The sequence below is a fragment of the Nonomuraea sp. N2-4H genome, from assembly GCF_045291505.1.
In the GTDB taxonomy this organism is placed as follows: Bacteria; Actinomycetota; Actinomycetes; order Streptosporangiales; family Streptosporangiaceae; genus Nonomuraea; species Nonomuraea fastidiosa.
This window is the reverse complement of sequence record NZ_CP147987.1, coordinates 1,540,495-1,597,506: the sequence shown is the minus strand read 5'-3', so window position 1 is coordinate 1,597,506 and position 57,012 is coordinate 1,540,495. Positions and strand designations below refer to the sequence as shown.

49 protein-coding genes and 2 tRNA genes (2 of these 51 cut by a window edge) are annotated in these 57,012 nt (G+C 71.7%); 25 read left to right on the top strand and 26 right to left on the bottom strand.

The window, feature by feature from the left end:
- Positions 1–17: transfer RNA gene (locus tag WBK31_RS07250), tRNA-Cys, on the top strand (it extends 54 nt beyond the left edge of the window).
- 4 nt (positions 18–21) lie between these two features.
- Positions 22–96: transfer RNA gene (locus WBK31_RS07245), tRNA-Val, on the top strand.
- 440 nt (positions 97–536) lie between these two features.
- On the opposite strand, the gene WBK31_RS07240 is transcribed toward WBK31_RS07245, so the two are convergent.
- Genes WBK31_RS07240 through WBK31_RS07230 form a run of 3 tightly spaced genes read right to left on the bottom strand, consistent with a single transcriptional unit; the run spans position 537 to position 3,390 of the window.
- Complete coding sequence (locus WBK31_RS07240; RefSeq protein WP_364066307.1) at positions 537–1,370, bottom strand: carbohydrate ABC transporter permease; 834 nt, start codon at positions 1,368–1,370, stop codon at positions 537–539.
- Positions 1,367–2,287 (bottom strand): carbohydrate ABC transporter permease, encoded by a 921-nt coding sequence (locus WBK31_RS07235; protein ID WP_378784196.1) that lies wholly within the window; start codon positions 2,285–2,287, stop codon positions 1,367–1,369. The genes WBK31_RS07240 and WBK31_RS07235 overlap by 4 nt, the downstream gene beginning before the upstream one ends.
- Entirely contained in the window at positions 2,284–3,390 is a 1,107-nt protein-coding gene (locus WBK31_RS07230) for an extracellular solute-binding protein (protein WP_406674514.1), read from the bottom strand. Before WBK31_RS07230 ends, WBK31_RS07235 begins: the two co-directional genes overlap by 4 nt.
- 530 nt (positions 3,391–3,920) lie before the next feature.
- Here WBK31_RS07230 and WBK31_RS07225 point away from each other — a divergent pair.
- Positions 3,921–5,417, top strand: a complete 1,497-nt coding sequence (locus tag WBK31_RS07225) for an alpha-N-arabinofuranosidase (protein WP_364066314.1) — start codon at positions 3,921–3,923, stop codon at positions 5,415–5,417.
- A gap of 118 nt (positions 5,418–5,535) precedes the next feature.
- On the opposite strand, the gene WBK31_RS07220 is transcribed toward WBK31_RS07225, so the two are convergent.
- The gene (locus WBK31_RS07220; RefSeq protein WP_364066703.1) at positions 5,536–6,510 is read right to left on the bottom strand and encodes a LacI family DNA-binding transcriptional regulator; all 975 of its coding nucleotides are present in this window, start codon (positions 6,508–6,510) and stop codon (positions 5,536–5,538) included.
- A 284-nt stretch (positions 6,511–6,794) separates the two neighbouring features.
- Here WBK31_RS07220 and WBK31_RS07215 point away from each other — a divergent pair, with 284 nt between their 5' ends.
- Complete coding sequence (locus WBK31_RS07215) at positions 6,795–7,973, top strand: glycosyltransferase family 4 protein (protein ID WP_406674513.1); 1,179 nt, start codon at positions 6,795–6,797, stop codon at positions 7,971–7,973.
- Between the two features lie 323 nt (positions 7,974–8,296).
- Positions 8,297–9,175 carry a D-alanyl-D-alanine carboxypeptidase family protein gene (locus tag WBK31_RS07210; RefSeq protein ID WP_378784199.1) on the top strand — a complete coding sequence of 293 codons (879 nt, stop codon included), beginning with the start codon at positions 8,297–8,299 and terminating at the stop codon, positions 9,173–9,175.
- Positions 9,176–9,310: 135 nt separating this feature from the next.
- On the opposite strand, the gene WBK31_RS07205 is transcribed toward WBK31_RS07210, so the two are convergent.
- The 3 genes from WBK31_RS07205 to WBK31_RS07195 form a co-directional block, all read right to left on the bottom strand.
- Positions 9,311–9,940 (bottom strand): alpha-ketoglutarate-dependent dioxygenase AlkB, encoded by a 630-nt coding sequence (locus tag WBK31_RS07205; protein WP_364066320.1) that lies wholly within the window; start codon positions 9,938–9,940, stop codon positions 9,311–9,313.
- A gap of 64 nt (positions 9,941–10,004) precedes the next feature.
- Positions 10,005–10,364: a DUF2203 domain-containing protein gene (locus WBK31_RS07200; RefSeq protein ID WP_364066323.1), complete on the bottom strand. Its 360-nt coding sequence runs from the start codon at positions 10,362–10,364 to the stop codon at positions 10,005–10,007.
- Positions 10,365–10,375: 11 nt separating this feature from the next.
- Positions 10,376–11,047: a GntR family transcriptional regulator gene (locus WBK31_RS07195; RefSeq protein WP_364066325.1), complete on the bottom strand. Its 672-nt coding sequence runs from the start codon at positions 11,045–11,047 to the stop codon at positions 10,376–10,378.
- Between the two features lie 103 nt (positions 11,048–11,150).
- On the opposite strand from WBK31_RS07195, the gene WBK31_RS07190 reads away from it, so the two are divergent.
- The 5 genes from WBK31_RS07190 to WBK31_RS07170 all read left to right on the top strand — a co-directional run bounded on the left by WBK31_RS07190 (position 11,151) and on the right by WBK31_RS07170 (position 15,567).
- Entirely contained in the window at positions 11,151–12,482 is a 1,332-nt protein-coding gene (locus WBK31_RS07190; protein WP_378784201.1) for an MFS transporter, read from the top strand.
- 132 nt (positions 12,483–12,614) lie between these two features.
- A complete protein-coding gene (locus tag WBK31_RS07185) occupies positions 12,615–13,547 on the top strand; it encodes an SPFH domain-containing protein (protein WP_378784204.1) in 933 nt (310 codons plus the stop codon).
- A gap of 162 nt (positions 13,548–13,709) precedes the next feature.
- Positions 13,710–14,417, top strand: a complete 708-nt coding sequence (locus WBK31_RS07180; protein WP_364066332.1) for a hypothetical protein — start codon at positions 13,710–13,712, stop codon at positions 14,415–14,417.
- A 43-nt stretch (positions 14,418–14,460) separates the two neighbouring features.
- Positions 14,461–15,009: a GNAT family N-acetyltransferase gene (locus WBK31_RS07175; RefSeq protein WP_406674512.1), complete on the top strand. Its 549-nt coding sequence runs from the start codon at positions 14,461–14,463 to the stop codon at positions 15,007–15,009.
- Positions 15,010–15,120: 111 nt separating this feature from the next.
- Entirely contained in the window at positions 15,121–15,567 is a 447-nt protein-coding gene (locus tag WBK31_RS07170; RefSeq protein ID WP_406674511.1) for a hypothetical protein, read from the top strand.
- 113 nt (positions 15,568–15,680) lie between these two features.
- On the opposite strand, the gene WBK31_RS07165 is transcribed toward WBK31_RS07170, so the two are convergent.
- Complete coding sequence (locus tag WBK31_RS07165; RefSeq protein ID WP_406674510.1) at positions 15,681–22,739, bottom strand: CHAT domain-containing protein; 7,059 nt, start codon at positions 22,737–22,739, stop codon at positions 15,681–15,683.
- 107 nt (positions 22,740–22,846) lie between these two features.
- On the opposite strand from WBK31_RS07165, the gene WBK31_RS07160 reads away from it, so the two are divergent.
- Positions 22,847–23,251: a nitroreductase family deazaflavin-dependent oxidoreductase gene (locus tag WBK31_RS07160; protein WP_364066341.1), complete on the top strand. Its 405-nt coding sequence runs from the start codon at positions 22,847–22,849 to the stop codon at positions 23,249–23,251.
- Positions 23,252–23,416: 165 nt separating this feature from the next.
- Here the strand turns inward: WBK31_RS07160 and glgA are convergent, their stop codons facing one another.
- The gene (glgA, locus tag WBK31_RS07155) at positions 23,417–24,589 is read right to left on the bottom strand and encodes a glycogen synthase (protein ID WP_364066343.1); all 1,173 of its coding nucleotides are present in this window, start codon (positions 24,587–24,589) and stop codon (positions 23,417–23,419) included.
- 157 nt (positions 24,590–24,746) lie between these two features.
- Between glgA and glgC the strand changes: the two genes are divergently transcribed.
- Positions 24,747–25,982, top strand: coding sequence for a glucose-1-phosphate adenylyltransferase (gene glgC / locus WBK31_RS07150; RefSeq protein ID WP_364066346.1), 1,236 nt, complete (start codon positions 24,747–24,749; stop codon positions 25,980–25,982).
- A 324-nt stretch (positions 25,983–26,306) separates the two neighbouring features.
- On the opposite strand, the gene WBK31_RS07145 is transcribed toward glgC, so the two are convergent.
- Entirely contained in the window at positions 26,307–26,726 is a 420-nt protein-coding gene (locus WBK31_RS07145; protein ID WP_364066348.1) for a hypothetical protein, read from the bottom strand.
- 200 nt (positions 26,727–26,926) lie between these two features.
- Here WBK31_RS07145 and WBK31_RS07140 point away from each other — a divergent pair, with 200 nt between their 5' ends.
- Entirely contained in the window at positions 26,927–28,405 is a 1,479-nt protein-coding gene (locus WBK31_RS07140) for an Nramp family divalent metal transporter (RefSeq protein ID WP_364066350.1), read from the top strand.
- 133 nt (positions 28,406–28,538) lie between these two features.
- Positions 28,539–29,075 carry a hypothetical protein gene (locus WBK31_RS07135; protein WP_364066353.1) on the top strand — a complete coding sequence of 179 codons (537 nt, stop codon included), beginning with the start codon at positions 28,539–28,541 and terminating at the stop codon, positions 29,073–29,075.
- 69 nt (positions 29,076–29,144) lie between these two features.
- Here the strand turns inward: WBK31_RS07135 and WBK31_RS07130 are convergent, their stop codons facing one another.
- The 4 genes from WBK31_RS07130 to WBK31_RS07115 form a co-directional block, all read right to left on the bottom strand.
- Positions 29,145–30,122, bottom strand: coding sequence for an ArsR/SmtB family transcription factor (locus tag WBK31_RS07130; protein ID WP_406674509.1), 978 nt, complete (start codon positions 30,120–30,122; stop codon positions 29,145–29,147).
- 202 nt (positions 30,123–30,324) lie between these two features.
- Positions 30,325–31,323, bottom strand: coding sequence for a sporulation protein (locus WBK31_RS07125; protein ID WP_364066357.1), 999 nt, complete (start codon positions 31,321–31,323; stop codon positions 30,325–30,327).
- A gap of 156 nt (positions 31,324–31,479) precedes the next feature.
- Positions 31,480–32,880 carry a GH39 family glycosyl hydrolase gene (locus WBK31_RS07120; RefSeq protein ID WP_364066359.1) on the bottom strand — a complete coding sequence of 467 codons (1,401 nt, stop codon included), beginning with the start codon at positions 32,878–32,880 and terminating at the stop codon, positions 31,480–31,482.
- Positions 32,881–33,078: 198 nt separating this feature from the next.
- Complete coding sequence (locus WBK31_RS07115; protein ID WP_406674508.1) at positions 33,079–34,266, bottom strand: SGNH/GDSL hydrolase family protein; 1,188 nt, start codon at positions 34,264–34,266, stop codon at positions 33,079–33,081.
- A 141-nt stretch (positions 34,267–34,407) separates the two neighbouring features.
- Here WBK31_RS07115 and WBK31_RS07110 point away from each other — a divergent pair, with 141 nt between their 5' ends.
- Both WBK31_RS07110 and WBK31_RS07105 read left to right on the top strand, forming a co-directional pair.
- Positions 34,408–35,034 carry a TetR/AcrR family transcriptional regulator gene (locus WBK31_RS07110; RefSeq protein ID WP_364066364.1) on the top strand — a complete coding sequence of 209 codons (627 nt, stop codon included), beginning with the start codon at positions 34,408–34,410 and terminating at the stop codon, positions 35,032–35,034.
- Between the two features lie 164 nt (positions 35,035–35,198).
- Complete coding sequence (locus tag WBK31_RS07105; protein ID WP_406674507.1) at positions 35,199–37,289, top strand: SpoIIE family protein phosphatase; 2,091 nt, start codon at positions 35,199–35,201, stop codon at positions 37,287–37,289.
- A gap of 26 nt (positions 37,290–37,315) precedes the next feature.
- On the opposite strand, the gene WBK31_RS07100 is transcribed toward WBK31_RS07105, so the two are convergent.
- The 6 genes from WBK31_RS07100 to WBK31_RS07075 all read right to left on the bottom strand — a co-directional run bounded on the left by WBK31_RS07100 (position 37,316) and on the right by WBK31_RS07075 (position 42,031).
- Positions 37,316–37,489: a hypothetical protein gene (locus WBK31_RS07100; protein WP_364066369.1), complete on the bottom strand. Its 174-nt coding sequence runs from the start codon at positions 37,487–37,489 to the stop codon at positions 37,316–37,318.
- A complete protein-coding gene (locus WBK31_RS07095) occupies positions 37,455–37,703 on the bottom strand; it encodes a hypothetical protein (RefSeq protein WP_364066371.1) in 249 nt (82 codons plus the stop codon). Before WBK31_RS07095 ends, WBK31_RS07100 begins: the two co-directional genes overlap by 35 nt.
- Positions 37,704–37,754: 51 nt before the next feature.
- A complete protein-coding gene (locus WBK31_RS07090; RefSeq protein ID WP_364066374.1) occupies positions 37,755–38,144 on the bottom strand; it encodes a VOC family protein in 390 nt (129 codons plus the stop codon).
- A gap of 205 nt (positions 38,145–38,349) precedes the next feature.
- On the bottom strand, positions 38,350–40,596 hold the full coding sequence (gene secD, locus WBK31_RS07085; protein ID WP_364066376.1) for a protein translocase subunit SecD: 2,247 nt from the start codon (positions 40,594–40,596) through the stop codon (positions 38,350–38,352).
- Positions 40,597–40,734: 138 nt separating this feature from the next.
- A complete protein-coding gene (locus WBK31_RS07080) occupies positions 40,735–41,133 on the bottom strand; it encodes a hypothetical protein (RefSeq protein WP_406674506.1) in 399 nt (132 codons plus the stop codon).
- Positions 41,134–41,296: 163 nt separating this feature from the next.
- Positions 41,297–42,031 carry a class I SAM-dependent methyltransferase gene (locus WBK31_RS07075; protein ID WP_406674505.1) on the bottom strand — a complete coding sequence of 245 codons (735 nt, stop codon included), beginning with the start codon at positions 42,029–42,031 and terminating at the stop codon, positions 41,297–41,299.
- Between the two features lie 152 nt (positions 42,032–42,183).
- Between WBK31_RS07075 and WBK31_RS07070 the strand changes: the two genes are divergently transcribed.
- Positions 42,184–43,476, top strand: a complete 1,293-nt coding sequence (locus WBK31_RS07070) for an ArsB/NhaD family transporter (protein WP_364066383.1) — start codon at positions 42,184–42,186, stop codon at positions 43,474–43,476.
- Here the strand turns inward: WBK31_RS07070 and WBK31_RS07065 are convergent.
- Positions 43,464–43,946, bottom strand: a complete 483-nt coding sequence (locus tag WBK31_RS07065; RefSeq protein WP_364066385.1) for a hydrogenase maturation nickel metallochaperone HypA — start codon at positions 43,944–43,946, stop codon at positions 43,464–43,466. The genes WBK31_RS07070 and WBK31_RS07065 overlap by 13 nt on opposite strands.
- 242 nt (positions 43,947–44,188) lie before the next feature.
- Between WBK31_RS07065 and WBK31_RS07060 the strand changes: the two genes are divergently transcribed.
- The gene (locus WBK31_RS07060) at positions 44,189–44,611 is read left to right on the top strand and encodes a hypothetical protein (RefSeq protein WP_364066388.1); all 423 of its coding nucleotides are present in this window, start codon (positions 44,189–44,191) and stop codon (positions 44,609–44,611) included.
- Between the two features lies 1 nt (position 44,612).
- Here the strand turns inward: WBK31_RS07060 and WBK31_RS07055 are convergent, their stop codons facing one another.
- The 5 genes from WBK31_RS07055 to WBK31_RS07035 form a co-directional block, all read right to left on the bottom strand.
- The gene (locus tag WBK31_RS07055) at positions 44,613–45,779 is read right to left on the bottom strand and encodes an MFS transporter (protein ID WP_406674504.1); all 1,167 of its coding nucleotides are present in this window, start codon (positions 45,777–45,779) and stop codon (positions 44,613–44,615) included.
- Between the two features lie 58 nt (positions 45,780–45,837).
- Positions 45,838–46,473, bottom strand: a complete 636-nt coding sequence (locus tag WBK31_RS07050) for a nucleoside/nucleotide kinase family protein (protein WP_406674503.1) — start codon at positions 46,471–46,473, stop codon at positions 45,838–45,840.
- A 69-nt stretch (positions 46,474–46,542) separates the two neighbouring features.
- Positions 46,543–47,766 (bottom strand): cytochrome P450, encoded by a 1,224-nt coding sequence (locus tag WBK31_RS07045; RefSeq protein ID WP_406674502.1) that lies wholly within the window; start codon positions 47,764–47,766, stop codon positions 46,543–46,545.
- Positions 47,763–47,963 carry a ferredoxin gene (locus tag WBK31_RS07040; protein WP_364066397.1) on the bottom strand — a complete coding sequence of 67 codons (201 nt, stop codon included), beginning with the start codon at positions 47,961–47,963 and terminating at the stop codon, positions 47,763–47,765. Before WBK31_RS07040 ends, WBK31_RS07045 begins: the two co-directional genes overlap by 4 nt.
- Positions 47,960–48,634 carry a TetR/AcrR family transcriptional regulator gene (locus WBK31_RS07035; RefSeq protein WP_406674501.1) on the bottom strand — a complete coding sequence of 225 codons (675 nt, stop codon included), beginning with the start codon at positions 48,632–48,634 and terminating at the stop codon, positions 47,960–47,962. The genes WBK31_RS07040 and WBK31_RS07035 overlap by 4 nt, the downstream gene beginning before the upstream one ends.
- Before the next feature lie 292 nt (positions 48,635–48,926).
- Between WBK31_RS07035 and argG the strand changes: the two genes are divergently transcribed.
- The 7 genes from argG to WBK31_RS07000 form a co-directional block, all read left to right on the top strand.
- Positions 48,927–50,393, top strand: coding sequence for an argininosuccinate synthase (gene argG / locus WBK31_RS07030; RefSeq protein ID WP_364066403.1), 1,467 nt, complete (start codon positions 48,927–48,929; stop codon positions 50,391–50,393).
- A gap of 800 nt (positions 50,394–51,193) precedes the next feature.
- On the top strand, positions 51,194–52,477 hold the full coding sequence (locus tag WBK31_RS07025; RefSeq protein WP_364070937.1) for an IS701 family transposase: 1,284 nt from the start codon (positions 51,194–51,196) through the stop codon (positions 52,475–52,477).
- 333 nt (positions 52,478–52,810) lie between these two features.
- Positions 52,811–53,611 carry an SAM-dependent methyltransferase gene (locus tag WBK31_RS07020; protein WP_364066406.1) on the top strand — a complete coding sequence of 267 codons (801 nt, stop codon included), beginning with the start codon at positions 52,811–52,813 and terminating at the stop codon, positions 53,609–53,611.
- A 156-nt stretch (positions 53,612–53,767) separates the two neighbouring features.
- A complete protein-coding gene (locus WBK31_RS07015; protein WP_364066409.1) occupies positions 53,768–54,127 on the top strand; it encodes an ATP-binding protein in 360 nt (119 codons plus the stop codon).
- A gap of 413 nt (positions 54,128–54,540) precedes the next feature.
- Entirely contained in the window at positions 54,541–55,410 is an 870-nt protein-coding gene (locus tag WBK31_RS07010) for a sulfotransferase (protein ID WP_364066412.1), read from the top strand.
- Positions 55,407–56,585: a glycosyltransferase family 4 protein gene (locus tag WBK31_RS07005; protein WP_378784232.1), complete on the top strand. Its 1,179-nt coding sequence runs from the start codon at positions 55,407–55,409 to the stop codon at positions 56,583–56,585. The genes WBK31_RS07010 and WBK31_RS07005 overlap by 4 nt, the downstream gene beginning before the upstream one ends.
- 412 nt (positions 56,586–56,997) lie before the next feature.
- Positions 56,998–57,012 carry the 5' end (the start) of a hypothetical protein gene (locus WBK31_RS07000; RefSeq protein ID WP_378784233.1) on the top strand. It continues 360 nt past the right edge of the window, so 15 of the gene's 375 nt are visible here — the first part of the coding sequence; it begins with the start codon at positions 56,998–57,000; the stop codon falls past the right edge of the window.

Genomic DNA, 57,012 nt, shown 5'->3' with positions numbered 1-57,012 from the left:
AAATCCCGTCGCCACCTCGATGGACGATTAGCTCAGCGGGAGAGCGCTTCCCTGACACGGAAGAGGTCACTGGTTCAATCCCAGTATCGTCCACCACGCGAAAGCCCCCGGCCGTCTGGCCGGGGGCTTTCGCGTGTGTGCGCCTCACTGTCCGCAAGGCACCTTCCCGAGCGCACCTCACCACCACGTCGAACGGGTCCGCGCGCGAGGCGCCCCTGACGGAAAGCCGTGCGCGGGGCTTCCGCGGGCGCGCTCGCCACCTCCTGACGGGGCGCTGTGCGCAAGGCGCCCGACGGGGCCGTGCACGAGACCTCCGCGGGAGCGCGCTCACGACCCCCAAGGCCGCACACCCCGACCACCCGCAAGGTCTCCGCGGGCGCGCATCACGGCGTGGCGAGGCGTCCGGCGGTCGAAGGTCACCTACCGACGCGGGCCCGCGCCCGAGGTCACTGGCCGGCGCGGGCCTGCGTGCGAGGTCACTGGCCGGCGCGGGCCCGCGCCCGAGGTCACTGGCCGGCGCGGGCCCGCGTGCGAGGTCACTGGCCGGCGAGGCCGGTGTGCGCGACGCCGCGGATGATCTGCCGCTGGAACAGCACGAACACGACCAGGAGCGGCAGCCCGGCCAGCACCACCGAGGCCATGATCTGCGCGTACCGCAGGCCGAAGGTGCCCTGCACGACGTTCGCCAGGCCCACCGGCAGCGTCATCGTGTTCGGGTCGGTGGAGACCAGGAACGGCCAGAGGAAGTTGTTCCAGGTGTTGATGAACGTGAAGATCGACACCGCCGCCAGCACCGGCCGCGACAGCGGCAGCACGATCGTGAAGAACACCCGCCACCGCCCGGCACCGTCCACGAACGCCGCCTGTTCGAGCTCCTCCGGCACGTCCTGGAAGAACTTCACCAGGATGTAGACGATCAGCGGCGCGGCCACCTGCGGCAGGATGATCGCCCACCAGGTGTCCACCAGGCCGAAGGCGACCATCTCGGCGAACAGCGGCGCGATGAGCACCTGCGGCGGCACCATGATGCCGGCCAGGATGATCCCGAGCAGCACCCGCTGCCCCTTGAACTGCGTGCGCGCGAACCCGTAGGCCGCCATCGCCGAGAACAGCACGGTCATGAACGTCACCACCACCGCGGTGACCGTCGAGTTGACCGCCCACTTGACGATGCCGCCGGTGCCGAGCACCAGCTCGTACGACTCGAACGTGATCCTGCTGCCGAACCACTCCAGCGGCAGCTTCGTGGTCTCCGACTCCGGTTTGAGCGACGTGGCCACCGCCCAGGCGATCGGGGCGAGCCACAGGACCGCCAGCACCAGCGCGGCGACCAGCAGGACGAACTGGCTGAAGCTGAACCGCCTGGTCACGACGCGGCCTCCTCGCGCTTGCGGAACAGCCGGAGCTGCACCAGGGAGACGATGACGATGATCACGAACAGGATGTACGACACGGCCGAGGCGTAGCCCGTGCGGTAGCCGGTGAAGCCGATGTCGTAGGCGTACTCGATGATGGAGCGGGTGGCGTCCTCGGGGCCGCCGCCGGTCATCAGGTAGATCTGGTCGAAGACCTTCAGCGAGGCCACCAGCTGCAGCACCACGATGAGCGCCGTGGTGCGGCGCAGCAGCGGCAGGGTGATCGAGCGCAGCTTGTCCCAGGCGTCGGCGCCGTCGATCGAGGCGGCCTCGTACAGGTGCTGCGGGATCGACTGCAGCGCGGCGAGATAGAGCAGGAAGTTGAAGCCGACCGTCCACCACACGGTGGTCAGCACCACCGACCACATGGCCATCGACGGATCGCCCAGCCAGACGATGTCGATGCCGAGCGTGCCGTTGATGAGGCCGTACTCGGGCGGGTAGATCATCTGCAGCCACAGGATCGACACCACGGCCGACGGCAGCAGGAACGGCCCGAAGAACGACAGCCGCCACAGCCACTGCATGAAGCGCAGGTGGTGCACCAGCAGCGCGAGCGCCAGGCCGAGCAGCACCAGCGGGATCGTGCTGAGCACGGTGAAGACCAGCGTGTTCCACAGCGAGCGCCACATGCGCGGGTCGGCGAACGCCTCGGCGTAGTTGGCGAAGCCGATGAAGTGGTCGTTGGTGCCGGCGACGTTGACGCTGGACATGCTCATCTTGAAGCCGAGCAGCGTCGGCCAGATGAGGAAGATCGTGTAGATGAGCAGGAACGGGGCCACGAACAGCAGGCCGTGCTCCGTCCAGCCGCGCCGGACCTTCGATTTCACGGCGGCGACGGCGCTCGCGGGAGGCGCGACGGTGGCGGTCATGAGCGCTCCTCGGCGGGGAAGGGGTTCGGGGCCGTCATCAGCCGGTCGAGCGCCGCCTTGGCGGCGGCCAGGCCGTCCTCGGGGCTGCGTTCGCCGCTGAGGACGGGCGAGAACGCGCCGCCGAACTCGATCCACAGGCGCGAGGCCGACCCGGTGAACCACACCTGCGGGTCCAGCGCGACCTCCGTGATGACCGAGCGGTACTCCGACTGCGGGTGCAGCGCCAGGTAGTCGGGCTCTTCGAGCGCGGGCAGGTAGGCGGGCACGTGCCCGGCGACCGCCCAGTCGGCGCTGTTCTTGACCAGGTAGGCGATGAAGCGGTAGGTGGCCCGCTCGATCTCGGGGTCCCGGCTGCGCTGGTGGGGCAGGACGAACGCGTGGCAGTCGGCCTGCGCCGCGCCGGTGCCGAAGACGTTGGGGAAGCGGGTCATGCTGAACGGCGTGCCGCGCTCCTTCAGGCCGGTGGTCTCCCAGTCGCCGTTCCACAGGAACGCCGCCTCGCCGTTGGTGAACTTGGCGACGGAGGCGCCGTAGTCGGTGCGCGGGTCGCACAGCCCTTCCGTGCCGAGCCGCTGCATCAGCCGCAGCGCGTCCAGGGCCTTGGCGTCGTCGATGGCGATCGCGGTGTTGTCGGGCGTCAGCAGCGCGCCGCCGCTTTGCGAGTAGAGCGTCCACCACACTCGCCAGGGGCCCACCGTGCCCAGGCCGAGCGCGTCCATGGTGAGCGGCGGCTTGCCGCCCATCGCCTCCTTGGCCTTGGTCAGCGCGGCGATCAGCTCGTCCACGCCCGTGGTGGGCCGCAGCTTGCCGTCCTCGCCGAGCAGCCCGGCCTTCTCGCAGATGTCGGTGTTGTAGTAGAGCACCATCGGGTGGGCGTCGAGCGGGATGGCGTACAGCACGCCGTCGAGGTGCGCCCGCTGCCAGATGGGCGGGCTGAAGTCGGCGGCCTTCAGGCCGACCTCCGCCAGCAGGTCCAGGTTGATCGGGTCCAGGATGCGCCCGGCGCCGATGCCGGCCAGCCGGGAAAGGTGGAACGTGGCCAGGTCGGGCGAGCGCCCGCCGGCCCGGCCATGGCGATCTTCGTGTAGTAGGGCTCGCCCCACTGGAGCACGTTCTCCTCGACGAAGATGTCCGGGTGCTCCTTGCCGAACGCCCGGACCATCCCGTTCATCGTGATGCCGTCGCTGGCGCCGAGGAAGTGCCAGTACCGGATGCGGGTCTGGGAGGAGCCGAACCCCACGGGGAGCGCGCATCCCGACGCTGCGGCGGCGACGAGGGCGAGGCCGCCGCCTAGAAGGTGCCGGCGGTTGATGTCAGGGGGACCGTGCACTGGATGGGCCTCTTCCTTGCACCGGGTTGTTTCGCTGACAGTGCTGACAGTTCTGGCGACGAAAGAAGGATTCAGGGCAGCCGAGCGGCGCCTCCGCGCGGAGGCGGACATGGCGGGCCGTCCGGGTCGCGGAAGGCCGCCGCGCGTGCCCCGCGTTTCAGCGGGGTTACCCGAGTGTTAGCGGTAACAAGAAACCTGTCAAGACCCAGCGGGCAACCGCTTTCCCGCTCTTGACCTGGGACGTTGATAACGCTAACAATCGGGAAACGCGTAACGTCACGGAAATATCAGGGAGTCGCCTCCGTGCACCAGGCCACCATCACTCTCGACCCGGCTTTCAAGGTCGCCCCCGTACGCCGCCGCACGTTCGGCGCGTTCGTGGAGCACCTCGGGCGGTGCGTCTACACCGGCATATACGAGCCGGACCATCCGCTGGCCGACGACGACGGCTTCCGGCGTGACGTGCTCGAGCTGACCAGGGAGCTGGGCGTGTCCACCGTCCGCTACCCGGGCGGCAACTTCGTCTCCGGCTACCGCTGGGAGGACGGCATCGGCCCTAAGGAACAGCGGCCCCGCCGGCTCGACCTGGCCTGGCACAGCACGGAGACCAACGAGGTCGGCGTGGACGAGTTCGTCCGCTGGTGCCGCAAGGCCGGTGTGGAGCCCATGATGGCGCTCAACCTCGGCACGCGCGGCATCGCCGAGGCGCTCGACCTGCTCGAATACTGCAACCACCCGTCCGGCACGGCCCTGTCGGACCTGCGCGTCGCCAACGGCGCCAAGGAGCCGCACGGCATCAGGATGTGGTGCCTGGGCAACGAGATGGACGGCCCCTGGCAGACCGGGCACAAGACCGCCCGCGAGTACGGCCGGCTGGCCGCCGAGACCGCCCGCGCGATGCGCATGGTGGACCCGTCGCTGGAGCTGGTGGCGTGCGGCTCGTCCAGCTCCAGCATGCCCACGTTCGGCGCATGGGAGGCGGAGGTGCTGGAGGAGGCGTACGAGCTGGTCGACTTCATCTCCTGCCACGCCTACTACGAAGAGCGCGACGGCGACCTCGGCAGCTTCCTGGCCAGCGACACCGACATGCAGTACTTCATCTCGTCGGTCGTGGCCACCGCCGACCACGTCGGGGCGCGGCTGAAGTCGCGCAAGCGGATCAACATCTCCTTCGACGAGTGGAACGTCTGGTACCAGTCGCGCTTCAAGGACGCCGGCACCCCCGAGGACTGGCCGGTCGCCCCGCGGCTGCTGGAGGACCACTACCACCTGGCCGACGCGGTGACGTTCGGCGGGCTGCTGATCACGCTGCTGCGCAACAGCGACCGGGTGACGGCCGCGTCGCTGGCCCAGCTCGTCAACGTGATCGCGCCCATCATGACCGAGCCGGGCGGGCGGGCCTGGCGGCAGACGACGTTCCACCCGTTCGCGCAGACCTCCCGGTACGCCACGGGCGACGTGCTCCGGGTGGAGCCGGTCTCCCCCGTCTACGAGACGAAGGCGTACGGCGAGGTGCCGCTGGTGCACGCGGTGGCCACGCACGGCGAGGACGGCACGACGCTGTTCGCCGTCAACCGGTCGATGGACGGGCCGCTGTCGCTGGAGATCGACGCGCGGGCGCTGGGCGCGGTGCGGGTGGCCGAGGCGACCACGATGACCGACCCCGACGTCTACGCCCGCAACACCGCCGACGAGCCCGACCGGGTGGCGCCCAGGCCGAACCCGGACGTCGAGCAGGAACCGCTGCGCGTGCTGCTGCCGCCGGTCTCCTGGAACGTCATCCGCCTGACGACCTCCTGAGCCATCCGCCTGACGACCTCGTGGAGCCATCCGCCTGATGCCCGCCTGAGCCGCTTGGCTCTGGGCGGGCGCCGGCTCGGCCGGGCGTTCCCCAGCCCCGGACAGGCGGGTGCCGGGCTCAGGCGCGGGCGGTGCTGTCGCGGACGACGAGCTCCGGCTCGACCAGGCGGCGGCTCTCGGGCTCCGCGCCCGCCATGCGGTCGAGCAGCATGTGGAAGGCGTGCCGGCCGACCTCGCGGAAGTCCTGGCGGACGGTGGTCAGCGGCGGCCAGAAGTACGCGGCCTCGGGGATGTCGTCGAAGCCCGCCACGCTGACGTCCTCGGGCACCCGCTTGCCCGCCTCGCGCAGCGCGCGCAGCACGCCGAGCGCCATCTGGTCGTTGGCCACGAACACGGCCGTGAGGTCGGGCTCCTCGGCCAGGCGGCGGCCGAGCTGGTAGCCGGAGCGCGCGCTCCAGTCGCCGCGCAGCACGCCGGGCACCGGGCGTCCCGCGGACTCCAGCACGCCGCGCCAGCCGTCGATGCGGCCGTTGGCGTCGAGCCAGTCGGCCGGGCCCGCGACGTGCCACACGGTGTGGTGCCCGAGGTCGAGCAGGTGGCGGGTGACGCGGGCGGCTCCGGCGACCTGGTCGACCTTCGCCACCGGGACGGGGATGTCGTCGGCGGCGTCGACCGCGACGACGGGCATCTCGGGAGGCAGGTGGCGCAGCCCGTTGACGGCCGACTCGTGCGGCGCGACGATGATCACGCCGTCGACCCCCTGGGTGCGCAGCCGCTGCAGGCCCTCCTCCATGGAGGTGCGGTTGAGCGAGCTGAGGCTGGCGATGCTGACGTTGTAGCCGGCGTTCCTGGCGGCCTGCTCGATGCAGTAGAGCGTCGTGGCCGGGCCGTAGAGCGTGGTGTCGATGCTGACCACGCCGAGCACACCTGAGCGCCCGGTGACGAGCTGGCGGGCCGCCTGGTTGGGGCGGTAGTCCAGCTCGCGCACGGCGGCCAGGACACGGGCCCTGGTCTCGGCGCGGACGCGATCGGGTGTGTTGAGCACCCGCGAGACGGTCATGGTGGAGACACCGGCCAGCACGGCGACGTCCATGAGCACCGCAGGCCGGCCGGGCTTGCTTTTCACCGCGGCTCACCCCCTTAGCGGTAACGCTAACAGGCCGGGCGGGCGAGCGCGCGATCTCAGCGGTCGCGTCAAGGGTGTCGTCAGGGCGCTTGATCGGTGGCCGGCCGGACGTTCTCAGCTAACTGCCAGGAACGGACAGTAATCTTCTTCCGCATGAACGTGCCGAGGAAGATGGACAACGCGCTGGTCACGGCCCTGACACGAGGCGTGCCCCGGCGTCCGGGCCCTGCCCCCGCCGGGAGGTGCGGCCGGTGAGGATCCGCTACCTCATGCTCGACGCGTACGGGGTGGGCGGCACGGTCAAGACCGTGGTCAACCAGGCGAACGCGATGGCCGCCGCCGGGCACGACGTCGAGCTGGTCAGCCTGGTACGCCGCCGCGACCGCCTGCACTTCGCCGTCGATCCCCGCATCACCGTCACCACTCTGGTCGATCAGCGCGCCTGCCGGCGGCCCGACTCGCTGGCCCGCAGGGCGTGGCGGCGGGTGCGCGGCAAGGTCGTGCCGCGCGGCGAGTTCGCGGCCGGGTACTTCACCGAGCGGGTGGAGTGGGCCGCGATGGAGTACTGCTCGGGGCTGCGGGACGGCGTCCTGGTCACCAGCCGGCCCGCGCTCAGCCTGATCGCCGCCCGCCGCGCCCGCAAGCCGGTGATCAAGGTGGCGCAGGAGCACATGAACCTGTCGGCGTACCCCGAGACGATCCGCAAGGAGATCGCCCGCCACTACGGCGCGCTCGACGCGGTCACGGTGCTGACGCGGGCCAACATGCAGGACTACCAGCGCCTGCTGCCGGGCACCCCGATCGTGCGCATCCCCAACGCCGTCGCGAGGGCCGACCGCAAGCGGTCCCGGCAGACCGAGCCGGTCGTGATCGCGTCCGGGCGGCTGGTGCCGCAGAAGGGGTTCGATCTGCTGATCAAGGCGTTCGCGCGGGTGGTGGCCGAGCATCCGCAGTGGCGGCTGCGCATCTTCGGCGCCGGACCGCGCCAAGGAGAGCTGGCGGGCCTCATCGAGCAGTACGGGCTCGGCGAGCACGTGTCGCTGCCCGGCCACACCGCGCGCATGCACCAGGAGCTGGCCGGGGCGTCCCTGTACGCGCTCAGCTCCCGGTACGAGGGCCTGCCCATGACGATGATCGAGGCGATGACGCATGCGCTGCCGGTCGTCGCGTTCGACTGCCCGACCGGGCCCGGCGACGTGCTGACCGACGGGGTGGACGGCCTGCTGGTGCCGCCGGAGGACGTGGACGCGTTCGCCGCCGCGCTGAACCGGCTGATCGGCGACCGCGAGCTGCGGGTGCGCATGGGCAAGGAGGCGCAGGAGACCTCGCGGGCGTACGCGGCCGAGCACGTGATGCCGCTGTGGGAGGACCTGTTCTCGGAGCTGGCGGCGGGCGAACGGATCTCGGACACGTTCTGGCCGAGCCGCTGAGCCGAGTGGCCTGGACGGCCCGGCGGCTCCCCTCGCAGCCCGGCCCGACCCGCTGACCTGGCTCCCCTCGCAGCCCGGCCCGACCCGCTCACCGGCTCCCCTCACAGCCCGGCCCGACCCGCTCACCGGCCTCCCGGTGGCCTCTTATGGCCCGCTGAGCGGCTACCCCACGGCTTTCCCCGAAAAGATTTACCTTCCCTTTTCCCCGGAAATATCGGGGTTTCCGGATGAGTCTGCACAAAATCTGCCTCATTTCGGCAAAAGCAGGCCCAAGAGGGCGGCACTCTGTCCGCATGCGTGACCGGAAAGTTTTTCTGACCGCCATGGCAGGCGCACTTGCCCTGGTCACGGGGCTCACGGCGCCCGCCGAGGCCACCACCGCGACCTCCAATGCGGCCGTCACCGAGGCCTCCTCCAACCTGGCTCCCGCCCTCAACCCGGACGCCCCCGCCGTTTACGGCAGGGCCGCGTACCTGATGGACGCGAGCTCCGGCGACGTGCTGCTCGACAAGGCCGGCGACAAGCGCATGCCGATCGCCAGCCTCACCAAGACCATGACCGCCTACGTCGTGCTGAAGACCGCCAAGCCCACCGACGTGGTGCGGATCACGGCCGCGGACGTCGAGTACGCGGAGGACGGCGGCGGCACCACCGCCGGCCTGCGGCCCGGCGACCGCCTCACGGTCGGCGAGCTGCTGTACGGCCTGATGCTGCCCTCGGGGGCCGACGCCGCACACGCGCTGGCCCGCACGTACGGACCCGGCGTCAAGGGCTTCGTCGCCAAGATGAACGCCACCGCCCGCGAGCTGGGCTTGAAGGACACCGAGTACGTCAACGCCGACGGCCTGCCCACCCCCAGGGGCGACGGCTACTCCACGGCCAGGGACCAGGCCGTGCTGGCCGCCGCCGCGCTGAAGGTGCCGCTCATCCGCAAGGTCGCCGGGACCCGCCGGCACTACGTCGACGCCAATGACGAGCACCGCTCGTACCTGTGGCGCAACACCAACCGCCTGATCGGCGACACCGACGCGATCGGCCTGAAGACGGGCTTCACCCGGGCGGCGGGCTACTGCCTGGCGTTCGCGACCGAGCGCGACGGCCGCCTGCTGGTGGGCGTGCTGCTCGACGAGTCGAGCTCCAGCCGCCGCTTCAGCACCGCCGAGAACCTGCTCGACTGGGGCGCCGCCCAGCGACGCGCCTGACCCCGGCACTCACGTACCCGCCGAGGAACACCGCACCCCCCGACCGCCCAAGGACCGACGTGCGGGACCGACGGACTCGCGGGAGCCTGCAACAGCCCATCCCGAAGGACCGCAGCCCGCATAGACCTGAAGGGGTCAGCGGACGCCTCGGGGGCGGAACTGGATGCTGATGCGGGGCCCGGCAGGCCGGTTGGTCTTGGGGATGGCGTGCTCCCACGTCCGCTGGCAGCTTCCGCCCATCACGATGAGGTCGCCGTGGCCGAGGTCGTGGCGGATGGAGGGCCCGCCCCCGCGCGGGCGGAGCATGAGCGAGCGCGGGTCGCCGACCGAGAGGATCGCGACCATGGTGTCCTCGGTGCTGCCCCGGCCGATCGTGTCGCCGTGCCAGGCCACGCTGTCGCGGCCGTCGCGGTAGAAGCAGAGCCCGGCGGTGCGGAACGGCTCGCCCAGCTCCTCGCCGTAGTAGGCGTCGAGCGCGCGACGGGCGTCGTCGAGCACCGGGTCGGGCAGCGTCTCGCCCTCGCCGTAGAACGCGAGCAGGCGCGGCACGTCGACGACGCGGTCGTACATGCGCCGCCGCTCGGCCTGCCAGGGCACCTGCTCGGCCAGCCGCTCGAACAGCGTGTCGGCGCCGCTCAGCCAGCCCGGCCGCAGGTCGATCCAGGCGCCGTGGCCGAGGTGAGTGCGGCGGACGGCGCCCGCCAGCGGCCCGAGCCCGAGCTCCTCGCCGAAGGAGAGCAAAGATGCTTGGAACGCGGCTGTCATGAAGCCGAGTCTACGTCACTCTTCAAACATCCTTTCGAGTAGGGCGGCGGAGCGGCCGCGCCGGTCACAGGGGGCGGCGGCCGGCGAAGCCGAGCTCCGTACGGTGGTACCAGCCGAGCTGCCGCTCCCCTTCGATCCAGCACAGCCGTACGGACACGCCGTCGAGCACGGCCGGGAAGTCGATGAGCACGGGCGCGATGCCCTTGACCTCGATGCCCTGCCGGCTCCACTCGGTGATGATCTCGTCGATGCGCGCCTGGAGCCCTTTGAGCTCGGGCAGGCCGCCCAGCTCGGACCGGCCGCCGGAGCGGCGGGCGAAGTCGATCTCGGCCATGTCGGCGCGGGCGGCGATCACTTCGGCGGCGTCCTTCATGACGCCGGGGAGCAGCAGGCGGGCCTCGTCCACGGTGAAGAGCCGGTCCATGGCCGACAACGTTACCGAGTGGGCTCGTAGGCGTGGATCAGCAGGCGTTCCGCATGGTCGAGGTAGTCGTCGAGATAGGCGGCGGCCTCGTCGGGCTTGCCCGACTCGATGAGCCCGAGCAGCGCGTGGTTGCGCTCGATGAACGGCTCGTGGAAGGCGCGCGGGTTCTCCATGACGTGGAAGACGAGCCGCAGCTCGGCGAAGAGCTGGCGCATCGCCTCGTCGATCCTGGGGCTCTCGTTGAGCGAGACCAGCGCCTGGTGGAAGCGGATGTTGGCGGTGCCGACGCCCTGCCAGTCGTCCTCCGCGGCGGCGCGCTCGGCGTCCTGCAAAGCCTCCTTGATCAGGGCCAGCGCGTGGTCGGACGGCGGGCGGCGCACGGCGGCGCCTTCGAGCACGCGGCGCACGCGATAGAGGTCGGAGACGTCCTCGGCGGACGGCAGGCGGACGAACACGCCCCTGTTGAGCCGGTGCTCCAGCAGCCGCTCGTGGCCGAGCAGCCGGAACGCCTCGCGCAGCGTGTTGCGCGAGACGCCGAGCGCCTCGGAGATCGACTCCTCCGACAGCCGCTGGCCGGGCTGGAAGAAGCCCTCGCTGATGCGGTCACGCAGGATGTCGGCCACCCGCTCGGCCGTGCTGCTGCGTCCCAGGCGGGGCCGGTCCTGAGAGAGATCAGCGACCACGTTATCCACATTCAACAGATAATCATGGAGCAAACCTCTTGTCGAATTGTTGAACGATCCTTACGTTGAAGACTATCCCCCAATCGATTCAAGGAGCGATCCGATGTCAGGCTCCACGCAACAGACCCGGCGGGTGATCCTCGCCAGCCTGATCGGCACGTCGCTGGAGTGGTACGACTTCTTCCTGTACACCACCGCGGCGACCCTGGTCTTCCCCAAGCTGTTCTTCCCGTCGCTCGATCCGTTCACGGCGGTCCTGGCCTCGCTGACCACCAACGCGGTCGCGTTCGTCGCCAGGCCGCTCGGCGGGGTGGTGTTCGGCCACTTCGGCGACCGGGTCGGCCGCAAGACCGTGCTGGTGGTGACGCTCCTGATGATGGGCGTCTCGACGTTCCTCATCGGCGTGCTGCCCGGCTACGCCGCCGTCGGCGTGCTGGCGCCGATCCTGCTCGCGCTGCTGCGGTTCGTGCAGGGGCTGGGTCTCGGCGGCGAGTGGGGCGGCGCGGTCATCATGTCGCTGGAGCACGGCGACGGCCGCCGTCGGGGCTTCAACGCGAGCTGGCCGCAGGTCGGCGTGCCCGCCGGTTACGTGCTGGCCACCGGCCTGCTGACGATCATGTCGTTCACGATGTCGGACGCGGCGTTCCTGTCGTGGGGGTGGCGGGTGCCGTTCCTGCTGTCGGGCGCGCTGGTCTTCGTCGGCATGTGGGTCCGGCTGAAGATCACCGAGTCGCCGCTCTTCGCCGAGGTCGAGCAGCGGGGCGCGAAGGCCAAGATGCCGCTGCTCGAGGTGCTGCGGACGCACCCGAGGGCGCTGCTGTCGGCCTTCACCGCGCGTATCGGGGTGGACGTCGCGTTCTACACGTTCACCGCGTACATCATCGTCTACATCACCGGGACGCTGGAGCTGCCGCGCTCGTACGCGCTGAACGCCGTGCTCATCGGCTCGGCCCTGCAGCTCGTGCTGATCCCGCTGGCGGGCGCCCTGTCCGACCGGTACGGCCGCCGCCCGGTCTACCTGGCCGGCGTGGTCGGCGCGGCGGTGTGGGTGTTCGCCTTCTTCCCGCTGCTCGACACCGGCTCGTTCCCGCTGATCGCGCTGGCCGCCGTGGTGGCGCTGGTGACCCACGCCGCGATGTACGGCCCGCAGGCCGCGTTCATCGCCGAGCTGTTCAGCACGCGGCTGCGCTACAGCGGCGCCTCCATGGGCTACCAGGTGGCGGGCGTCGTCGGCGGCGCGCTCGCCCCGATCATCGCCCTGCAGCTGTACGAGTCGTTCCAGTCCACGATCGCGGTCTCCGCGTACGTGGTCGTCGCCCTGGCCGTGACCGCCGTGGGCCTGGCCATCGCTCCCGAGACCCGCGACCTCGACCTGGTCGCCGTGCCCGAGGACGAGGGCGCCCCTAAGGCCCGGCCGGTGGGGCCGTTCGCCTGACGGCCGGCCGGGGCACGTACCAGACACGAAACACCACGAAGCACGACGAGCAGCACCACGGAGCACCATCGCAGGAAATGCCGCGGAAGCAGCGGGCGGCGGCTGCCGACGCCGCCCGCGGGAAGGGGCCCCATGAGAACCGCCTTAGCCGTCATCACAGCACTCATCGTGTTCCCGCTGCTCGTCGGGAGCGTGCTGGGCTTGAGGAGCACGGACGGCGGCGAGGTGGCCGTCGTCCGCGACGGAGGCCCGCTCGATGACAACCGGGTCCGCCAGGTCATCGACCCCGGGTCGGGGCTGACCTGGACCGGCCTGTGGTCCTCCGTCCACTCCTATCCGGCCCAGCAGCGCTTCTACACGATCACCGCGGACGCCAAGCGGGCCACGGCGCTGGGCGTGGACGTGGTGACGGTGCCGAGCAGCGACGGCGTGAACCTCGGCATCGAGGGCACCTTCTACTTCACGCTCAACCTCGACCACGAGACGCTGAAAACGTTCGACGACAAGTACGGCACCCGCACCTACCGTGCCCAGAACGACCAATCGCTCCACGCGTGGGACGGCGACGCGGGCTGGTCCGCCTTCTTCGGCCAGGCCGTCCGCCCCGTGATCGACAACGCGCTGCGCAGCCAGATCGGCTCCCTGCGCTGCGCCGAGCTGGTGCCCTCCTGCGGGCTGCTGGAGAACGCCACGCTCAAGCCGCAGGACGGCAACACCGCCATCGTGCGGGTGCAGGACGCGGTCAACGCCTCCCTGGCCCGCGACCTGCCCGCCACGCTCGGCGGCGAGTTCTTCACCGACATGCGCTTCACGCTGGCGCATGTGACGCTGCCCGGCGAGGTGCAGCAGGCGGTGAACGAGTCGCTCGCGGCCATGGTGGCCGTCTCCGAGGCGGAGGCGAAGGTGGCCCAGGCCGAAGCGGAGGCCAAGGCGAACAAGGCGCGCCAGGACGGCTACGACAAGTGCCCATCCTGCGCCGAGATCGAGAAGCTGAAGGCGCTGCCGCAGGGCATCACCGTCTACGCCCCCGGCAACCCGCAGTCGGTCGTCATACCGTCCCGCTGAGTGCTCTGCGGACCAGGATCGGGCCCATGTCAACGGGGTTGTGACCGTATCGCCATCGATTCACCGAACAACCGTTTCGGAATGCGCATAAACTGCCCGCCTGTGAGCCTGCCTGTACGAGAACGTTCCCGCCGGCCGGGCGGTGGTCGTCACCGCCGTCCCGTGCCTACGTCCTTGCCGCCCGACGCCCCCGTGCTCGTGCTCGCCACCCCGGGCCCGACGGAAGGCGTGGCCGAGGAGATCGCGGCCGTGGTACGCGTCGACAACCCCCAGATCGAGGTGCTCCTGACGAGCGTGAGCGACCTGGCAGACTCCCTGCCCTCCGGCCGCGACGCCGTCGTCGTACCGCTGCTCACCTGGGATGATCCGGTCGTACTCGCGGAGATCGGCAAGGCCGTCGCCGCCGCCGGATCCAGCGCCGCCGTCACCCCCGCGCTCGGCCCGCACCCGCTGCTCGCCGAGGCTCTGCACATCCGGCTCGCCGAGCGCGGCCTGGCCAGAGCCGACCGGGTGCGCCTGCTCAACGTCTCCAGCCCCGTCGACGCCGTGATCCTCGGCACCGTGGGCGGAGAACGCGCCGTGCACGCCGTGCAGGCGACCGCGGTGCTGCTCGCGTCCAGGCTCACGCTGCCGGTGGTCGCCGCGGCGCTGGACGCCGAGCCCGGTGTGCCGGTCGCGGCCCAGCGGCTGCGCGCCGCGGGCGCGGAGCGGCTGGCCATCGCGCCCTGCATGATCGGCCACGAGGCGCCGCGCTCGCTGGTCGAGCAGGCCGCGGCGGCGGTCAACGCCGGTCACGCCGAGCCGCTGGGCTCGCACAGCGCCGTCGCAGAACTTGTCGCAAGGGCTTACGGTAGTCAACTCGCCTCTTGACAAGGGCTTGTGAAGATCACGGGACTCGCGTTACCGTCGGCGCATGCGCCGCGTGGTCTGCGAAGGCGAACGCGTCTGCCTCCGTGAGGTCACGGAGGCGGACGTCGCCGCTCTCCACGGCGTCTACGGCGACCCCGCGGCCACCCAGCACATGCCCTTCGGGCCGCTCGCCCTCCAGGAGGTGGCCGGCCTCGTCGACGAGGCCGTGAAGGCCGCCGCGGCCGAGCCGCGCCTGCTCTATCTGCTCGCCGTGCTCGACGCCCGGCACCGCGACGTGGTCGGGGTCGCGCGGCTGCGCATCGAGGCCGAGCTGCCGCACAGCGCCGAGATCGGGTTCGGCCTCCATCCCGGGCAGTGGGGGCGCGGCATCGGCACCGACCTCGTGCGCCTGCTGCTGTCGTTCGGGTTCGGGCGGCTCGGCCTGCACCGTATCTGGGGCGCCCGCTCCCCCGCCAACCTGCCCGCCCAGCTCGCCATGCTCACCGCCGGCATGGTCGAGGAGGGCCGCATCCGCCACCACCTGCGCACGCCGCAGGGCTGGCGCGACTCCATCGTGCACTCCGCGCTCGAAGACGAGTGGGTCGAGCGCTGATCCTCATTCCCCGCGTTCCACCGCCGCCGGGTCAAGCCCGCGCGGAGTTGCGGGCGCTGGGATTGTCGGTCGGGCATCCTACGATGAGGCACCTCACGGAGGGATAGTCACATGCTCGACTCGCTGATCGTGCCCCTGTTCGTCACCACGGACCTGCCGCCCGGGGCGGACCTGGCCGAGTTCGGCGAGCTGCTCGCCGAGACCGCGCGCACGCTCGGCGACGGCTATCCCGCGTTCCTGGCGGGCAACGTGTTCTGGCTCGACCGTCCCGTGCTGCCGGGGCAGCGGCCGCCGGCCGAGACCGAGCTGCGCTTCGCCGGCATGCTCGGCTACCTCGCGGCCTCCGGCGCCGGGCAGGGGTCGCGCGAGGTGGTGTCCGACGTGCGGCGGGCGATCGGGGCCGCCGTCACCGCGCGGTACGGCGACGTGGGCGTGCCGCCCGCCGTGTTCGCGATCCGCGACCAGGACGTGCGCGAGCGCACCCCGGAGACCGCGATCTACGTCGACACCCGCGACGGGGCGGTCGAGCTGGCCAGCGCCACCCGGTCCTACCTCTAGCCCGGGTCGCCTCGTGCCGGGGCGCGGGGCTTCGATCACCTCACGGCAGGTCATGCGGTTTCGGTCACGCACGGCGTGGCTCGGTCACCTCGCGCCCGGCCACGTGGCTTCGGTCACCTTGGGCCGGTCAGGCGGATGGGCGGGCCGTCCGGCGGGCCGATGAGCACGTACGACGCCCACAGGTCGGGCTCGGCGGGGCCGTAGAGCTCGCGCAGCCCCAGCACGGCGGCGCGCAGTGCCTCGGCAGGGTCGTCGCCGGTGCGCACCCGTGAGAGCAGGTCGCGCACGAGGGCGGCGGTGATCTCCGGGGCGACCGGCCACAGCGTGAGCAGCACCCGGCGCGCCCCCGCGCGCAGGAAGGCGTGCGCCAGCGCGGCCACGGCCGTTGCCGTGCCGGTCATGACCGTCGCGGTGTGCGGGGTGAGCATGACGAGGTCCGCCGCCACGTTCATGGTCATCAGGTGGCGGGCGGTGAGCAGGCCGTCGGCCAGCCGGACGCCCGAGCCGAACGGGTCCCGCTCGTCCAGCACCACCGGGGTGGCCAGGTGCAGCACGGGCCGGACGCCGGGCAGGCGGGCCGAGACGGCGTCCCTGCCGGTGACGGGGAGCGTGCCGAGCAGCGCCCCCGACTCCTCCACCGCCGGGCGCTCGCCGCCGTCCGTGCTGAAGCCGACCACCAGGGGCGCGCCGCGCCGCGCCGGTGCCCCGCCGTCCGCGCTCGTGACGGTGTCGTAGGTGACGGGGCAGCGCTCGATGAGCGGGCGACCGCCCGAGAGTGCGAGCGCGTGCAGCGGGACGCCGTGCCAGCCCGCGCCGGGCAGCAGGTGCAGCCTGGCGAGGTCGCCGGCCTGACCGTCCAGGGCGGGCAGGGCGTCGGCCAGCAGGCCGTCTCCGAGGCGGCGCCAGGCGTCGGCGCGGCGGCGGCGGGCCTCGATGTCCAGGAGGCCGGGTCTGGGGGCGTACGTGGCGTGCAGGAAGTCGTCGAGCAGCTCCCGGCCGACGTCTGTGGTGAAGGCGCGCGGCTCCGGCCAGCCCGTACGGTGGGCCAGCACGGTGGTGGTGCCGGCGGCCTGGTCCAGGTGGAAGGCGAGCATCCCCACCGGCCCTTCGGCCCCGTGTTTCAGCGGGCCGGTCACGTGCTTCTGGGGGCTTCGGGCGTGGCGGCGTAAGGCGACGTGGTGGGGTGCCGAGGGCCGCATGCGCTGCCAGACGCCTTCGAGGCCGGCCAGGGCCGTGCGGGCACGCTGGACGAGGCGGGCGGCCCTGTCCGGGTCGCGGGTGCGGGCGGCGGCCGACGTGAGCGTGCTCACGGCGGTCAGAGCCTCGTCTTCGGCTTGCAGGAGGTCGGTGGGGACGCCGGGGGGTGGCGGCCAGGGGCGGTCGCCGAGCTGCGCGGCCAGGACGGCGAGCCTGGCCTGTTCGGCGTACGTCCACGCCGCGGCTCCCCGTCCCAGGCTGACGGCCAGGCGCAGCGCGCGGTCGCGTGCGGGGGCGTGGCCGAGCGCGCAGGCGCGTTCTGCGTCGTCCAGCGCCGCGGGGAGGTCGCCTCGGTGCTCGGCGGCGACGGAGCTCAGGTGGTGCGCCTCGCGGAGCTCCAGGTCGTGGCCCAGGCCGGCCAGCACGTCGATGGCCGTACGGAGGCGGTGGCGGGCCCGGTCGTGCGCACCTTCGGCCAGGTCGAGCGCCGCCAGGTGCCGCTGCACGACCGCCTCTCCCGCCCGGTACCCGGCCTCCCGCGCCAGCTCCGCCGCCTCCTCCAGCCACCTGCGGGCTTCGGTGGTGCCCAGGCGGGCGAGCGCGATCAGCGCGAGCACGGTGCCGCGGGCATCGTTGTGGGCGCGTGCGAGGTCGAGCGCACGCTCGGCGAGTGGACGGGCTCCCGCCGGGTCGCCGCGAAGCTCGTGTACGAGTGCCAGGTCGGCGTACGCGGTGGCGAGGCCGCCGTGGCGGGCCAGCTCCTCGCCGAGCGCGATGGCCTCGCGGTAGCGGGCGGTGGCCGCGTCCAGTTCGCCGAGCCTGAGATGGAGGGCGGCGCGACCGGCCAGGAGGGGGATGCGGAGCGGCCGCCACACGGCGGGCGCGGTCAGGGCCAGCCCCTCCTCGTACGCCTGCGCGGCCTCCGACCACCGTGCCGCGTCACTGCACGCATCGCCCAGCAGCGCGAGAGACCCGGCAAGCTGAATCGGCGAGGCCTCGCGAGCTCGCTCGGCCGCCGCGCCGAGGTGCGTGATCGCCTCCTCCACCCGGCCCAGCTCCAGAGCCGCCGCCCCCAGGTTCCGCAGGTGCTCGCTGACCCGTTCGTCGCCCAACTCGCACCCTTGGGCGGCGTACGCGTAGGCGGCCGGCAGGTCCCCGAGAGCCCGGCAGTAGAACGAGAGCCTGGCCAGCAAGTACGACCGCTCCCCCGCCGCAGTGAGCGCGCTCAACGCGGCTCCGTCGCCCGCAGAGGCACCCGGCGCGGCTGTGACGCCCGCAGAGGCATTCGGCGCGGCTGCGTCGCACTCAAAGGCACCCGGCACAGCTGTGACACTCTCAGAAGCACCCGGCACAGCTGCGACGCCCTCAAAGGCACTCAGCACGGCTGTGTCGCCCCCGGAAGCACCCGGCGAAGCGGCGCCGCCGGCAGGCGTGCCCGGTGTGGCGGCGAGGGCTTGGGTGGCGAGGTCGCGGGCCTGGGCGAAGTCGCCGGCTGCTTCCGCTTCCGCCAGCCGGAGCCAGAGCTCCAGCCGGGCGACCGCGTCACCCCAGCGCCCGCCCGCACGCAGGGACGCGAGGGCGGCCCGGCCGCTGGTGAGGTCGCCGAGCGTCAAGTGGAGAGCGGCCAGGCGGGACAGGGCCGCGGCGTCGAGGTCGGTGTGCATGACGGCGATCAGCTCGAACGGCGCCTCCTCCACGGCCCCACCCGCAGAGCCGCCCGAAGCCCCACCCGCGTAACCGCCCGCAAGGCCGCCCGCGGCGCTGCTGACGGCGCCGCTGCTGACGGCGCCGCTGCTGACGGCGCCGCTGCTGACGGAGCCGCTGCTGACGGAGCCGCTGCTGACGGAGCCGCTCATCCAGCCGCCCGCAGCATCACCCACCGAGCCGCCCCCGGCACCGCCGCCGCTCGCCGTGCTGCCCGCTGGACCGCTCGTCGGCGTGCCTGCGTGGCGGTCGCCGGGGACAGCCGTCAAGCCGCGGGTGAAACCGCCTCGTTGCCCGCCGGCTCGGCCGCTCCCGGGAACACCGGCGGGCCCGCCCAACGGCCCGCCGACCCGACCGGCCCCGGAAACACCGGCAGGCCCGCCCAGGAGCCTGCCGGTCCGGCCGGCTCCGGGAGCGTCGGCGGCGGCTCCATCCGGCGAGGAGCCGGCAGAGCCCGGCCCTTGCGCACCGAAGGGGAGGCTCGCCGGACGCTCCGCGGAGTCGGCCATCGGGGCGCGGCCGGACTCGGAGCCTGGGCCGGCGCCTTCCTCGACCCGGGCTTCGCTTGCAGCGGCAGCCGCCTGTGCGCCCACCGATCGGTCCTGAGGTGCCGCCGTCCGATCGCTCACCGCCGTCTTCAAAGAAAGCTCCTCGCCGGGCAGCGGTGTGGTGGGGGCGGGCTGGAGGGTGGTGAGAGCGGTTTCGAGGATGTGGCGGGCACGGCGGAGCTCGCCGCGGGCCTCCAGCGCGAAACCCAGCTTGACGGCGGTGAGGGCGGCGAGCCAAGGCCGGCCGGCGTCGCGGAAGGCGGACAGCGCCGCCTCGAGGTCCGGCACCTGGGCGTCGAGCTCACCGGCGAGCCCGTGCAGCGCGGCCAGCCGGTCCCGTACGACGCCCTCGGCCACCCGGTCGTCACCCGCGAGCGGGAGGGCCGCGCGGAGCCGTTCCCGGGCCTGCTGGAGATCGCCCAGCTCGACGTCCGCGGCCGCGCGCCCGAGGGTGGCGATGAGCAGCGCGTACCGATCCGAGCCCGCCGCTTCGAGGGCGCGGTCGAGGTCGATCAGGGCGTCGTCCGGCGACCCGAGCGCGGTCAGGCAGGCGGCCCGCATGGTCAGCGCGATGGATTCCTTGACCGGGTCGTCCAGCTGCGCGAACGTCTCGGCCGCCGCCCCGAACGCCTCCATCGCCTGCCCGGCCTCGCCCTCCCCGTACGCCAGAACGCCCAGGTTGTAGCGCACGGACGCGGCCCCGTCGGGGTTGCCGAGCGCGTCGTACTCGCGTCCGGCCAGCTCGAAGGCGACCCGGGCACCGGCGGCGTCGCCCCGGGCGCGGCGGCGCTGGGCGATGCGGTACCACTCGTCGGCGGGCTCGCGCCGCAGCCCGTGCCGACGTACGACCTCGACGAGCCGGGTCTCGCAGGCGGCGGCCTGCCCGGGGTGTCCGCGTCCGGCGAGCAGGACGGCGTGCGCGTCGAGCACCCGGCACGCCTCCTCCCAGGCCCCTGCGGCCTCCAGCTCGATGGCGCAGGCGGTGATGCGTTCGCCTGAGGCGGTGAGGTCGCCCTGGTCGAGCGCCGCGCGGGCGGCGATGACGAGGGCGAGCGCGGCGGGCACGGGTTCGTCGAGGTGGTGGTGCAGGTCGCGGGCACGCGCTGCGCAGGCGACGGCGGCGTCCGGGTCTCCGGCGGCGAGCTGCGCCTGCGCGGCGTGCCGCTGGTGAACGGCCTCGTCGGCGGGCAGCCCGGCCTGCTCGCACAGGGCGGCGGCCCGCAGATGGAGCTCGGCCGCGCGGGCGGGGTCGCCGGAGGCGAGGTGCAGCAGACCCATGCCGGTGAGCTCGCGCGCCTCCGCGCTGGGGTCGCCGAGGTCGTGGTGTGCGGCGGCCGCCCGCTCGTACGCCGCCAACGCCCGCTCCGGCGCGGCCGGTGCGGAGAGCCGTGCCAGCCGGGTCAGCGCGTCGGCGGCGCGCGAACGTTCACCCGCCGCCTCGAACGCCTGCGCCGCCCGCTCAAGTACGCGCCCTGCGACGCCCGTCCGCCCGGCCTCCGTCAGCCGCGACGCGGCCTCGGAGAGGAACTCGCCGCGCTCGGCCGCGCTCGCCGCCCGCCGCTCGGCCACCTGGAGCAGCGTGAGCGCCCGATCCTCGCTCGGCGTGCGCAGCGCCAGCTCGGTCGCGGCGGCCGCAAGCTGCTCGTCCACCTCGGCCGCCCGGTCCACCACGCTCTTCAGCACGGCGTCGAGGGTGTTCTCGTTGTCGTCGGCGTCGTCGGCGTCCTCAAGGGCCGAGCCGGGTGTGCTCTCCGGCGCGGGCCTTCCTGCGGCATCCCGGGCGGAGCCCGGCGCGGTGGCTCCACCGGCGGGCCCGGCGGTGTCCTGGGCGGCATCGCCGCCGGTGGCCTCAGCGGTGTCCCTGGGCGCGTCCGATGCGGGGGCCGGGGCGAGGTGCTCGGCCTCCAGCGACAGCGCTTCTGTGAGGTCGCGGGGGTCGCCGTACGCGGTGTAGCGCGCCAGCAGCGCCTCCTCCAGCGCGCGCCGTGCTCCGGCCTGGCCGCGCGCGTCCTTCGCGGCCAGTTCCACGGCCCGCCGGGCGGCCTGTACGGCCTCGCGCAGGTCGGCGGCGCGCCGGTCGCCGTCGGCTCGGGCGGCACGCCAGCGCAGCACCTCCGACATCAGCCCGTACGCCTCGACCCGCCCGGCGAGCCGTTCCTCGGCTGCGAGCGCCTCGCGTAACGCCGCGATGGCCTCGTCGGCGTCACCGGCCGACGGCAACGAGCCATCGGAAGGAGCCGGCCCACTCGAAGAGGACGGCCCGCCCGAAGAGGCCGGCGCACCCGAAGAGTCCGCCCCGCCGGAGGAAGCGAATCCCTTCGAAGACGCGCCCCCACCCGAAGGCGCGGGCCCGTCGCAAGCGCCGGAAGACAAGGGCTCGCCAGGCCGAGCGGGCCCAGCGGACGAGGACGTGAGGCGTAGCGTCAGGGCCTGGCCGAGCAGCAGCAGCACGTCGGGCCTGGCGGGGTCGTGTTCGCCGTGGGCGGCCAGGGCGGCGCGGGCGGCGGCGATGGGCTCGGCGGGGTCGCCGCCGGTCGCGGCGGCCAGCCTGAGCAGGGCGCCGGCGAGCGAGGCGAGCAGCGCGGCCCTGGCGGGATGCCCGTCGGGGACCTGGCCGACGGCCTCGCGCCTGGCCTCGACGGCGGACTCCAGGTCGGCGGGGTCGCCGGTGACGTCGTAGCGGCGCATCCGGCGGTCGCCGAGCAGGCGGAGCCGGACCAGCGGGTCGGGCAGCTCGCGCACGTCCTCGTCGGGGGTGACGCGCAGCGCGTCGAGCATCTCCATGCCGGCTTCGAGCGAGCGTTCGTCGCCGGTGACGACGTACCACTCGATCAGGCCCGACGCGTACGGCGCCAGCACCCCCGGATGGGCCCACCGCTCGTGCCAGAAGTCCAGCGCGCACTGCCCGACCCGGATGAACGCGAGCAGGTCGTCGTCGGCGCAGGAGGCGACCGAGCGCGCCCGCGTCAGCTCGACCAGCTCAAGGAGCGCTCGCGACCGGTCGGGGTCGCCAGCGCCGGACTCGGCCGCCGCCAGGTACGCGCGGGCCAGCTCGTCGTCGCCGGGCGCGGCGAGGGCGAGCGCGGCGGCCAGGTCGCGGGTGTAGGCGGGCTCCCCGAGCGCGGCCCGCAGCAGCACGTGGACGGCGTCGTCGATGACCTCGCGCTCGCCGGTGGCCTCGTACAGGCGCAGCAGCCCGGCGCCGAGCGGCCCCAGCGCGCCGGGCGCCCACGACGGGTCGGACGATCGTACGGACTCCTGCAGCAGGAACTCGCCGAGCCGCTCGGACACCTCCGCGATCGGATCGGCCATCGCGCGGCGGACCAGCGCGTGGATGAGCAGCCCGACATGCCGGTACGCGCCGGGGTCGACGTGCCGGCACACCTCTTCGACCAGCCCCGCCCAGGTGCCCGCCGACTCGCCGGGCGGGAGGTTCGTGCCACGGAGCTTCTCCTGCAGCCTGCCGGGGTCCGCGACGGCGACGGCGGCGAAGAACGCGCCCGCCACGGCGGCGTCGCGGGTGGTGCGCGGGTCGAGCCGGTAGCGGGCCAGGTGCAGCATGCCGATGAGCCGCCAGGTGGCCGCGTCGGACCGGTCTCCCGCGCAGGCCAGCATCGCCTGCTCGGCCTCGGACAGCGCCTCGGGATCCCAGATCAGCTCGGGATCCGCGGCCTGCTCGAACCGCTCGATGCGGGCTGCCAGCGCCCCGGCCGGATCGGTCATGGGCAAAGACTCTCATCGACGTGCCGCCGCGTACAGCCGGACGGGCCGGACGGGCCGGACGGGCGATGGCGCTGTGAGGCGGCGCGCGTGATGGGTAGAGGCGTCGCATGCTCTACGGCAAGGAACACGTGCGGCGGTACCAGGAGACGGATGGTGCCGAGGGCCACGACTGGAACAACACCACCGTCCTCCTGCTGACCACGAAGGGCCGCAAGTCCGGCAAGCTCGTCACCACTCCGCTCATCTACCAGCGCTTCGGCGACGACTACCTGGTCGTGGCGTCGAAGGGCGGCGCTCCCGACCATCCGCTGTGGTACAAGAACCTGCTCGCGGAGCCCGAGGTGGAGGTGCAGGTCAAGGCCGACAGGTTCCGCGCCCGCGCGCGTACGGCCGAGCCCTCGGAGAAGCCCGAGATGTGGCGGACGATGGTCAGGACGTGGCCCGACTACGACGAGTACCAGCAGAAGACGGACCGGGAGATTCCGGTCGTCGTGCTCGAACGCGTCAACTGACGCTCCCACGCCCGGCCAGGGGGTCTCGCCACGGCGAGGCCCCCTCGACACGCCGCCGCCAGGACACGAACCGCCCTCGGCACGCCGGCAAGGCACCATGCCGCCGGGACACGAGCGCCCCTCCGCGCGCCGCCAAGGCGCCACGAGCGGCCCCTCGGCGCGTCGTCAGGACACCAGTGACTCGTAGAGCTCCACGGTGCGGTGGGCGATGCGTTCCCAGGAGAAGTGCTCGATGGCGCGCACCCGGCCCGCCGCGCCCATCGCGCGCGCCCGCTCCGGGTCGCCGAGCAGGGCGTTGACCCGCTCGGCGAGGTCGGCGGCGAACCGCTCGGGATCGTGCGGCGTGCCGTCGGCCGCCTGGTCGATCGGCACCAGCAGGCCGGTCTCACCGTCGGCGACCACCTCGGGGATGCCGCCGGTGGCGGTCGCCACGACGGCCGTCTCGCAGGCCATGGCCTCCAGGTTGACGATGCCCATGGGCTCGTAGACCGACGGGCACACGAAGACGGTGGCGTGCGTCAGGAGCTGGATGACCTCCGGCTTGGGCAGCATCTCCTGGATCCAGAACACGCCGTCGCGGCCGAGCCCGCGGACCAGCTCGGTCACCTCGGCGGCGATCTCCGGCGTGTCGGGAGCGCCCGCGCAGAGCACGAGCTGCGCCGCCGGGTCGAAGGAGCGGGCCGCGTGCAGCAGGTGGACCAGGCCCTTCTGGCGGGTGATGCGGCCGACGAAGACGACGTACGGCCTGCGTGGATCGACGCCGTGCTTCTCCAGCACGTCGGTGCCGTGGTCGGGGGCGTACTGGACGGTGTCGATGCCGTTGTGGATCACGCTGACCCGCTCCGGCGGGATCTCGGGGTAGGCGGCGAGGACGTCGCGCCGCATGCCCTCGGAGACGGCGATGACCGCGTCGGCGGCGGTCAGCGCGGTGCGCTCGGCCCACGACGAGATCGCGTAGCCGCCGCCGAGCTGCTCGGCCTTCCACGGCCGCAGCGGCTCCAGGCTGTGGGTGGTGACGACGTGCGGCATGCCGTGCAGCAGCTTCGCGACATGCCCGGCGAAGTTGGCGTACCACGTGTGCGAGTGGACGATCGACGCGCCTTCGCACGCGGCCGCCATCTCCAGGTCCACGCCCAGCACCTGCAGGGCCGCGTTCGCGCCCGCCAGGCCGTCGGGGACGCGGTAGGCGGAGACGCCGGGCTCGACGCGGGGCGCGCCGAAGCAGCGCACGCGTACGTCGGCCAGCTTCCGCAGCTCTCTGGCCAGGTATTCCATGTGCACCCCGGCCCCGCCGTACACCTCCGGCGGATATTCCCGGCTGAGCAGATCAACGCGCATGAGACGACACTACGGGCTGGTTGAGCACAGCGAACACAGCGACAAACCAAAGCTCGGCAACTCCGGTTCGTACATTGCATCGCAAATACCGACACACGGGAGGATCTCGCTGCGGGTTTCGTCGATAGATCGGCCATTTGAGGGTAGCGTCCTGGGCATGAGGTCCCGGAGGGTGCTTGCGGTTGTGCTGGCAGGTGGAGAGGGCAAGAGGCTCATGCCTCTCACGGCGGATCGGGCGAAACCGGCGGTGCCGTTCGGGGGCATGTACCGGCTCATCGATTTCGTGCTGTCCAACCTCGCGAACGGCGGGTTCCTGAAGATCGTCGTGCTGACGCAGTACAAGAACCACAGCCTCGACCGGCACATCTCGCGTACGTGGAGGCTGTCGGCGATGCTGGGCAACTACGTCACGCCGGTGCCGGCGCAGCAGCGGCTCGGGCCGAGGTGGTTCTCCGGCTCCGCCGACGCGTTGTTCCAGAACCTGAACCTGATCTACGACGAGGAGCCCGAGCACGTCATCGTGTTCGGCGCCGACCACATCTACCGGATGGACCCCCGGCAGATGGTCGAGCAGCACGAGGAGTCGGGTGCGGACGTGACGGTGGCCGCGATCAGGCAGCCGCTGTCGCTGGCCGACCAGTTCGGCGTGATCGAGACCGATCCCGAGGGGCGCCGCATCGTGGCGTTCAGGGAGAAGCCGAAGGACGCTGTGGGGCTGGCCGACTCCCCCGACGAGGTGTTCGCGTCGATGGGCAACTACGTGTTCAAGACGCAGGCGATGATCGACGCGCTGCGTGAGGACGCGCTCGACCCCTCCAGCAAGCACGACCTCGGCGGAAACATCATCCCGATGCTGGTGAAGTCGGGCGGCGCGGACGTCTACGACTTCGCCCACAACATCGTGCCCGGCTCGACCGAGCGCGACCGCGGCTACTGGCGCGACGTCGGAACGCTGGACGCCTACTACGAGGCCCACATGGACCTCATCTCGGCGCATCCGGTGTTCAACCTGTACAACGACAAGTGGCCGATCTTCACCGGGCACGACCCGCTGCCGCCCGCCAAGTTCGTGCACAACGACGGCGACCGGGTGGGGCGGGCGATCGACTCGCTGGTCTCGCCCGGCGTGATCGTCTCCGGCGGCACGGCGATCAGGTCCATCCTGTCGCCGAAGGTGGTGCTCCACTCGCACTCGCTGGTGGAGGACTCCGTGCTGATGGAGAACGTCAAGGTCGGGCGCGGCGCGGTCGTCCGCAAGGCGATCATCGACAAGAACGTCGTCATTCCCGACGGCGCGCGGATCGGCTTCGACCCGGAGTACGACCGCAGCCGCTTCGCGCTGACCCGGGGCGGGGTCGTGGTGATCGGCAAGAACGAGATCGTCGACCGCTGACGCAGCGTGGTGCGCCTCGGGTTCCCTCCGAGGCGCACCGCCCCTCGGTGTGTACGGGTGCACGGGCATGCCTTGAGACCCCGCCGTGAGCGCGGCGGGTGGGGTGGCGCATGCGAAGGCGACGGCCGCGGGAGGGTGACGCGGAAGGCCGCCGAGGCGGCCGGAGAACGTTCGGTGTGAGGGGGCGGGCCTCCTGGGAGGCCGGCGCGGGGCCGCTGGGCGCGGCTCAGAGGGTGATACAGGGGGTGGAGGGGTGCCCGGGGCGCCGCGAGAGCGCCCCGGGGCGGCGGCCGAGCCTACGAGCCGGCGCGGCCGATGGCGTCACTACACGCCGTACCAGGGGCCCGGCCAGTTGTAGCCGTTCCAGTTGCCGTAGCGGGCGGCGCCGTAGCCGTTGTCGAAGCCGCGGTGGCCCCAGAAGCTCCAGTGCGGACGCTCGTCGGCCTGGTCGAGGTCCTCGTCCTCGACCGCCTCGTCGTCGCCGAGATCCTCGTCGAACTCGTCGCCGAGGTCGTCGAAGCCGCGGTCGAAGCGGTCGAAGCGGTCGTGGTGGACCCGCTTGCGGTGGCAGGCCTTGGCCTTGCGCTTGCCCGCGTACACGCCCCACGGGTCGATGCGCAGCGTGTGCGTACGGTCACTGATGCCGAGGTCGCAGCGCTCGATCGCCTGGGCCGGCGTGGCCATCGCGCAGAGCGCGGCGGCGGTGGCGAGCGCACCGCCTGCCGCTATGAGCTTACCTTTCATGATCTCCCCCTGTAGTCACTCTGTGACATCGACCACTACTCTAAGTAATCGTTCCGAGGGGTGAGGAACCGCCACGCCTGAACCGTCTCGTCACCTTGGCGGGGACTGCGGCGAAGTCGCCGGATCACCGCGTACAGCGGGCAATTGGGCCTTGTTGCGGTGGCCGTCCGGGATCACGCTGAACGGCAGGAGGCAGTGAGATGTCGCACCCACTCGGAGTCAGCCGTCCGGACCTGGAAGTCGCCGACCTGCCCGCGCCGGAGGAGGTCTTCAAGGTCTCCAAGATCGGCTTCAAGGAGATTCTCAAGTACGCCGTGGGGCCGAGCCTGATCGCCCTCGGCATCTCGATCGGCAGCGGAGAGTGGCTGCTCGGCCCGCTCAGCGTGGGCCAGTACGGATTCGTCGGCGTCGGCTGGGTCATCGTGGTGTCGGCGCTGCTGCAGACGTTCTACAACGTCGAGTGCTCGCGCTACGTCATCGCGACCGGCGAGACGCCGGTGGTCGGCTGGGGGCGGGTGCCGCCGGGCTGGCCGCTGTGGGTGCCGCTGTCGGTGCTCATCGTGATCTTCTCGTTCATCGCCGGCGGCTGGGCCGCGTCGGCGGGCCAGGGCGTGTACGCGCTGGTGCACGGCGTCCCTCCGGCGGCCGACGCGACCGAGCCGCGCCTGTGGGCGACCGCCCTGCTCGTGCTGGTCTTCCTCATCACCGCGGCGGCCCGCAAGATCAGCCGGGCCCTGGAGCTGGCGAACTGGGTGATGATCGGCGGCATTCTGATCGCCCTGCTGGCCGTGGACCTGCTGGTGGTGCCGTGGAGCCAGTGGTGGGAGGGCATCCGCGGCTTCCTGACGCCATCGGCGCCGCCGGCCGGGATCACCGCCACCCAGCTCGGCGCGCTCGCCGGGTTCACGGCGCTGGCCTCGGGCCTGAACTGGTACGTCATGGGCCACTACCGCGACAAGGGCTACGGCATGGGCCACCGGGTCGGCTACATCTCCGGCCTGCGCGGCGACCGCACGACGGTACTGGCCAGCGGCATCACGTTCCCCGACGACGAGAAGAACCGCGGCCTGTGGAAGCGCTGGTACCGGCTGCTCATGGTGGACATGTGGGGCGTGTTCTTCGTCGGGGCGATCCTCGGCATGCTGCTGCCCACCCTGCTCATGGCCCAGGCGGTGACGCTGGCGGGCGAGCGGCCGACCCGCGCGAACGTGCCGACGTTCGTGGCCTCGGCGCTGGGCGGCGAGTACGGCCGGGTGGTCTTCTACATCGCGCTGGTCGTCGGGGTGATGGTGCTGTTCTCGACGCAGCTCGGCATCTTCGAGGCGATGGTCCGGGTCACCACCGACGCGGCCAACGCCACCAGCCCGCGCCTGCGCCGGCTGATCGAGGGCGACCCGCGCCGCTTCTACTACCCGTTCATGCTCCTGCTGCTGGTCGTCATCTCGATCATCATCTTCCAGTCGCTGCCCGTGGGGCTGGTGGAGTGGTCGGCGAACATGTCGAACCTGGGGGCGCTGCTCTATCCGTTCCTGCTGATGTACCTCAACAGCAGGCTGCCGCGCCCGGCCAGGCCGCGGCCGTGGCACTACGTGATCCTGGTACTCAACGTGCTGTTCTTCGGGTTCTTCTTCGTCAACTTCATCGCCGACTTCGTCGGGGATCCGCTGGTGACGTTCTAGGCCGAAAAGGGCTACCGCGACGATGCTTTGAACATAGCCGAAATGACGATCCGGAGCCGGTCGGGCGGTGTTAGCTGAGCGCGTCCCGATTCAGCAACGGAGGTAACACACGATGGCCTTGCCGTTCGGCCGTATGACCCGTTCCGCCGGCCTCGCGCTGGCGGTGGCGCTGGGCGCCACGCTCTCCGCCGGCCTCTCCCCCGCCCAGGCCGCCACCGCCAGGACGACGGTCGCCGCGGAGCACGTCAAGGTCTACGAGCTGGTGACGAAGGACGGCGGGTTCTTCTACACCAGCAGCGAGTCGGAGAAGAACACCGCGATCACCAAGCACGGCTGGTCGACCACCCAGACGCCGCTGTACTACATCTCGCGCAGCCCCTTCCCCGGCGGCAAGCCGCTGTTCCGGCTGCGCTGGGAGAAGAAGGCAAGCTACCTGGTCACGGCGTCGGTCGACGAGCGGGAGCGCCTGGTCTCGTCGGGCAAGTTCCGCTATGACGGCATTTTGGGCTACGCTCCCGGGTCGGCCCGCGCCGGCGGTGACGTGAAGGTGTTCCGCCTGTCCAACAACGGCAGGTGGCGGCTCGCGATCGCCGCGCACACCGAGAAGATCCTGGCCAACGAGCCGGGCTGGAAGCTCGACGGGCCGCTGCTGTACCAGTTCAGCCGCTGAGCGACGACAGCACGGGGGGCGCGCCGGATTGCTGCGGACCGGCGCGCCCCTTCCGTTTCGTCCCCTGTGTCAGCGGCGGTGGTAGAGCTCGAGCAGCTCCTCCGCGCGGCGGGTGCGGCCCACCCAGACCTCACGGCCGCGCCGCTCTTTGGTGATCAGCCGGGCGTCCCGCAGCCGGTCGCAGTGGTACGTGATGCTGCTCGGTGTGATCTTCATGTCGGCCGCGAGCATGCTCATCGTCATCGGCCGGCCGATCGCGCAGAGCAGGTCGGCCCGCACGGGGCCCATCAGCGCCGACAACTCGTCGTGCGCCGGGGCGGCGGGCCTGCTCCACAGCGTCTGCGCGCCGGGCACCGGGTAGGCGATCCAGACGGCGTCGGGGCCGTCGAGACCGGCGATGACCGCGTCCTTGCCGGCCAGCATCGGCACCAGGACGATCCTCCTGCCCCCGAGGTCGTGGCGGCCGCCGTCCAGGCCGTTGATGCGCAGCCCGCGCTCGGTGCAGGCGATGCGGTCGCTGAGCGCGCCGAGCACCAGCTCGGGACCGCCGCGCACGGTGGCCACGCCGACCCGGGCGATCTCGCGGTCCAGCAGGGCGCGGGCGCGCTTCCAGAGGGGTTCGGCGATGCTCCAGACGTCGGCGACGGCGCCGGCGTAGCCGTGCAGCCACTGGCGGGGGCGTTCCGCGGCCGAGCGCCACTGGACGGGCAGCGGTCCGGTGCCGAACGCCTGCTCCAGGTCGTGGACCAGCCGGTCGGGGGGCATGTCGCGCAGGGCGGCGAGCTGGTCGTGCATGGAGGCGTCGCCCTCGCTGGGAAGGCGGGGCACGAGGCAGTCGGGTCCCGCGGCGGCGCCGGGGGCGGCGAGGGGGCGTACGGCCTGGTGACCGAGCCGGGAGACGCGCGCGCCGATGGCCTTGCGCCACAGATCCGGCAGGCCGCGGCGGCGGCCCGCGAGCGCGTCGGCCAGCCAGGCCAGCGCCGTGACGTGCGGGGAGATCGAGAGGGACAGCTGAGGCGTGGCGGTGATGTGCAGCTCGCTCCACACGGTCGTGCTGTTTACGTCGGCTCCTTGAAGATCGGCTCTACGGACAGTGAGCCAACCTATTCAGGGCGCTTTCTTCGCACTTTCAGCCCGATTGCACGGTTATTAACGCTTCGCACCCCGGCTGACCTGCGTCTCCCCCGGAGAACAAGAACCGCCCCCGGCGGCGCGGCTCCGGGGGCGGTGACGGGCGAGGCGGTGACGGCTACCAGTCGCCGCCCTCGTCGTCACCCTCGAAGAACTCCTCCACGACCTCCTCGACGACCTCGCCGGCGACGAGCCCGCCGACCACGCCGGCGGCGCCCGCCGCGGCCACCATGCCGAGGCCGGGACCGCCGTGGTGACCGTGGTGCCCGTGGTGACCGTGGTGGTCGTGGTGCCCATGGTGATGGGGGTCGTAGTGGGCGTCGTGGTGGCCGTAGGGGGCGGCGTGGCCGTACTGGGCGAGGGAGTCGAGCCAGCGGCTCAGCTCGCCCGGCCAGTCGGTGCGCAGCGCGTCGTCGTGGCTGATGGTGAAGCGGCCGATGGCGTCACTGGAGGAGAAGCGTCCGGTGCGCTTGTCGGCCTCCAGCACCACCTCAAGGCCCGCCGGATCGGCGACGAAGGTCACCTCGACCTCGCCCACCAGGCCCGCGTAGTTGCCGCCGGGAAGGAACTCGATCTCCTGGAAGAACGGCAGCTCCTGGTGCACGCCGTAGAGCTGCCCCGCCTCCAGGTCGGCCGACTTGAACGCGAAGCCGAGCTGCAGGAACGCCTCCAGGATGCGCAGCTGCGAGGGCAGCGGCTCGATGGCCACCGGGTCGAGGTCGCCCTTGTCGACGGCCTTGGCGATGGCCAGCTCGGTGCGCACGCCCACGGCCATGCCGCGCAGCGGCTGCCCGCCGATCTCGCTGATCGGGGCCTCCCACGGCACCGGCATCTGGAAGGGGATGACCCGGTCCTCGCCCTTGCGCAGCGTGAAGGGGCCGGAGACCTGAGCGCGGGAGAACTCGCCGAGCCCGGCCGCCTCCCCGTCGCCGTGCTCGATCTCGACCTGGGCGACCAGGCCGAGGGTGACGTGCTCGATCTCGGCGTCGAACTCGCCGCCCTTGAGCCGTACCTCACCTTCCAGCGTGCCGCCCGGCTGGGTCCGCGGCGTGGACAGGACGGTGTCCACCGAGGGCGCGCCGACGCCGAACGCTCCCAGCATCCTCTTGAAGACCACGGCTCTAGTTCTCCCTGTTTCGAAGATCGACTTGTGTGCCGCTGGCGTCAACGATCAGCTCGCCGCCCAAGTTCCGGGGCTCGCGCATCCATACCGATCCGGTCTGACCTGCACGTTCATAGTCCGCGCCGTGGTCAGATCGGAAGTTACGGCTGGTCAGCGGCCGGTCCATTTGATCTCGTACGCCTTGAGCCGGTACTCCTTGCCGTCCACGGTCGTCGTGACGGGCCCGTCGCTGGTGTTGACCAGCAGGAGCTGCTCCGGCTGCGCGAGCACCCGCACGGCCGGGTCGGACGAGGTCACGGGGTCGAGCGGCACACCGGCGGGGAACCACCGGGTGAAGTTCGCGACCAGCTTCCCCGTCGGGGTCTGGGCGCCGGTGCGCGGGTCCCACATGCAGCCCACGCACTCGCCCTCCTTGGCCTGCGGGTTCCAGTAGAGGGCGGTGGCCGCGCCGCCGCGGGCCAGCTCCATCATGGAGACGGCCTGGACGGCGAGCCGCATGGGCTCCTTCCAGCGGGTGCCGTCCTCGGGCACGAAGTACCACTCCGACCACCAGATCGGCATGTCGCCGGTCTTCTTCCGCAGCCAGGCGGTGACGTCGGCGAACTTCGACAGCGCGCCGAACTCGTCGGGCAGCAGCTCGTGGGCGTCGGTGGGCGAGGCGCCGTCGACCACGATGAAGTCGGCGCCCTTCTTGTGCTCGAACCAGTAGTCGAAGGCGTCGATCACGTGCTGGTTGACCACGCCCCAGTCGCCGCGCAGCTCGGAGTCGCCCCTGCGGTTGCTGTCGAACCCGATGTACGGGCCGCCGATCTGAGCGTCGGGCCGCACCTTCTTCACCGCGTCGTAGACCTTGTTGTAAAGCTGCGTGTAGCCCTTGTAGTCGGCGGGCTTGGAGTGGTCCTTCCAGAAGCCCTTGAGCTCGTTCCAGACGAGGAAGTACTTGACGTCGCTGTAGCGCTCGGCGACGGCGGCGGCCAGCTCGGCGAAGTCGTCGAAGTGCTCGGGGTAGGGGGCGTCCTCCAGGTGCTCGGCCCAGGCCGACTCCTCGGTGGGCCCCTTCGGGCCGCCCTTCATCCAGTCGGGCGCGCAGCAGAGCGTGATGATCGGCGTGGCGCCCGACTGCTTCATGAGGTTGAGCCGGCTGTCGAGGTCCTCCCAGTAGAACTCGCCGGGGTACGGCTCGGGGTTGACCGCGCCGAAGCCCATGATGTGCTGGTTCTGCAGCATCGGCGTACGGCCCAGCCAGCCGGCCACCACCTGCTCGAAGCGCCTGGTGACGTTGTTGGCGCTGACGCCGGTGTGCGTCAGGCCCCAGCGCGGCCAGTCGTCCGGCACGGGCGGCGGCTTGACGGCGTCGCCTTCAGGAGCGGCGCTCTGGGTCTGGGGCGCGGCGGAGGTCTGCTGCGGCGGCGGCGCGCCCGCCTCGCCGGTGCCCTGGGTGCCGCAGCTCGCGACCACGACGGCCAAGGCCGTGACGCCCGCGGCGACCGCCGCCCTCCTCGCGCTCCTTCCCCACCCGCGCCAGAACGATCCGCCGTTGTCCGATGCCACCCGTTACTCACCTGACTCATGAACCGTGTGCATTCCGCAGGTAGCGTTCCATGAGTGGGCGGAGGGTCACGGGCGGGGGGCGGATTTCTCAGATGATTCTCAGATAATCGTTATCGATCCGCAGAGGTCCCGCAGAGCTGCACGGACGCGGTCAACGCGGTCAAGCGCGTCATCCGTACCTCACAGGAACTCCGTACCTCACAGGAACAGGGTCTCGGGGACGGCGGCGGCCAGCGCCCGATCGCCGGCCGGGCCGAGGTGCAGGTGATCGCCCTCGTCGTACGCGGCCCCGAGCCGGTGCGGCGCGGCCGGGTCGCGGACCGCCGCGTCGAAGTCGATCACCGCGTCGAAGCGGTCCGCCGTCCTGATCCAGTCGTTGATTCGCCGCCGCGCCGCCTCCCGGTGCCCGTCGGGGTCGTCGTAGGGGTCGTGGCCGCCGAACGGCGTCAGCGTGGCCCCGTACACCAGCAGGTCCCTGGCCCTGGCCCGGACGACGATCTGCTCGTACGCGGCGATCAGCGCGTCGGCGACCTCCTGCTGCGCCTCGCGGGTCGCGGGTGCGGTGCCCAGGTCGTTGACGCCCTCGAAGACGACCAGCCAGCGGACGCCGCTCTGCGCGAGCACGTCGCGGTCGAGCCTGGCCAGGGCGCTCGGTCCGAGCCCGTCGTTGAGCACCCGGTTGCCGCCCGCACCCTGGTTGGCGATCGCGATGCCGGGCAGCCGGTCGAACAGCAGGTCGGGCCAGCGGTCGTTGCCGTTGGTCGTGGAGCCCCTGCCGTCGGTCAGCGAGTCGCCGAGCAGGACGAGCGTCCCGAGGCTCTCCGGCGCCCACACCTCGACGGCGCTGATCAGGTACCAGTGGTCGACGGGGGTGGCGCCGGGCAGGTCCTCCGCCGTCACGTGGTCGCCGCCGATCAGGTGCGAGGTGGTGCGCGAGCCCGGGTGCGAGGTCAGCTCATCCGACGCCAGCCCTTCGGCCAGGTGGACGCTCACCGTCAGCACCGACCCGGGCGCGAGATCGAGCTCCACCGGGTCCGACACCACGTGCGCGCCCACCGGCACGACCGCCGAGGCCCGCCCGCCGAACGTCACGGGCCTGGACGTGCCGGGCAGGATCGCGCTGGTGCCCGCCGCGCCGCCGCGCGGCAGCGCCACGGAGACGCGGGTGAGCGGCAGGGGCGCGCCGCCGAAGGCGTTCGACAGCCGCAGCCGTATCCGCCGCCCGCCGGCCGACACCCTGACCGTCTGCCGCAGCGTCGTGTCGGGCAGGCTCAGGCCCTCCTTGGCGTACGGGGGCGGCGGCATGTTGTCCGGCTCGGTGAGCTGGGGCATGGCCGTCCAGGTGGTCACCCAGTGCCGGGCGGGACGGATCGGCGCCTGGTCCATGCGAACGGCCTCCCATCGACACGCCAGATTTTCGGCACTTTATCGAACCTTTCAGCGTCCCGCCGGGGTCGGGTGGGGTTTTACCGGCTCTTGCCGGTTACGTCGTAGGAATGGCTGCTTCGTACGCCTAGGGTCGCGTTCATGGACTCTCCTGATGGCGAGCGCCGGGAGCTGATCCTGCGGACGGCGACCCGCCTGTTCGCCGGGCTCGGCTACGACGTCACCTCGATGGCGCAGATCGCCGAGGCGGCGGGACTGGACCCGGCGCAGGTCGCGGCCCACTTCCCGGCCAAGCGGGAGCTGTACGTGGAGGTCATGCAACGGGCCCGCGAGATCCTGGCGGGGCCGCTCCAGGCGAGGGCCGACGCGGTGGGGGCGGCGCCGCCCGAGCACAAGGCCGAGGCGCTGCGCGCGCTCATCGACGCCTACATCGACGGGTGCGTGAACCATCCCGAGGTGGCGGCGCTGTGGGCGCACCGCTGGCTGTCCGACGCCAGCGACGTGGTCGATCTGGAGCTCAAGGGGGCGCAGCCGCTGACCCAGCACATCGTGGACTCCATCGCCACGGTGGCCGGGCCCGCCGGGGCCGACGCGTTGCACACGACGTACACGATGATCTGGTGCATCCACGGCTTCGCGCTGAGCGGCGTGCTCGACGGTACGGGAACGCGGCGCGGCGTCGAGGACCACGAGCAGCTGCGGCGCTTCCGCGCGCACCTGCACCAGCTTCTGCAGCGGGGGCTCCGCCTCCCCGAACCCGTGTCCTGACCTGCGGTGGCGCGCTCAGGTATGCCCCTGGTCCCGTTGTGGGCGACGGCAAGGAAATGAGCGGAACGTAACCGATTATTTCCTCTGGTGGGCGTATTCTTCACGTATGCGAGGTTTCTTCTGGTGGCCGTGTTCACGTGCTGTGAGCGAGGCGTGCTGAGAAGGTGCTCGGCAGGCATGGTCAGGCCCGCGGCGCGGCGAACGGTTCGTCCCGCCTCGACGGGCTGCTGATCGAGGCCGTCACCGGGACCGGCGCCCACATCGGCGCCGCGTACCTGCTGGACGAGGCCGGCGACGTGCTCCAGATGGCCGCCGCCACCGGGATGCCCGCGCCGATCGCCCGCTCCTGGGCGCGGATACGCACCGGCGACCCCATGCCCATCGCCGTCGCCGTCCGTGAGGAGCGGCTGGTCTGGATCACCGGGCGCGAGCAGCTCGCCAGGGAGTTCCCCGAAGCCGCGCTGACCCTGCCCTACCACTACGCCGTCGCCCTGTCCCCCATGCGCGCCAACGGCCGGATCTGCGGCGGGGTCATGCTGCTGTGGCCCGCGGGGCGCACCCGCGAGCTGACCGGACGCCAGCGCGAGGTCATCCAGCGGGCCTGCGACGAGATCGGCCTGCTGATCCACCGGGCGCACCGGGCGGGCCTGCCCATCACCGCGGGCCCCCGGCCCCGCGTGCTGCCCCCGCCGCCGTCCGACGAGGCCGACCCGCGGCTCGTCGCCCTCGACTGCCTCAACCGGCTGCCGGAAGGCCACTGCGCGCTGAACACCGACGGCCACGTGACCCTGCTCAGCGCCCCCGCCGCCGACCTGCTCGGCCGCTCTCCCGCCGACGTGGTCGGCGCGCGGCTGTGGGACGCGCTGCCATGGCTGCGCGACCCCGCGTTCCAGGACGGCTACCGCGCCGCCGTGGTCGCCCGCGAGGTCACCCACGTCACCACCCGCGACCCCGTCGGGCGCGCACTGTCGTTCCAGATGTTCCCCGGCCCCTCCGGCGTCACGCTGCGCATCACGCCCGCCATGGACGTGCGCCGCCCGCCCGGCGCGCGCCGGCCGCGCGTCATCGCCGTGCACGAGATGCTGCAGCTCGCCGCCGCGCTGGCCAGGGCGGTGACCGCCCAAGAGGTGATCGACCTGGTCGCCGACCACGTCATGCCCGTCTACGACGTGCAGGCGCTGGCCATCCTCACCAGCGCGGGCGGAAGGAAGCGGGTGGCCGCATCGCGCGGCTTCAGCAGGAAGGCCGTCAAGACGTTCAACGACCGCCCGGCCGTCAAACCCGTGCCTCCGGGCGGGCAACGGCCGGAGTTCTTCTCGACGTGGGAGGAGCTGCGCGCGGCCTATCCCGGCTCGCTGCGCTTCGACGACATGTCCGCGTGGGCGTTCCTGCCGCTGATCACCTCGGGGCGGCCCATGGGCTCCTGCGTCCTCGCCTACGACCGCCCGCATCGGTTCGGCAGCGACGAGCGGGCCACGCTGACCGCGCTGGCCGGGCTGATCGCGCAGGCGTTCGAGCGGGCCCGCCTCTACGACGCCAACCACGAGCTCGCCCAGTGCCTCCAGGAACAGCTGCTGCCGCACACCCTCCCCCGCATCCGTGGCCTCGACGTCGCCGCCCGGTACGTGCCCGCCACCCCCGGCATGGACATCGGCGGCGACTTCTACGACCTGATCAAGCTCGGCGACGACACGGCCGCGGCCGTCATCGGCGACGTGCAGGGCCACGACGTGACCGCCGCCGCCCTCATGGGGCAGGTGCGCACCGCCATGCGCGCCCACGCCACCGCGGGCGCCGACCCCGGCGAGGTGCTCGCGCACACCAACCGGCTGCTCACCGAGGTGAGCCCCGACCGCTTCACGAGCTGCCTGTACGTCTGCATCGATCTGTCGGACCAGACCGCGCACCTGGCCAGCGCCGGGCACCCGCCGCCGGTGCTCGGCCGGCCGGGCGGCCCCGGCAGCGTCGTCGAGACCGTGCCGGGCCCGCTGCTCGGCGTGGACCCCGGCGCCACGTACACCGCCACCGAGATCCCCATGCCGCCCGGCTCCGTGCTGGCCCTCTACACCGACGGCCTCATCGAGGAGCCGGGGCTCGACCTGGGCGACTGCATCACCGCCCTGGCCGCCCGGTTCCGCCCTGAGCCCGGCAGGCCCCTGCACCACCTGGCCGACAGGCTGACCGGCGCGGACGTGATCGAACAGCGCCTCGACGACATCGCCGTACTGCTCCTGCGCAACGCCGGCGGGTCGTAGCCGGCGCGGCCGGACGACTCGTCCCCTCAGGCGCGCAGCCGAAGGACGGCCTTCTCCTCGGACACCGAGATCACCTTGACCTTGATGTCGTTGATCGGGCCTCTCGAGTACTTGTCGAACCAGCTCTCCACCATCACGCCCCCGCCGAAGCCCCGTACGTGGACCTCAGTGGAGGAGAAGGAGATGGACAGGCGCGTCACGCCGAGCTTGGGGGTGAACGCGGAACGAGACGGGCTTGGTGATGGTGAGCTTGCACGTGCCGTCGTAGCAGGCCCGCAGGTTCGGCTTCTTGCTCTTCTTCTTCGGCTTCGCCGCCGTGCTCCCGGCGGCGTGCGTCGCGGCGGCCTGCGCGGCGGCGGTGTGTGCCGCGGCGGTGGTACCGGCGGCGGGGGCGAACGCGACGGACGCGGCCACCGACAGAGCAGCGGTGATCGTGGCATGCGGGACCGGTCCCGGACGCGCCGGTCAGCGGGTGTCGCGGCGCAGGGGGTGGTCGGCGGGGACCTCGACGAGCACGATGCGGTGGCCGTCGGGGTCTTCGATCCAGAGCTCGACCAGGCCCCAGGGCTCCTTGCGCGCCTCGCGCAGCACGGTGACGCCCGCCTGCCTGAGCCGCCGCTCCTCCCGGGCGACGTCGCGTACCTGCAGCCAGAGGGCGAACGGCGAGCCGTCGGTCGTGCCCCGCGCGGTGCCCGAGAGCTCCAGGAAGCCCTGGCCGAGGAAGAACACGGTGCCGGGCTGCTCGGGCGGACCGAACTCGCGGTAGACGGCCAGGCCGAGGGTCTCGGCGTAGAAGCGGCGGCTGCGCTCGGGGTCGCGGGGACGCAGCAGTACGCGGCTGCTCAGCACCTCCATTCCCGACCTGTTCCCCGCACCGGGCCGGGAATGCCGGTGGAGGCCGGGGAGGCCGGGGAGGCCGCACGTTCGCGGCCCGGCCTCCCCAACGCCGCCGGACGCCCGGCTCTCCCGGCGCGCCGCCAGACGCCCGGCCCTCCTGACGCGCCGCCAGACGTGCGGCCTGCGCCACGCCATGACGCGCCCCGGCTTCCCCGGCGTGTCGTCAGACGACGGCGCCCGTGCCCTGGCGTTCGCGCTTGGGCTTGGGTGCGGGCGGCGCGGGCGGCGGCTTACGGTCGAAGCGCGACAGCAGGATCGCCACCGGCCCGGCCACGAAGCCGGACGACAGCGTGCCCGCCACGATGCCCGCGACTAGCGCGATCGCGAAGTCCCGCAGCGAGTCGCCGCCGAACACCATGAGCGCGACCAGGATGAACAGCGCGCCGAGACCGGTGTTGACGGTACGCGGCAGCGTCTGCAGGATCGCGCCGTTCACCGCCGCGGCGAACGGCTCCTTGGGCCGGGCCGCCCACAGCTCCCTGACCCGGTCGAACACCACCACCTTGTCGTTGACCGAGTAGCCCACGATGGTGAGCATCGCGGCCAGGAACACGCCGTCGATCTGCTTGCCGAGCCAGGCGAACATGCCGACCACCAGGACGACGTCCACGACCAGGGCGGTCACCGCCGCCGCGCCGAACGTCCAGCGGAAGCGGAAGGCGAGGTAGGCGAGCTGCATGGCCACGGCCACGCCGAGCGCGATGAGCGCGTTGCGCCGCAGCTCCTCGCCCAGGCTGGGGCCGATGAACTCCTCGCGCCGCTTGGTGACCTCTCCGGCGTCGGTCTTCTTCAGCTCCTGCTCGATCCTGGCGGTCTCCTCCAGGCCGAGCCGCGCGGCGCGTACGGTGACGCCGTCGTCGCCGGTCTGCACCACGGCGGACGGGAATCCGGCCCGCGCGACGGCCTGCCCCGCCGCCTCGGCGGAGATCGGCTTGGAGGTGCCGAACTCGACGAGCCGCCCGCCGGTGAACTCGACGCCGAAGTTCAGCCCCTGTACGGCGAGCCCGGCGACGGCCGCCGCCGCGAGGACGCCCGCGATCGCGAGCCACAGCCTGCGTCCCCGCATGACCTGCGGGTTCCGCCGGTTGAGCCAGGTTCTGACGGCGCCCGGGGAGCCGAGGCCGGAGATGCGCGGCCCCGCGCGGTTCATGACGGCCTCGGTGAGCACGCGGGTGATGACCATGGCCGACACGAGCGAGGCGATCACGCCGACGCCCAGCGTGACGCCGAACCCCTTGACCGGCCCCGAGGCGAGCCAGAACAGCAGCCCGGCCGCGATCAGGGTGGTGATGTTGGAGTCGGCGATGGCGCTCCAGGCGTTCTTGAAGCCGCGGAGGAGTGCCGCGCGCAGCCCCCGCTTGGGCGCCTGCTGGTACTCCTCCCTGGCCCGTTCGAAGACGAGCACGTTCGCGTCGATGGCCATGCCGATGGCCAGCACGAACCCGGCCAGGCCCGGCAGCGTGAAGGTGGCGCCCATCGCGACGAGCGCCGCGTACGAGATGAGCCCGTAGCACAGCAGGGCGATCGTGGACAGCAGCCCCGACAGGCGGTAGACGGCCACGATGAACACGGCGGTCAGCAGCAGCCCGGTCACCGCGGCCTCGGCGCTGGCCTTGATGGCGGCCTCGCCGAGGGTCGGGCCGACCGTACGCTGCTCGACCAGGTCGAGCGGGACGGGCAGCGCGCCGCCCTTGATCAGCACGGCCAGGTCGCGCGCCTCCTCGTGGGTGAACGACCCGGTGATCTCGGTGCCGCCGCCGGTGATGCCGACTCCACAGGCGATGGACGGGTCCACCGACGGCGAGGAGATCACCTCGTTGTCGAGCAGGATGGCGACCCGGCGCCGGGGATCGCCGTACGCCTGGCAGGCGGCCTCCCCGGTGAGCTTGGCCCACGCCTCGCCGTCGCGGAAGTCGATGCTGACCCACCAGCCGGGGCCGCGCTGGGGGTCGCTGCGCTCGACGGCGTCGGTGACCCCGTCGCCGGTGATGACGGCGGGGCCGATCTTGAGCGGCGCGCCGCTCTCGTCCCGTACGGCCGACTTGTCGCCTTCCTCCGCGGTGCCGAGCACGGCGTGGAAGGAGAGCTGCGCGGTACGCCCGATGACCTCGGCTGCCTGCCGGGGGTCGAGCACGCCGGGCAGCTCGACGATGATCCGCCGCTCGCCGGAGCGGACCAGGGTGGGATCGACCACGCCGAGCGCGTCGGCGCGCTGGCGCAGCACGTTGATCGCCCGGTCGGTGGCGGCGGCGTCCGCCTTGACCTTGGGCGAGTCCTTCGTCTCGAAGACGAGCTGGGTGCCCCCGCGCAGGTCGAGACCCAGGCGAGGACTGTTGGTGAAGCTGATGATCACTGAGATCACGATGACGGCACAGGCCGCCAGCGCACGCCAGAGCGGCGCACGTTTCATGGGAGCCTCCACAGGCTTGGCCCGCCGCCCGCGCATGCCGTCACGCGGACATGCCGCGCGCCCTCGCCGTACTCGGGGAGGGTCGCGGGCGCGCCGGGGCGGCGTGCGGCGGCGGGTCGTTCCGGAAAAGGGACGCTGTCAGTGCCGTGTGGAGGGCGGAGCGCGGGGCGGCGTGGCGGGCGGCCGACAGCCCGCGGGAGCGCCGCAGGAGGCGCGCGGGACGACGACGGCCCACGGATGCCGGAAGTCGGCCTGCGCGGGCGGTGGCACGTCGGCCACACCGGGCACGCCGCCTGCGATGCCGGGCGGCGACCAGGCGCGTACGGCCGGCGGCGGGTGCGGCACGTGCCGGAGCGCGGCGTGCCGCTGCTCGGCCGGCCAGGAGGCGGCGTGGACCGTGGGAACGTCGCGCTTGAGGCCGTCGATCCCCTGGACGGCCGCGTGCGCGGCGGCGGCCTGCTGGGCCTGCGCGTGCGCGGTGGCCGGCAGGAACCAGGACAGGAGCAGCAGCAGAACGGCCGGCAGCCGGTTGCGCATGTCGCTCCCCTCCCTTCGCGCCTCACCCTAGCCCTCGGAAGCCGGAACGCGGGCATGCCGCGCGGGCCCTGTCGACACCGAGGTGCGGGCGTGCCACGCGGAGCCCGTCACCGGAGTCAACGGGCCGGGCGTCGCCGCATCGGCCGGCCGGGAAGCGCGGCTGTCAGCCGGCCGGGCGTTCGGCCAGGAAGACGAACTCGCGGCCCGGCCGGTCGGGCGCGTCCCTGACCTCCTTGACCGCGTAGCCGTGTGCGGCCAGGTCGGCGCTCACCTCGTCGCGCTCCCGGAAGCGCAGCGTGGACTCGGAGGTCAGCACCTGACCGTCGGAGGCGAACACGTACGTGCCGCGGAAGGTCACCAGCGGCCCGCTGACGTCGAGCAGGTCGACCCAGTGCTCGACCACGCCCACACCCGGGATGTCGGCCCGCAGGTAGGTCTGCTCCCTGTTCCACTCCAGCCAGGCCCGCCTGGCCGGGTCACGGGTCTCGAACACCAGGTGTCCCCCCGGCCGCAGCGCCGCGTGCACGGCGTCGAGTGTGGCCGCCCAGTCATCCGGACCGACGATCGCCTGGGCCACGTTCCCGGTCATGGTGGCGAGGTCGGCCTCCAGCGTGCGCGGCACGGCCGTCGCGTCGCCGTGGATCCAGCGCACCCGCTCGGCGCCCGGCTTGGCGCGCGCCACGTCGAGCGAGGCCGCCGCCGGATCGACGCCCGTCACCTCAAGCCCGCGCCCGGCCAGCAGCAGCGCGAACGTGCCCGTGCCGCATCCGACGTCGAGCACATGCCGCGCGCCCAGCTCGGCGGCGATGGCGGCGTAGACGTCGAGGTCGCCCCGGTCGGGGTCGAGGGGGTCGTAGACGGCGGCGAGGCGGGGGTGTTCGAAGTGCGCGTCAGCCATGCGGCCACCCTATGCCGCCCGATGATGTGCTGTTTGGCGCTAGTTGATACGTTGGTGGCAGGTGTGCCGGGAAGTCTGGTCGGCGATGGTCGTCGTCGTTCCCTGAGGAGGCTTCACCGCATGCCGAGCACGTTCTCCCCGGAGATCCGCCCGTGACGGTTCTCGCGTGGGCCGCCGTCGCGGTGTTCTTGGTCGCGTACGCCCTCATCGCCAGCGAGAAGGTGCACCGCGTGGCGGCGGCGCTCGGCGGTGCCGGGATCATGCTGCTGATCCACGCCACCGACGCGAGCGCGGCGTTCTTCTCCGAAGAGACCGGCATCGACTGGAACGTCATCTTCCTGCTGCTCGGCATGATGGTGATCGTCGGCGTGCTGAAACAGACCGGGGTCTTCGAATACCTCGCGATCTGGGCGGCCAAGCGGGCCAAGGGGCGGCCGTACCGGCTGATGGTGCTGCTCGTGGTCATCACCGCGCTGGCCTCGGCGCTGCTCGACAACGTGACGACCGTGCTGCTGATCGCGCCGGTGACGTTCCTGGTGTGCGAGCGGCTGGCGCTGCCGGCGGCGCCGTTCCTGATCGCGGAGGCGATGGCCTCCAACATCGGCGGCGCGGCCACGCTGGTCGGCGACCCGCCGAACATCATCATCGCCAGCCGGGGCGGTCTCAGCTTCAACGACTTCCTCGTCCACATGGCGCCGATGGTGGTCGTCCTGATGATCGTCTTCATCGGGTTGTGCCGGGTGCTGTTCCGCAAGGCGTTCACCTACGACCCGGAGCGCGCGGCCGAGGTCATGGCGCTCGACGAGCGCGAGGCCATCGCCGACCGGCGGCTGCTGTGGCAGTCGCTGACCGTGCTCGCGCTGGTCATGGCGGCGTTCGTGCTGCATCCGGTGCTGCACTACGAGCCGTCCGTGGTGGCGATCCTGGGCGCGGGCGTGCTGGTCGCGGCCACCAAGGTCACCACGTCGGACGCGATCCGCGAGGTCGAGTGGCCGACGCTGGTGTTCTTCGCCGGGCTGTTCATCATGGTCGGCGCGCTGGTGCACACCGGCGTGATCGAGCAGGTGTCGCGGGCGGCGGCCGACGCCACCCAGGGCCGGCTGGGGCTGACCACGATGGTGCTGCTCGGCGCGTCCGGCCTGCTGTCGGCGATCGTGGACAACATCCCGTACGTCGCCACCATGAGCCCCATCGTGGCCGACCTCGTCCAGGCCGCGGGCGGCAACGAGCACGCGCAGGTGCTGTGGTGGGCGCTCGCGTTCGGTGCCGACCTGGGCGGCAACGCCACGGCCGTGGGGGCGGCGGCCAACGTGGTGGTGCTCGGCATCGCCGCGCGCAACGGCACCCCGATCAGCTTCTGGCAGTTCACCCGGTACGGGCTGATCGTCACCGTGGTCACGATCGGGCTGTGCGCGCCGTACCTGTGGCTGCGCTACCTGGTCTGAGGGGGCACGATCGGTTCCGTGCGGAACCAGACGGCCTCGAGCGCCAGCTCGTCGCCGCCGGTCACGGTCACGCGGTCGCTCGCGCAGCGGGGGCAGGCGTACGCCTCCTCGTCCCGGTCGTCCCCTGCGTCACCTGTCCAGGTGCGCGGTGGCGGCGCTCCGGCGGCTCCCCGCGCCGCCGTCTGAGCGTGCGCGGGCGTCCTGAGCGGCGGGTCGAGCGTCTCCGTACGCCGCCCGCACGCCTCGCACTCGACCGTCACCGGCGAGAGCACCAGGTGGACCGCCGCGTCCTGAGCGGCCGTGCCGCGCGCCGCCTCGCTGAAGGCCCGCCTGAACGCCTCCGCGTCCACCGCGTGCCTGGCCCCGATGCGCACGCGGACCGCCTCCACCCGCCGCCCGGCCGCCTGGTCGTCGATCACCTCGGCGAACTCGGCGCAGAGCTCGCTCTCGTTCCCCCGCAACCCCGGCATCCGTCCCCCTCCTGTCATGCCGGCCCTGCCCGGGCGGCCGGTAACGCACATACCGCACGCCTGACCTGCACAAACGTCCGCCGGCCGCAGTCAGAAGTCAGCTCCTATGGCCACGCAACACCACAAACGGTGACCATTGTGTAGCGGAAAGTGTCGCAACCTCGCCTTGAAGGAGGACGTGCCACCGGGCGGACACTCAAAGCGAACGCTGATCGCCGGAGTCCGCCCGGGGGTGCTTCCTCTTGCGCGAAGAGTTCGAATCCCGCGTTTCCTGGCCGTTCGAGTGCCTGCGCTGCCTGCACGTCTGGGAGGAGCCGTACGTGGTCCGGCATCTCGCCGACGGCCACGGCGGCACCGTCGAGGTCTGGTCGAAGCACGGGCTTCCCGTGCAGCCGCCCTGGTCGGGGCCGTGCTGCCCGGCGTGCGGGTCGTCCCGGCTGACCTCGTTCCCGCCCGGTTACCTCGACCGCCATCCCGAGCTGGCGGCGGCCGACCCGCTGCCGCCCGCCAGGGTGCCCTCCTTGCCCGTCGAACCGGTCACCCGGCCCGCCGCACGCGTGCCGCTGCCGCGCCGCTTATTGATCGCGACCGGAGTGCCGGTGCTGGCCTTCGTCGGTTACGAGGTGTACCGGTATCTGCTGCTTCCCGCCATGACGCACCACTGACTCAGCCGTCCGGCAGGCGGCGCAGGCCGCGTACGGGCGAGAACAGCCCGATGCCGGTGCCCGCCAGCATCAGGCACGACGTCACGACCAGCGTCGCCTTCAGCCCGAGCAGCGCGCCCGCCGCGCCGCCCGCCAGCGCGCCCAGCGACTGACCGCCGTAGGCGAGGAAACGCCAGGTGGCGTTCGCGCGGGAGAGCAGCCCGGCGGGGATCAGGATCTGGCGGAAGGTCTGCTGGTTGACGCCGTATAGGGAGGGTCCCGCGCCTTTCAGCACCTGCGCGAGCAGCAGGACGGCGAACGCGCCCACGGTGGCGGCGAGGAACACGGCCCGCATGACCGGGTGCCCGAACACCGCCCGCAGCCCCTCGCCGATCTCCTTCGCCGGCCGCGCGCCGGGCAGGCGGCCGCGTTCGGGGGTGCGCCGTTCCGCTTCAGGCAGCCGGCCGTCCGTGCGGATGCGCGACTTGACCAGCGCGGAGACGGCGAACGAGGCGGCGTCCACGGCGATGGCGACGGGGGCGGTGAGCGCCGAGACGAGCAGGCCGCCCACGGCCGACCCGGTGGTGCCGACGGTGGCGTTGCTCAGCATGAGCGTGCTGTTGGCGGCCGGCAGGCGGTCCCGGGGCACGAGCTTCGGGGTGAAGGACTGGGCGGCCACCGACTCGAACAGGCCGGCGACCCCGGCGAGCGTGACGACCACGTACAGGTGCCACATCCGCAGCGCCCCGAGCACGGCCAGCAGGGGCGGCGCGCCGAGCAGCACCACCCTGACCGCGTCGGCCAGGACCACCACCCGGCGGTACGGTAAGCGGTCGACCCAGACGCCGGCGGGCAGGCCCAGCACCAGGTGCGGCACCAGGGCGAGCGCGCCCAGCACGCCCATCTCGCCGGCCGACGCGCCCAAATGGACGACCGCCGTCAGCGGCAGCGCCACCGTGGTCACGCTCGATCCGAGCAGGGAGACCGTGTTCCCGGCGAACAGGCGCAGGAAGTCCGGACATTCGGCCAGCACCGGCCGCTCACCCGCACCCCCCACCGGCCGCTCGCCCGCACCACCCACCGGCCGCTCGCCCGCGCCGCTCGCCGAGCGCGAACTCCCCCCGCCCGCCGAGCGCTCGCTCGCGCCGCCCGGCCTCTCGGCCTCCGACGCGTCTCCGCCTGGAAGCATGCGGCACGCTAACCCGGCCCGGCGGGACCGGCAACTCCGTCGGGGCGGCCGGGGCGGCTCAGGGCAGGGTGAGCGTGTCGAAGTCGATGTGGAGGTCGGCGAGGTCGCGGGTGGCGCGGATCGTGGCGGCGTTGGGCTCGTCGACCGAGGCGACCCACCGGGCCGCCTCCTCCGGTGTCTTGCCGAACCGGACGTGCCGCCTGGTCAGCCGGTCGAGGCGGACACGGTCGTCGAGGTCGACGTACCAGACCTCGGTCATGGCGGCCCGCACGGCCGGCCAGGGGTCGGTGCGGGAGAGCAGGTAGTTGCCCTCGCTGACGACGACGCGGGTCTCGGGCAGGACGGGGATGGCGCCGGCGATGGGCTGCTCGATCTCGCGGTCGAAGGACGGCGCGTAGACGATCGAGCCGGTCTCGGTGCGTACGCGCCGCAGCAGCGCCAGGTAGCCGTGGGCGTCGAAGGTGTCGATGGCGCCCTTGCGGGAGCGCCGCCCGAGGCGTTCAAGCTCGACGTCGGCGAGGTGGTAGCCGTCCATGGGCACGTGGACGGCGGGCAGCCCGGCCCCGGTGAGCGCACCTGCCAGCCACGAGGCCAGCGTCGACTTGCCCGCGCCCGGGCAGCCGGCGATGCCGACGAGCACCCGATCCTCGCCCTCGCACAGCCCGCGTACCCGCTCGGCCAGCTCCGCGCCCATCGGCCACGCACCCCCGTTCACCCACCTGGCCCCCTCATTATCGAGGGGGCTCGCGCGGCAGGCGATCGGCTACCAGGTGACGGGCAGCTCGTAGACGCCGTAGACCTGGCCGTCGTGCTTGAACGGGATCTCCTCGATCGGCACGGCCGCCTTGAGCGTGGGGATGCGCCGGTAGAGGGTGCCGTACACGACCTGCAGCTCGACCCTGGCCAGGGACTGGCCGAGGCACTGGTGCACGCCGAAGCCGAAGGCGACGTGCCGGTGGGCGTCGCGCCGCACGTCGAGCCGGTCGGGGTCGGGGAACACCTCGGGGTCGCGGTTGCCGATGTCGTTGGGGATGATGATGCCCTCGCCGGCGCGGATGACCTGCCCGCCGATCTCGATGTCCTCCACGGCCACGCGGCGGCGCCCGCTGTGGGTGATGTTGAGGTAGCGCAGCAGCTCCTCGACGGCGCTCGCGACCAGCTTGGGGTCGTCGGTCTCGCGCAGCAGGGCGAGCTGGCCGGGGTGCTGGAGCAGGGCCAGCGTGCCGAGAGCGATCATGTTCGCGGTCGTCTCGTGGCCCGCGATGAGCAGCAGCACGCCCATCTGGGCGGCCTCCTCGCGGGTCAGCTCGCCGTCCTTGACCCGGGCGGCCACCTTCGACAGCAGGTCGTCGGCCGGGTCGTCGAGCTTCTGCGCCACCAGGCCGTCCAGGTACTCGTGCAGGCGGCCGAAGGCGACCGCGCGATCCTCGGGCGTCACGGTGCGCTTGATGATCGTCTTGCTGTTGTGCTGGAAGAAGTCGTGGTCGGCGTACGGCACTCCGAGCAGCTCGCAGATGACCAGCGACGGCACCGGCAGCGCGAACGCCTCCACCAGGTCCACCGGCTTCGGCCCGGCGAGCATCTGGTCGATGAGGTCGTCCACGATGCGCTGGATGGCCGGGCGCATGGTCTCCACCCGGCGTACCGTGAACGCCGCCTGCACCATGCGGCGCAGCCTGGCGTGCTCGGGGTCGTCCTTGAGGATGAAGCTGAGCCCGCCGCCGCCGAAGGCGCGCGTGTGGATCGGGTAGCCGGGCTTGGTGACGTCGGCGCTCACCTTCGGGCTGCTCAGCACCTCCTTCTGCGCGGCGTGCCGGGTCACGAACCACGGGGTGCTGCCGTTCCACAGCCGCACTTTCGCCAGCGTCCCGTTCTGCTGCAGCGCCCGCAGCTCGGGCGGCGGGTCGAAGGGGCACTTCGCGGCTCTGACGCCGGGGAACTGCGGGATCTCGGTCTCGCCTGCGGTTTCTCGCACGGTGTCGGTCATGCGTCCTCGCTCACGTCGATGGCGCCCGCCGGGCAGACGGCCGCGGCCTCACGTACGGCGGCGTGCAGCGACTCGGGCGGCTCCGCGTCGAGCAGCAGCACGATGCCGTCGTCCTCCCCCTGGTCGAACACGTCGGGCGCGAGCAGCACGCACTGTCCCGCGCCGCAGCACTTGTCCCGGTCCACGGTGACCTTCATGAGGTACTTCCTTCCTTGGCTTCCTTGGTGACCGGGGCGGACCAGATCGCGGCGATCGCGTCGATCAGGCCCGTCCCGGCGTCGTGCCAGGTGGTTCGTGGGGTGGGCAGGCCCTCGGCGAGCGCGCGCTCCCGCTGGGCGCACATGTGGACGAGGAGCTGGCTCGCCATCTCGTGGCGTTCCGCGCGTACGTCGGCGGGCAGCTCGGGCAGGCAGCCCCGCAGGCCCTCCAGGATGCGCGTCAAGGCGGGCGAGGTCAGCGCCTCCTCTCGTGCGATCTGACGGAGCGCGGGGTCGGTCATGAGCTGGGCGGCGAAGCGGGCGTACCAGGTGGGGTTGCCGAGGGCGTCCAGGTGCCCGGTGATCGCGCGGACCAGGCAGCTCACCCAGTCCCTGACCTCGGTCGAGCCCTCCACCTCCGCGAGCATGCGGCGGCGCTGCTCCTCGATCCGGCCGGAGTGCTTGCGCAGGATCGCGCGTACGAGGTCGGCCTTGGAGCCGAAGTGGTAGCCGACGGCGGCGTTGTTGCCCTGGCCCGCGGCCTCGCTGACCTGGCGGTTGGAGACCGCGTACACGCCGCGTTCGGCGAAGAGCCGCTCGGCGGCGGTGAGTATCTGCTCGCGGGTGGCGTTGACGCGCTCGGCGCGGGCCGTCCTGGTGGCCACGGTCACCTCTCACATGAGGATTGACACACCCTGACCCGGTCTTGTCAGATTCGGGCAGATTCAGAAAATCAAGCCGGTGAACGTAAGTCAAGCAACTGCTTTAAGTTTTGCCGCGCCGCGGCACGGGCTTGACGCGGCACCGGAGATCGCCGCCGCCGGACGGGCCGGTCACCCTCGGCTGCGACTGGGCCACAAACCGCAATAAACCACCCCTGACCAGTCATGACACGCCTCAGTCACGCCATTTCATGGGGCAGGCTTTGAATGATCATGCATTGGTGTGTATATACTTCTACTCGTGTCCAAGATGCTCACCTCCCTCCCAGTAGGCGAACGGGTCGGGATCGCCTTCTCCGGCGGCCTCGACACCTCCGTGGCGGTCGCGTGGATGCGCGAGAAGGGTGCGGTGCCCTGCACCTACACCGCCGACATCGGCCAGTACGACGAGCCCGACATCGCCTCGGTGCCCGGGCGCGCGACGGCGTACGGCGCCGAGGTCGCCCGCCTGGTCGACTGCCGGGAGGCCCTCGTGGAGGAGGGCCTGGCCGCGCTGGCCTGCGGGGCGTTCCACATCCGGTCCGGTGGCCGCACGTACTTCAACACCACCCCGCTCGGCCGCGCCGTCACGGGCACGCTGCTGGTGCGCGCCATGCTCGACGACGGCGTGCAGATCTGGGGCGACGGCTCCACGTTCAAGGGCAACGACATCGAGCGGTTCTACCGCTACGGCCTGCTCGCCAACCCGTCGCTGCGCATCTACAAGCCATGGCTCGACCCCGAGTTCGTCAGCGAGCTGGGCGGGCGCAAGGAGATGTCGGAGTGGCTGCTCGCCCGCGACCTGCCGTACCGCGCCAGCACCGAGAAGGCGTACTCCACGGACGCCAACATCTGGGGCGCCACCCACGAGGCCAAGGCGCTTGAGCACCTCGACGCCGGCATCGAGATCGTCGAGCCCATCATGGGCGTGCGCTTCTGGGACCCGGAGGTCGAGATCCCGACCGAGGACGTCACCATCGCCTTCGAGCGCGGGCGCCCGGTCAGCATCAACGGTAAGGAGTTCCCCTCCGCCGTCGACCTGGTGCTCGAGGCCAACGCCATCGGCGGCCGGCACGGGCTCGGCATGTCCGACCAGATCGAAAACCGCGTCATCGAGGCCAAGAGCCGCGGCATCTACGAGGCTCCCGGCATGGCGCTGCTGCACGCGGCGTACGAGCGGCTGGTCAACGCGATCCACAACGAGGACACCGTGGCCGCGTACCACACCGAGGGCCGCAAGCTCGGCCGGCTGCTCTACGAGGGCCGCTGGCTCGACCCGCAGGCGCTGATGCTGCGCGAGTCCCTGCAACGCTGGGTCGGCATGGCCATCACCGGCGAGGTCACGCTGCGCCTGCGGCGCGGCGAGGACTACTCGATCATCGACACCTCCGGCCCGGCGTTCAGCTACCACCCGGACAAGCTGTCGATGGAGCGCGTCGAGGACGCCGCGTTCGGCCCGCTCGACCGCATCGGCCAGCTCACCATGCGCAACCTCGACATCGCCGACTCGCGCGCCAAGCTGGAGCAGTACGCGGGGCTCGGCATGGTGGGCAGCCCCCACCAGGCGCTTCTCGGCACCACGCAGACGGCCGCCAGCGGCCTCATCGGCTCCCTGACGGAGGGCGGCGCCGAGGCGATCGCCGCGCGCGGCGACGCGATCTCCCGCTCGGAGGTCCCGGAGGACGACGAGATGCTCGACCACGCCGCCATGGAGTCCGGCACCGACTGACTCCGGCCGGGCTCGCCCTGAGCCCGGCCCGGACCTTCACTCGAGATCCGGACACCGACCAGCGCCGCTGACGTCGATCAGCGGCCCAGCCCGATCGACCTCCGCTCGGGCTCGGTCACCGACCACCGGCCGGGTTCCCACGGGAGCCCGGCCGTCCCGCGTCCGGCTGCGCGCGCTGGTGAGCCCAGCCGGCAGCGGCTTCGTGCTCCCGACGGCCGGTCCGACCGCTCCAAGCGACAGAGCCGGCACGGCCCGCCGCACATGCCGCCCGGCAAGCCCACCGCCGCAGCCGATGACGGCGACACGCAACCTTCCTCAAGCCGCCCACTGACCCGAACGACCAGGCGAGGCGATTCATCGCAACCCACCTGTCCGACCGCGCGCGGGTCGAACTGGTCACCGAGGGGATCCGTTCGGCGGCCGGCTGAGCGGGACCACCGAGCGGGACAGGCTGGCGTCCACCCCCTTCGCCCCGAATTTCACATCCACCACAGTCACCCCCGGTGCAGACATTTGGCGCAGCCGACCCTGAGCTAAACCATCCCTCCACAATCAGCCCCCTCCGGCGGCGCAGCGCAGCTAACCTGGCTTGGCCTTGAAGGACCCCGGCGCGGCGGGCTCGGCTCGGCTTATCAGATACGGCAGCCGTAGATCGTGATCTTCACGGTGTTGCCGCTGGTCGTGTGGCGTGACGCGAAGAGCCGCCGCGATCATGTCGAGTTGTGACACAAGACCAGGCCGCGGCGGCTCGTGCCGTCACCGTAGCGCATACCGAGCACGCCGCTCTACACCAGGAACTCATGGCCCGGATAGCGCCCTGCTTCCCCCGCCGTGAAAGCCGCGCCACCTGCGCACAGATGCTGGCGGGGCTGCTGATGGAACTGGAGGACAAGAACTGCTGGACCCTGGCCGAGGCGGCCGGACACCCCACCCCAGACCGACTCCAGCACTTCCTGGCCCGCGCCTCCTGGGACGAGCAGCAGGTCACCGCCCAAGCCGCCCGATGGGCGATCGAGCACCTGGACGACGGCGACCCCGACCACGCCGTACTGATCATCGACGAGACCGCCGACGCCAAGTCCTCCACCGACGCCGCCGCAGCCGCCCGCCAATACAGCGGCACCCTCGGCGGTGTCGCGTTATGCCAGGTCGCAGTCCACCTGGCGTACGCCACCCCACGCGGGCACACCATCCTCGACCGCGCCCTCTACCTGCCCGCAAGCCGCGCAGCCGACGACGAACACCGCGAGCTGGCCCACATCCCCGAACAGACCATGTTCGCCACCAAACCCCAGCTCGCCGGCGACCTGCTCCAACGCGCGCACGCGACCGGCATACGCGCCGCCTTCGTCACCGGGGACGAGGTATACGGCGGCCGTGAGCTACGCACCCTGATCCGCACCCTGCTCCTGGGCTACGTGCTGGCGGTCCGCTCCAGCACCACGATCATCACCCACGCTGGACGCACCCTCGCCGCCAAAGACGCCGCCACGCTCATCCCCGCCGGCGCATGGATGCGGCTGCGCACCGGCAGCGGCACCAAAGGCACCCGCCACTACGACTGGGCGATGCTGGCCATCCGACCCGACGACACCCCCGACGAGCACGACCCCGGACACGCCGCCCTGCTGATCCGCCGCCACCGCTACACCGGCCAGATGTCGTTCTACCGCTGCTGGAGCCCGCACCCGGTGCCGCTGGCCCGCCTGATTCACGTCGCCACGTCCAGATGGCGCATCGAAGAAGATCATCAACTTGCCAAGCAGACCTGCGGCCTGGACGCCGGACAGGTCATCCGCTGGCGCTCTTGGCACCGCTGGAGCACCATGGCCTTGCTCGCCTACGCCTTCATCGCCGTGGCCACCGCCTACCAGCGTCAACTTGACGGTCCCCTCGCCGAGCATCTCGGCCTGGTCGCCATCGCCATCCCCGAACTGCTCCGCCAACTGCGCGGCGTCGTCATCCCCGACCCACGACGGGACCCCGAGCACCGTCTGACCTGGTCCATCTGGCGGCGACGGCACCAATATCGAGCGCGCCTCTGCCACCAGCGATGGCATACCTACGCCGAGACAACACCATGATCACAACAATCTACGGCTGCCGTATCAGAGGGGCCGGCGACCGGCCGTCCGGGGGGCGATATCCGCGTCCGCCCTGTTCACGGGGCTATCACTTCGCGGGAGCGCCGACATTCGGGGCATCGCGCCGCACTCAGTGCTTCTTGCCACGATGATTCTGGTCACAAACATTTCCCAAGATAACGGGTCTATCGGGTTGTCATTGACTGGAATTGTTGGAACATATGGTTCGAGTCCTGAGTGAGGTCCAAAGATCGCTTACCGCGAAAAAGGGTCAGCGGCGAGGGGAAAGGGGCAACGCTCATGCACCAGCGTGCCGTCCGTAATTTGGCAAAGTTGGAGACCACGCAGGCCAGGATCACGCGTATCTTCGACGCTGCCGCCGGCGGGAAGAACAACTTCCAGGCCGACAAGGACGCGGTGCGCCATTTCGATCAAGCGGCCCCCGCCCTGACGAACGCCGCCCGTGCGGTGCTGGAATTCTGCTCGCGGGTGATCCGCTATCTGGCGGTCCAGGAAGAAGTGGATCAATTCGTGATCGTCGGCAGTGGAATTCCGAGCGGCCTGTCCGCCGGTCAGGGGCTGCATGACATGGCGAAACACGCCGCTTGCCCGTACCCCAGAGTGCTGTACGTCGAGAACAACCCGATGGTGGTGACCCTGGCCCAGGCCACCATCGAGCCGTTCACGGATTTGGTGCGAGTAGTGGAGGGAGACGTACGGGAGATCGACGAGATCCTGAGCGATCACGTCGTCACGACCTTCATCGACTGGGAACGACCGGTGGCGGTGCTCCTGTTGTCGGCCTACAGCCTCCACGATGAGGAGTATGCCCACTATGTCATCAAGCGACTCCGTCACTCGGCTCCCGCCGGTAGTTTTCTGGCTCTACTGCACACCACGTTCGACGGCGTCCCACAAGAGCTGCTGCCCGCCATCAGCGACACGCTCGCGATGACCTTGCCGCACCTGGCGGTCCGGTCACGGGAAGAGGTGGCGGCTCTTTTAGAGGGGCTCGATCTGGTGGCGCCCGGCCTGGTCTGGGTGCCGGAGTGGCGGCCTTTGGGCAACGATCTCGCCTGCCAAGAGGATCCCAGCAAGTCCGGCAACTACGGCGCCGTCGCCCGCATCCCCTGATACGCCGCAAGTCTCGTTTGGCAAACTTTTCCGGCGCGCATTCCCAAGAGTGAGGCCGAACGTTTATCGTGGGTTTGGGAGCGCTCCCAAGACCCGAGAGATGTGATGCGTATGGCCCTCCGACAAGGGTCCTTGTCGGCGCCACCGGTGCACACGGTGGAGTACCTTCTGCCCTCCGTCCCGTCGGGCGTCAGCAGGGCGCGGGAGCTGATCAGGACCGATCTGACCGACTGGGGACTCGCGCACGTCGTCGATGACTGCCTGCTCATCGTGAGCGAGCTGGTCACCAACGCCGTACGCTACGGGGGTTCCGCCTACGCCCTGCGCCTGGAGAAGCGCGAGGGCCAGGTGTACGGGGAGGTCTTCGACCCCGGCGAGGGCATGCCGCGCCTGCGGCCGGCGGACATGGACGCGATCTCGGGGCGGGGGTTGCAGATCGTCGGCGCGATAGCCGACGACTGGGGCGTGACGGCCACCGACAACGGCAAGGTGGTGTGGTTCGCGGTCACCCCGTGACCAGACGCACCCCGTGGCCAGACGCACCCCGTGGCCAGACGCACCCCGTGGCCAGACGCACCCAGTGACCGACCGGGCCATCTGCCCGGCTGGGCGCCGTGCCCGACCGGACGCCTTGATCGACAGGCCGCCCTGACCTACAGCCGCCTGACCTACAGCCGCCTGACGGCAGGACATCCCGACCAACCTGACCGGCAGGACATCCCGACCGATCGGCCCCCTTGACCAGCCGGACGCACCGGCCTCTGACCGCCCAGCGGCCTTGACCTTCCACCGGCCACAGGCCCTGCCCCTTGACGAACCAGAGGCCCTGACCAGGCGAAACCGCGCCTGTGTGACGAGCGGGTAAGCTGCAGGAGACCCCTTTCCATCCTTCAGGCAATCCCCAGGTAAGACAGGTAGCCTCGCTCGGCATGAAGTGGCAGCGCACTATCAACGGAGCGCTGGCCAGGTACACAGGATTCCAGCTCAACCGAGTAGGGAAAGCGGGACAAAAGCCGTCGAAACCCGCTCCGCAGAAGCGGCCGCAGACGCCGTTCCGGCCACCCGCGGATCCGGAGACCGATCGCCTCGTCAAGCAGCCGGTGTTCATCATCTCGCCGGTACGGTCGGGCTCGACGCTGCTGCGGGCGATGCTCAACGCACACCCCGACCTGCACGCCCCTCATGAGCTGCACGTGCGCCGGTTGCGCGTGGAATTCGATACCTCGCTGGCGGAAAAGGCCATGGAAGCCCTCGGGCACAACAAGGCCGACCTCGAACATCTGCTGTGGGACCGCGTGCTCCACCGCGAGCTGGTACGCAGCGGCAAGCGGTTCATCGTGGAGAAGACCCCGGCCAACGCGTTCGCGTACGAGCGGCTCGCGGCCTGCTGGCCGGACGCGCGGTTCGTGTTCCTGCTGCGCCATCCCGCCTCCATCGCGGCCTCCTGGTACGAGGCCAGCCCCGGCAAGCGCACCCGCGAGGAGGCCGCGGCCGACGCCCTGCGTTACATGAAGGCCGTGCAGCGGGCCCGCAAGGCCCTGCCGGGCCTGACCGTGCGATACGAGGAGCTGACCGCGGAGCCGGAGAAGGTCGGGCGCGAGATCTGCGACTTCCTGTCGGTGCCCTGGTCACCGCAGATCCTCACGTACGGCAAGCCCGAGGTGGTCGTCAAGGGCCTTGGCGACTGGAAGGACAAGATCCAGTCAGGCACCGTGCAACGAGGGCGCGAGCTGCCCTCCCCCGATGAGATCCCGGACGTACTCAAGGACATGTGCCGGACCTGGGAGTACCTCTCGTGAAGATCCGCTACATGCTGCTGCACGCGTACGGCATGGGCGGCACCATCCGTACCGTCTTCAACCAGGCGGGCGCGATGGCCGAGGCGGGCCACGACGTGGAGATCATCAGCGTGGTCCGCCGCCGTGACGAGCCGCAGTTCGCCCTCGACCCGCGGGTGCGGCTGGCCACGCTGGTCGACCAGCGCGACGGCATCGCGACCGACTCGCTGGTGCGCAAGGTGTGGCGGCGCGCCAGGGGCAAGATCGTCCCGTACGGCGAGTTCGCCGCCGAATACTTCACCGAACGCGTGGAGGGCGCGGCCATCGACTACGTCTCCGGCCTGCGCGACGGCATCCTCGTCACCACCCGCCCCGCGCTCAACCTGATCTCCGCCCGCCGCGCCACGGGCGGCGTGATCAGGGTCGCGCAGGAGCACATGAACCTCGCCTCCTACCACGAGGCGGTGCGCGAGCACATCGGCCGCTACTACGGCCGTTTCGACGCCATCGCCGTCCTCACCGAGACCAGCCGCCGCGAATATCGCGAGCTGGTGCCCGGCACGCCGGTGGTCCGCATCCCCAACGCCGTCAGCATGGACCGTCGCAAGCACTCCGACCAGAGCAACCCCGTCGTGATCGCGGTGGGGCGGCTGGTGCCGCAGAAGGGCTTCGACATGCTCATCCCGGCGTTCGCCGCCGCGGCGGCCGAGCATCCGGGGTGGAAGCTGCGCATCTTCGGGACGGGGCCGTCGAAGGAGCGGCTGCAGGAGCGCATCGACGAGACCGGCATGCGCGACCGCATCAAGCTCATGGGGCGTAGCAACCGCATTCACGAAGAGCTGGCGAAGGCGTCGATTTACGCGCTCAGCTCGCGTATCGAGGGACTGCCCATGGCCATGATCGAGGCCATGGGCCACGCCCTGCCGATCGTCGCCTTCGACTGCCCCACCGGTCCTGCCGACGTGCTCACCCCGGGCAAGGACGGCATCCTGGTGCCGCCCAGAGACGTCGACGCGCTCGCCCGCTCGCTCAGCCAGGTGATGGGCGACCGCGACCTGCGCCTCCGCCTGGGCACTGCCGCCGCGGAGACCGCCCACGGCTACACGCCCGAGGTCGTGATGCCGCTCTGGGAGAAGCTCTTCGCCGCCTTGGAGGCGGGCCGGCCGCTCGACGACACCGCCTGGGCGACCCGCTGACGTCCGGCGCTCGGTCCTGCCTCCCGGTGCGCTTCCCCACCGGCAGAGCGCCAAGCCCAGCGTGCCGACGCGCTCCCGTCCGCTGGGAGCGCGCGCCGGAGCGTGACGCACCCGGCCCAGCGAACCGCCACGCCCCGGCCACCGGCAGCGCGGGTTGGCGCGTGACCGTGTGGTCGCCGCCTGGGCCGGGCGTTGATCTGCCGCCGGCCTGCCCGACGATACCCCGCTTGCCCGACAACATCCTGTCTGACCGGTGATGTCCCGCCTGCCAGGCGATGTCCGAAACTCAGTCCGGCCTGGGTGTCGGCGTTCGGGCGGGCGGGCGTGACTTCGGGCCGCTCCGGATCGCTCCTCCACAAGCCGATCGCGCTCGGTTCAACTGGACGTCAACGTCTCCGACCACGGGAGCGCCATGAGAAGTCTCCTG

What these genes read in the sequence shown, in the direction of transcription:
- WBK31_RS07065 (WP_364066385.1), bottom strand. Translation starts at nt 43,946, where the DNA reads ATGCCGGGGTTGCGGGGGAACGAGAGCGAGCTCTGCGCCGAGTTCGCC.
- WBK31_RS07170 (WP_406674511.1), top strand. Translation starts at nt 15,121, where the DNA reads ATGCTCGACTCGCTGATCGTGCCCCTGTTCGTCACCACGGACCTGCCG.
- WBK31_RS07010 (WP_364066412.1), top strand. Translation starts at nt 54,541, where the DNA reads ATGAAGTGGCAGCGCACTATCAACGGAGCGCTGGCCAGGTACACAGGA.
- WBK31_RS07110 (WP_364066364.1), top strand. Translation starts at nt 34,408, where the DNA reads ATGGACTCTCCTGATGGCGAGCGCCGGGAGCTGATCCTGCGGACGGCG.
- WBK31_RS07025 (WP_364070937.1), top strand. Translation starts at nt 51,194, where the DNA reads ATGGCCCGGATAGCGCCCTGCTTCCCCCGCCGTGAAAGCCGCGCCACC.
- WBK31_RS07205 (WP_364066320.1), bottom strand. Translation starts at nt 9,940, where the DNA reads ATGACAGCCGCGTTCCAAGCATCTTTGCTCTCCTTCGGCGAGGAGCTC.
- WBK31_RS07050 (WP_406674503.1), bottom strand. Translation starts at nt 46,473, where the DNA reads ATGGGCGCGGAGCTGGCCGAGCGGGTACGCGGGCTGTGCGAGGGCGAG.
- WBK31_RS07135 (WP_364066353.1), top strand. Translation starts at nt 28,539, where the DNA reads ATGACCCGTTCCGCCGGCCTCGCGCTGGCGGTGGCGCTGGGCGCCACG.
- WBK31_RS07145 (WP_364066348.1), bottom strand. Translation starts at nt 26,726, where the DNA reads ATGAAAGGTAAGCTCATAGCGGCAGGCGGTGCGCTCGCCACCGCCGCC.
- WBK31_RS07165 (WP_406674510.1), bottom strand. Translation starts at nt 22,739, where the DNA reads ATGACCGATCCGGCCGGGGCGCTGGCAGCCCGCATCGAGCGGTTCGAG.
- WBK31_RS07220 (WP_364066703.1), bottom strand. Translation starts at nt 6,510, where the DNA reads ATGGACGTCGCCGTGCTGGCCGGTGTCTCCACCATGACCGTCTCGCGG.
- glgA (WP_364066343.1), bottom strand. Translation starts at nt 24,589, where the DNA reads ATGCGCGTTGATCTGCTCAGCCGGGAATATCCGCCGGAGGTGTACGGC.
- secD (WP_364066376.1), bottom strand. Translation starts at nt 40,596, where the DNA reads ATGAAACGTGCGCCGCTCTGGCGTGCGCTGGCGGCCTGTGCCGTCATC.
- WBK31_RS07235 (WP_378784196.1), bottom strand. Translation starts at nt 2,287, where the DNA reads ATGACCGCCACCGTCGCGCCTCCCGCGAGCGCCGTCGCCGCCGTGAAA.
- WBK31_RS07055 (WP_406674504.1), bottom strand. Translation starts at nt 45,779, where the DNA reads ATGCTTCCAGGCGGAGACGCGTCGGAGGCCGAGAGGCCGGGCGGCGCG.
- WBK31_RS07160 (WP_364066341.1), top strand. Translation starts at nt 22,847, where the DNA reads ATGCTCTACGGCAAGGAACACGTGCGGCGGTACCAGGAGACGGATGGT.
- WBK31_RS07185 (WP_378784204.1), top strand. Translation starts at nt 12,615, where the DNA reads ATGAGAACCGCCTTAGCCGTCATCACAGCACTCATCGTGTTCCCGCTG.
- WBK31_RS07210 (WP_378784199.1), top strand. Translation starts at nt 8,297, where the DNA reads ATGGCAGGCGCACTTGCCCTGGTCACGGGGCTCACGGCGCCCGCCGAG.
- WBK31_RS07045 (WP_406674502.1), bottom strand. Translation starts at nt 47,766, where the DNA reads ATGACCGACACCGTGCGAGAAACCGCAGGCGAGACCGAGATCCCGCAG.
- glgC (WP_364066346.1), top strand. Translation starts at nt 24,747, where the DNA reads ATGAGGTCCCGGAGGGTGCTTGCGGTTGTGCTGGCAGGTGGAGAGGGC.
- WBK31_RS07200 (WP_364066323.1), bottom strand. Translation starts at nt 10,364, where the DNA reads ATGGACCGGCTCTTCACCGTGGACGAGGCCCGCCTGCTGCTCCCCGGC.
- WBK31_RS07190 (WP_378784201.1), top strand. Translation starts at nt 11,151, where the DNA reads ATGTCAGGCTCCACGCAACAGACCCGGCGGGTGATCCTCGCCAGCCTG.
- WBK31_RS07075 (WP_406674505.1), bottom strand. Translation starts at nt 42,031, where the DNA reads ATGGCTGACGCGCACTTCGAACACCCCCGCCTCGCCGCCGTCTACGAC.
- WBK31_RS07140 (WP_364066350.1), top strand. Translation starts at nt 26,927, where the DNA reads ATGTCGCACCCACTCGGAGTCAGCCGTCCGGACCTGGAAGTCGCCGAC.
- WBK31_RS07040 (WP_364066397.1), bottom strand. Translation starts at nt 47,963, where the DNA reads ATGAAGGTCACCGTGGACCGGGACAAGTGCTGCGGCGCGGGACAGTGC.
- WBK31_RS07175 (WP_406674512.1), top strand. Translation starts at nt 14,461, where the DNA reads ATGCGCCGCGTGGTCTGCGAAGGCGAACGCGTCTGCCTCCGTGAGGTC.
- WBK31_RS07115 (WP_406674508.1), bottom strand. Translation starts at nt 34,266, where the DNA reads ATGGACCAGGCGCCGATCCGTCCCGCCCGGCACTGGGTGACCACCTGG.
- WBK31_RS07080 (WP_406674506.1), bottom strand. Translation starts at nt 41,133, where the DNA reads ATGCGCAACCGGCTGCCGGCCGTTCTGCTGCTGCTCCTGTCCTGGTTC.
- WBK31_RS07090 (WP_364066374.1), bottom strand. Translation starts at nt 38,144, where the DNA reads ATGGAGGTGCTGAGCAGCCGCGTACTGCTGCGTCCCCGCGACCCCGAG.